General features: G+C 68.9%; 42 protein-coding genes and 3 pseudogenes. 21 read left to right on the forward strand and 24 right to left on the reverse strand.

Annotated elements, in window-relative coordinates:
• The 5 genes from GBO37_RS18140 to GBO37_RS18160 form a co-directional block, all read left to right on the forward strand.
• Positions 1 to 249: winged helix-turn-helix domain-containing protein (locus GBO37_RS18140; protein WP_252930305.1), on the forward strand; the 249-nt coding region annotated here is incomplete at its 5' end.
• Positions 246 to 1,658 carry a sensor histidine kinase gene (locus GBO37_RS18145; protein WP_148911617.1) on the forward strand — a complete coding sequence of 471 codons (1,413 nt, stop codon included), beginning with the start codon at positions 246 to 248 and terminating at the stop codon, positions 1,656 to 1,658. The genes GBO37_RS18140 and GBO37_RS18145, both read left to right, overlap by 4 nt.
• A 98-nt stretch (positions 1,659 to 1,756) precedes the next feature.
• Positions 1,757 to 2,854 carry a tripartite tricarboxylate transporter substrate binding protein gene (locus GBO37_RS18150; RefSeq protein ID WP_148911618.1) on the forward strand — a complete coding sequence of 366 codons (1,098 nt, stop codon included), beginning with the start codon at positions 1,757 to 1,759 and terminating at the stop codon, positions 2,852 to 2,854.
• Positions 2,855 to 3,058: 204 nt separating this feature from the next.
• Positions 3,059 to 5,059, forward strand: a complete 2,001-nt coding sequence (locus tag GBO37_RS18155) for a tripartite tricarboxylate transporter permease (RefSeq protein ID WP_252930306.1) — start codon at positions 3,059 to 3,061, stop codon at positions 5,057 to 5,059.
• Between the two features lie 61 nt (positions 5,060 to 5,120).
• The gene (locus tag GBO37_RS18160) at positions 5,121 to 6,215 is read left to right on the forward strand and encodes a 4-oxalomesaconate tautomerase (RefSeq protein WP_252930308.1); all 1,095 of its coding nucleotides are present in this window, start codon (positions 5,121 to 5,123) and stop codon (positions 6,213 to 6,215) included.
• Positions 6,216 to 6,283: 68 nt separating this feature from the next.
• Here the strand turns inward: GBO37_RS18160 and tcuB are convergent, their stop codons facing one another.
• Genes tcuB through GBO37_RS18175 form a run of 3 tightly spaced genes read right to left on the reverse strand, consistent with a single transcriptional unit; the run spans position 6,284 to position 9,424 of the window.
• Positions 6,284 to 7,378, reverse strand: a complete 1,095-nt coding sequence (tcuB, locus tag GBO37_RS18165; RefSeq protein ID WP_252930309.1) for a tricarballylate utilization 4Fe-4S protein TcuB — start codon at positions 7,376 to 7,378, stop codon at positions 6,284 to 6,286.
• Positions 7,368 to 8,762 carry an FAD-dependent tricarballylate dehydrogenase TcuA gene (tcuA, locus tag GBO37_RS18170; protein ID WP_148911620.1) on the reverse strand — a complete coding sequence of 465 codons (1,395 nt, stop codon included), beginning with the start codon at positions 8,760 to 8,762 and terminating at the stop codon, positions 7,368 to 7,370. Before tcuA ends, tcuB begins: the two co-directional genes overlap by 11 nt.
• Positions 8,759 to 9,424, reverse strand: coding sequence for a GntR family transcriptional regulator (locus GBO37_RS18175; RefSeq protein ID WP_045982523.1), 666 nt, complete (start codon positions 9,422 to 9,424; stop codon positions 8,759 to 8,761). Before GBO37_RS18175 ends, tcuA begins: the two co-directional genes overlap by 4 nt.
• Positions 9,425 to 9,494: 70 nt before the next feature.
• Between GBO37_RS18175 and GBO37_RS18180 the strand changes: the two genes are divergently transcribed.
• Entirely contained in the window at positions 9,495 to 10,565 is a 1,071-nt protein-coding gene (locus tag GBO37_RS18180) for an AbrB family transcriptional regulator (RefSeq protein WP_232303380.1), read from the forward strand.
• On the opposite strand, the gene GBO37_RS18185 is transcribed toward GBO37_RS18180, so the two are convergent.
• Positions 10,562 to 11,482, reverse strand: coding sequence for a GntR family transcriptional regulator (locus GBO37_RS18185; RefSeq protein WP_252930311.1), 921 nt, complete (start codon positions 11,480 to 11,482; stop codon positions 10,562 to 10,564). The two genes, GBO37_RS18180 and GBO37_RS18185, sit on opposite strands and share 4 nt — an antisense overlap.
• Positions 11,483 to 11,592: 110 nt before the next feature.
• Here GBO37_RS18185 and GBO37_RS18190 point away from each other — a divergent pair, with 110 nt between their 5' ends.
• The 4 genes from GBO37_RS18190 to GBO37_RS18205 all read left to right on the forward strand — a co-directional run bounded on the left by GBO37_RS18190 (position 11,593) and on the right by GBO37_RS18205 (position 14,959).
• Positions 11,593 to 12,645 (forward strand): Ldh family oxidoreductase, encoded by a 1,053-nt coding sequence (locus GBO37_RS18190; protein ID WP_252930313.1) that lies wholly within the window; start codon positions 11,593 to 11,595, stop codon positions 12,643 to 12,645.
• 50 nt (positions 12,646 to 12,695) lie between these two features.
• Positions 12,696 to 13,037 carry a hypothetical protein gene (locus GBO37_RS18195; RefSeq protein WP_252930315.1) on the forward strand — a complete coding sequence of 114 codons (342 nt, stop codon included), beginning with the start codon at positions 12,696 to 12,698 and terminating at the stop codon, positions 13,035 to 13,037.
• 109 nt (positions 13,038 to 13,146) lie between these two features.
• Positions 13,147 to 14,250, forward strand: a complete 1,104-nt coding sequence (locus tag GBO37_RS18200) for an isocitrate/isopropylmalate dehydrogenase family protein (protein ID WP_252930316.1) — start codon at positions 13,147 to 13,149, stop codon at positions 14,248 to 14,250.
• Complete coding sequence (locus GBO37_RS18205; RefSeq protein WP_252930318.1) at positions 14,240 to 14,959, forward strand: transporter substrate-binding domain-containing protein; 720 nt, start codon at positions 14,240 to 14,242, stop codon at positions 14,957 to 14,959. Before GBO37_RS18200 ends, GBO37_RS18205 begins: the two co-directional genes overlap by 11 nt.
• A 678-nt stretch (positions 14,960 to 15,637) precedes the next feature.
• On the opposite strand, the gene GBO37_RS18210 is transcribed toward GBO37_RS18205, so the two are convergent.
• Entirely contained in the window at positions 15,638 to 16,180 is a 543-nt protein-coding gene (locus tag GBO37_RS18210; protein WP_252930320.1) for a cytochrome b/b6 domain-containing protein, read from the reverse strand.
• Complete coding sequence (locus tag GBO37_RS18215) at positions 16,170 to 16,427, reverse strand: PepSY domain-containing protein (RefSeq protein ID WP_252930322.1); 258 nt, start codon at positions 16,425 to 16,427, stop codon at positions 16,170 to 16,172. The genes GBO37_RS18210 and GBO37_RS18215 overlap by 11 nt, the downstream gene beginning before the upstream one ends.
• A 165-nt stretch (positions 16,428 to 16,592) precedes the next feature.
• Between GBO37_RS18215 and GBO37_RS18220 the strand changes: the two genes are divergently transcribed.
• The 3 genes from GBO37_RS18220 to GBO37_RS18230 all read left to right on the forward strand — a co-directional run bounded on the left by GBO37_RS18220 (position 16,593) and on the right by GBO37_RS18230 (position 20,577).
• Positions 16,593 to 18,452 carry a heavy metal translocating P-type ATPase gene (locus GBO37_RS18220; RefSeq protein WP_252930355.1) on the forward strand — a complete coding sequence of 620 codons (1,860 nt, stop codon included), beginning with the start codon at positions 16,593 to 16,595 and terminating at the stop codon, positions 18,450 to 18,452.
• A gap of 119 nt (positions 18,453 to 18,571) precedes the next feature.
• Positions 18,572 to 19,939, forward strand: a complete 1,368-nt coding sequence (locus GBO37_RS18225; RefSeq protein ID WP_252930324.1) for a sensor histidine kinase — start codon at positions 18,572 to 18,574, stop codon at positions 19,937 to 19,939.
• Positions 19,936 to 20,577: a response regulator transcription factor gene (locus GBO37_RS18230; protein ID WP_252930326.1), complete on the forward strand. Its 642-nt coding sequence runs from the start codon at positions 19,936 to 19,938 to the stop codon at positions 20,575 to 20,577. Before GBO37_RS18225 ends, GBO37_RS18230 begins: the two co-directional genes overlap by 4 nt.
• 29 nt (positions 20,578 to 20,606) lie before the next feature.
• Here GBO37_RS18230 and GBO37_RS18235 read toward each other — a convergent pair whose 3' ends face one another.
• The 3 genes from GBO37_RS18235 to GBO37_RS18245 form a co-directional block, all read right to left on the reverse strand.
• Positions 20,607 to 21,209, reverse strand: a complete 603-nt coding sequence (locus tag GBO37_RS18235) for a hypothetical protein (RefSeq protein WP_252930328.1) — start codon at positions 21,207 to 21,209, stop codon at positions 20,607 to 20,609.
• A 481-nt stretch (positions 21,210 to 21,690) separates the two neighbouring features.
• A complete protein-coding gene (locus GBO37_RS18240) occupies positions 21,691 to 24,027 on the reverse strand; it encodes a YbcC family protein (RefSeq protein ID WP_371927633.1) in 2,337 nt (778 codons plus the stop codon).
• 54 nt (positions 24,028 to 24,081) lie between these two features.
• Positions 24,082 to 25,614, reverse strand: a complete 1,533-nt coding sequence (locus tag GBO37_RS18245; protein WP_252930332.1) for a proton-conducting transporter membrane subunit — start codon at positions 25,612 to 25,614, stop codon at positions 24,082 to 24,084.
• Between the two features lie 97 nt (positions 25,615 to 25,711).
• Between GBO37_RS18245 and GBO37_RS18250 the strand changes: the two genes are divergently transcribed.
• Together GBO37_RS18250 and GBO37_RS18255 are read left to right on the forward strand one after the other, a co-directional pair.
• Entirely contained in the window at positions 25,712 to 26,593 is an 882-nt protein-coding gene (locus GBO37_RS18250; RefSeq protein ID WP_252930334.1) for a LysR family transcriptional regulator, read from the forward strand.
• 175 nt (positions 26,594 to 26,768) lie between these two features.
• The gene (locus tag GBO37_RS18255; protein ID WP_252930336.1) at positions 26,769 to 27,986 is read left to right on the forward strand and encodes a sensor histidine kinase; all 1,218 of its coding nucleotides are present in this window, start codon (positions 26,769 to 26,771) and stop codon (positions 27,984 to 27,986) included.
• 261 nt (positions 27,987 to 28,247) lie between these two features.
• Here GBO37_RS18255 and GBO37_RS21490 read toward each other — a convergent pair whose 3' ends face one another.
• Positions 28,248 to 28,592: a TRAP transporter large permease subunit gene (locus GBO37_RS21490; RefSeq protein WP_371927631.1), complete on the reverse strand. Its 345-nt coding sequence runs from the start codon at positions 28,590 to 28,592 to the stop codon at positions 28,248 to 28,250.
• 158 nt (positions 28,593 to 28,750) lie between these two features.
• On the opposite strand from GBO37_RS21490, the gene GBO37_RS18265 reads away from it, so the two are divergent.
• The 4 genes from GBO37_RS18265 to GBO37_RS18280 all read left to right on the forward strand — a co-directional run bounded on the left by GBO37_RS18265 (position 28,751) and on the right by GBO37_RS18280 (position 34,333).
• On the forward strand, positions 28,751 to 30,472 hold the full coding sequence (locus GBO37_RS18265) for a sigma-54-dependent Fis family transcriptional regulator (RefSeq protein ID WP_045982510.1): 1,722 nt from the start codon (positions 28,751 to 28,753) through the stop codon (positions 30,470 to 30,472).
• A gap of 140 nt (positions 30,473 to 30,612) precedes the next feature.
• The gene (locus GBO37_RS18270; protein WP_252930340.1) at positions 30,613 to 32,412 is read left to right on the forward strand and encodes an NAD(P)/FAD-dependent oxidoreductase; all 1,800 of its coding nucleotides are present in this window, start codon (positions 30,613 to 30,615) and stop codon (positions 32,410 to 32,412) included.
• 52 nt (positions 32,413 to 32,464) lie between these two features.
• Positions 32,465 to 33,235, forward strand: a complete 771-nt coding sequence (locus tag GBO37_RS18275; protein ID WP_046001559.1) for an acetoin reductase — start codon at positions 32,465 to 32,467, stop codon at positions 33,233 to 33,235.
• 24 nt (positions 33,236 to 33,259) lie between these two features.
• Positions 33,260 to 34,333 carry a 2,3-butanediol dehydrogenase gene (locus GBO37_RS18280; RefSeq protein WP_046001560.1) on the forward strand — a complete coding sequence of 358 codons (1,074 nt, stop codon included), beginning with the start codon at positions 33,260 to 33,262 and terminating at the stop codon, positions 34,331 to 34,333.
• A gap of 253 nt (positions 34,334 to 34,586) precedes the next feature.
• Here the strand turns inward: GBO37_RS18280 and GBO37_RS18285 are convergent, their stop codons facing one another.
• From GBO37_RS18285 to iolG, 10 genes are all read right to left on the reverse strand, one after another.
• The gene (locus GBO37_RS18285; protein ID WP_252930342.1) at positions 34,587 to 35,414 is read right to left on the reverse strand and encodes a TIM barrel protein; all 828 of its coding nucleotides are present in this window, start codon (positions 35,412 to 35,414) and stop codon (positions 34,587 to 34,589) included.
• A 5-nt stretch (positions 35,415 to 35,419) separates the two neighbouring features.
• Positions 35,420 to 36,205, reverse strand: coding sequence for a 5-deoxy-glucuronate isomerase (iolB, locus tag GBO37_RS18290; protein ID WP_252930343.1), 786 nt, complete (start codon positions 36,203 to 36,205; stop codon positions 35,420 to 35,422).
• An 85-nt stretch (positions 36,206 to 36,290) separates the two neighbouring features.
• Positions 36,291 to 37,214, reverse strand: a complete 924-nt coding sequence (gene iolE, locus GBO37_RS18295) for a myo-inosose-2 dehydratase (RefSeq protein ID WP_252930345.1) — start codon at positions 37,212 to 37,214, stop codon at positions 36,291 to 36,293.
• A 10-nt stretch (positions 37,215 to 37,224) separates the two neighbouring features.
• Positions 37,225 to 39,054 carry a 3D-(3,5/4)-trihydroxycyclohexane-1,2-dione acylhydrolase (decyclizing) gene (gene iolD / locus GBO37_RS18300; RefSeq protein ID WP_252930357.1) on the reverse strand — a complete coding sequence of 610 codons (1,830 nt, stop codon included), beginning with the start codon at positions 39,052 to 39,054 and terminating at the stop codon, positions 37,225 to 37,227.
• A gap of 50 nt (positions 39,055 to 39,104) precedes the next feature.
• Positions 39,105 to 41,024, reverse strand: coding sequence for a 5-dehydro-2-deoxygluconokinase (gene iolC / locus GBO37_RS18305; RefSeq protein WP_252930348.1), 1,920 nt, complete (start codon positions 41,022 to 41,024; stop codon positions 39,105 to 39,107).
• The gene (locus GBO37_RS18310) at positions 41,011 to 42,117 is read right to left on the reverse strand and encodes a Gfo/Idh/MocA family protein (RefSeq protein ID WP_252930350.1); all 1,107 of its coding nucleotides are present in this window, start codon (positions 42,115 to 42,117) and stop codon (positions 41,011 to 41,013) included. Before GBO37_RS18310 ends, iolC begins: the two co-directional genes overlap by 14 nt.
• Positions 42,117 to 42,893: an ATP-binding cassette domain-containing protein gene (locus GBO37_RS18315; protein ID WP_139597910.1), complete on the reverse strand. Its 777-nt coding sequence runs from the start codon at positions 42,891 to 42,893 to the stop codon at positions 42,117 to 42,119. Before GBO37_RS18315 ends, GBO37_RS18310 begins: the two co-directional genes overlap by 1 nt.
• Entirely contained in the window at positions 42,893 to 43,993 is a 1,101-nt protein-coding gene (locus GBO37_RS18320) for an ABC transporter permease (protein WP_148911639.1), read from the reverse strand. The genes GBO37_RS18315 and GBO37_RS18320 overlap by 1 nt, the downstream gene beginning before the upstream one ends.
• Positions 43,994 to 44,055: 62 nt before the next feature.
• Positions 44,056 to 44,979 (reverse strand): sugar ABC transporter substrate-binding protein, encoded by a 924-nt coding sequence (locus tag GBO37_RS18325; RefSeq protein ID WP_139597908.1) that lies wholly within the window; start codon positions 44,977 to 44,979, stop codon positions 44,056 to 44,058.
• Between the two features lie 125 nt (positions 44,980 to 45,104).
• Entirely contained in the window at positions 45,105 to 46,097 is a 993-nt protein-coding gene (iolG, locus tag GBO37_RS18330) for an inositol 2-dehydrogenase (protein WP_252930351.1), read from the reverse strand.
• Between the two features lie 175 nt (positions 46,098 to 46,272).
• Here iolG and GBO37_RS18335 point away from each other — a divergent pair, with 175 nt between their 5' ends.
• Positions 46,273 to 47,286 carry a LacI family DNA-binding transcriptional regulator gene (locus GBO37_RS18335; RefSeq protein ID WP_252930353.1) on the forward strand — a complete coding sequence of 338 codons (1,014 nt, stop codon included), beginning with the start codon at positions 46,273 to 46,275 and terminating at the stop codon, positions 47,284 to 47,286.
• 295 nt (positions 47,287 to 47,581) lie between these two features.
• Here GBO37_RS18335 and GBO37_RS21700 read toward each other — a convergent pair.
• The 4 genes and pseudogenes from GBO37_RS21700 to GBO37_RS18345 all read right to left on the reverse strand — a co-directional run.
• Positions 47,582 to 47,812: pseudogene (locus tag GBO37_RS21700) on the reverse strand (IS3 family transposase); the annotation flags it as partial.
• Positions 47,809 to 48,081: a transposase gene (locus tag GBO37_RS21705; protein ID WP_371927632.1), complete on the reverse strand. Its 273-nt coding sequence runs from the start codon at positions 48,079 to 48,081 to the stop codon at positions 47,809 to 47,811. The gene GBO37_RS21705 and the pseudogene GBO37_RS21700, both read right to left, overlap by 4 nt.
• A 56-nt stretch (positions 48,082 to 48,137) precedes the next feature.
• Positions 48,138 to 48,236: pseudogene (locus GBO37_RS21710) on the reverse strand (IS481 family transposase); the annotation flags it as partial.
• Positions 48,237 to 48,314: 78 nt separating this feature from the next.
• Positions 48,315 to 48,568: pseudogene (locus GBO37_RS18345) on the reverse strand (transposase); the annotation flags it as partial.
• A gap of 145 nt (positions 48,569 to 48,713) precedes the next feature.
• Between GBO37_RS18345 and GBO37_RS18350 the strand changes: the two are divergent.
• Positions 48,714 to 48,892 (forward strand): transposase (locus GBO37_RS18350; protein WP_252930359.1); only part of this gene is annotated, 179 nt, incomplete at its 3' end.

The raw sequence follows: 48,892 nt of genomic DNA on the forward strand, positions 1-48,892 counted from the left end.
GGGCCGGACGGGGTGATCGAGCTGTCCCGCCGGGAGCTGGCCCTGTGGGAGGCGCTGTTCGACAACGCCGAACGCGTGGTCGCGAAATCGGCCCTGTGCGACAGCATCTACGGCACCGGCGCGGATGTGGACGTGAACGCGGTCGAACTGCTGGTCTCGCGGCTGCGCCGCAAGATCGACGGCGGTGCGGTGCAGATCCGGTCGATCCGCGGGCTGGGCTATATCCTGCAGCAGGACGGGCCCGCATGACCGCGCCCGACGGTCGCGCGGTCAGCCTGCGGACGCGGCTGTTCGTGCTGATCGTGGTACCGCAGTTCGTGCTGGCGGTCCTGGCCAGCGTGGTGCTGCACTGGATGGCGCGCGACATGTCGCGCAACCTCTATGACGACACGCTGAAGGTGGTGGCCCATGCCGTCGCGCGAGAGGTCATGGTGACCAAGGGCGACCTGATTGCGGAATCGCTGCTGACATCGCTGCAGGGCGCGATCGGTGATCCGCTGTTCTATCAGGTCCATGCCGCGGGCGGCCGCTTCATCGTGGGGCGCACCGATGCGCCGCCCATCCCGGCGGGCCGCGAATACCCCGAGGCCGTGCCCGTCTTCTACAACGCCGTCTACAACGACCAGCCGGTCCGCGCGGTGGTGCTGCGCGAATACATCACCGATCCCGAACTGGACGGCTGGACGACCGTGCGCGTCTGGCAGACCGTGACCCGGCGCGAGGCGCTGACCCTGCAGATGCTGGGACAGGCGGCAGCGGTCGTGGCGCTGATGGTGGCCCTGGGGGCGGCGCTTGTCTGGTTCGGCATCAATCGCGGCCTGTCGCCGCTGACCGACCTGCGCGACGCGGTCGCCCTGCGCAATCCCCAGGAGCTGCGCCCGATCCGCCGCCGCGTCCCGCGCGAGGTCGTGCCGCTGGTCGCGACCATCAACGGGCTGTTCCAGCGGCTCGGCGCGGAACTGGACCGGCGGCGGGCGTTCATCTCGAACGCGGCGCATCAGCTGCGCAACCCCGTGGCCGCGATCCAGGCGCAGGCGGAATCCGCGCTGCACGCGCGATCGGATGCCGACCGCCAGCAGCGGCTGACCGACCTGCACGAACTGTCCCGCCGCCTGTCGCGCCTGACCCAGCAGATGCTGCGGCTGGACGCGGCCAGCGACGCGCTGGATGCGCAGGGCGGCGCCCCCGCCGATCTGGCGCAGATCGTGGCCGAGGTCGCGCGCCGCCATGTGCCCGCGGCCCTGCGCCGCGACGTCGACCTGTCCCTGGACGGGGTCGAGGGGCCGCTGCCCGTGGCCGCGAACCCCGTCCTGCTGGAGGAGGCGGTCGACAACCTGATCGACAATGCCCTGAAGTACGGCACGCCTCAGGGCAGCGCGCTGCGGCTGGAACTGTCGCGCGACGGGGGCATGGCCGCGCTGCGCGTGCACGACCAAGGCGACGGCATCCCCGCCCAGCTGCACGACGCGGTGTTCGAGCGGTTCTTCCGCGTCAGCACGGCGGATGACGGCGGATCGGGGCTGGGCCTGCCCATCGTGCGCGCCATCGCCCGGCGCGCGGGCGGCGACGCGCGGGTCGAACCGTCCGACCGCGGCTGCGTCATCCTGCTGACGCTTCCCTTGGCAGAGGCTGATGCCCCATCGGGCAGAAAAAGTTAACGCGGCGGCATCCTGACAGTCTTTGGACAGCTTCATGTGCGATGACTGTCCCGTTCGCCCGGTGCCCCAGGTGCCGGACCAATGGGAGGAATAAAAACATGCAAGCAACACTGCGTCGCCTCAAGGGCGCCGTCGCCGCCGCATTCGTGGCCGCCAGCCTGACCGCCGCCCCCGCCGCCGCCCAGGAGGTCGACTTCTCGGGCCAGACCGTCGAATGGTGGGTTCCCTTCTCGGAAGGCGGCGGTTCGGATGTCTGGGCGCGTTTCTTCGCCCCCTACCTGTCGCGGCATCTGCCCGGCAATCCCAACGTGATCATCCGCAACGTCCCCGGCGGCGGCTCGATCACCGGAACCAACGAATTCGCGGCCCGCGCGCGTCCGAACGGCCTGCAGCTGCTGGGCACGTCGGGTTCGACGCAGTTCCCGTTCCTGCTGGGCGACACGCGCGTCCGCTATGACTATGCCGATTTCGAACCGGTGCTGGTCTCGCCCACGGGCGGCGTGGTCTACATCCCGGCCAGCGCCGGCGTGGCCGACGCGTCCGAACTGGGCAAGCTGGCCGACACCGAGCTGGTCTATGCCAGCCAGGGCGCGACCTCGCTGGACCTGGTGCCGATGCTGGCCTTCGAGGTGATGGGCCTGAACGTGCGCCACGTCTTCGGCATGACCGGACGCGGCGACGGCCGCCTGGCGTTCGAGCGTGGCGAGGCCACGATCGACTATCAGACCTCGTCGGCCTATCTGACGAACGTGGCACCCCTGGTCGAGGAAGGCTCGGCCGTGCCGCTGTTCTCCTACGGGGTGCTCGACGCGGAAGGCAACGTGCAGCGCGACCCGTCGTTCCCGGACATCCCGCATTTCGTCGAAGCCTACGAGATGATGCACGGAGAGCCGCCCTCGGGCGTGGCCTTCGAAGCGTACAAGGCGTTCTTCAGCTCGGGCTTTGCCGCGCAGAAGCCCGCGATGCTGCCCGGCGGCACGCCCGAGAACATCGTGCAGGCCTATCGCGACGCATTCGCCGCCGCGGTCCAGGATCCGGAGCTGATCGCCAGCTCGGGCGAGGTGCTGGGCGATTATGACCAGGCCGTGGGCGACGAGGTCGTCGATCTTTACAAGGTCGCGACCACCATCGACCCCGAGGCCCGCGAATGGGTCCGCACCTATCTGAGCGAGAACCACAGCGTGATGCTGGACTGACCTGACCCGCGGGCGGCACGCGACACGCGCGCCGCCCGCCCCCCGTTCCGACCGCGCCACGATGCCCCTGCGACACGCAGTCCGGGCCCGGGTGCGGCCGGTTCCCCGCAAACCGGGTGATCGCCCCCGGCGGCATGCCGACGCGTCCTGCGACGCGCGTGCTGCACGGCGCCATCACCCCATCAGAAGGTCCAAGGGCTTACCATGGTCACTGACGCGATACTTTCTGCGCTCGGCACTGTGCTGACGTTCCAACATATCCAGTACCTGATGATCGGCGTCCTGACCGGCCTGGTCGTGGGCGTCCTGCCCGGCCTTGGCGGCATCGTCGGGATGTCGCTGCTGCTGCCCTTCGTCTATGGCATGGAACCGACGCTGGCGCTGGCGATGCTGATCGGCATCCTGCCGGTCCTGTCCACATCGGACACCTTCGCCTCGATCCTCATGGGGATCCCGGGGTCGTCGGCCTCGCAGGCGACGATCCTGGACGGCTTTCCGCTGGCCAAGAAGGGCCAGGCGGCCCGCGCGCTCAGCGCGGCATTCTCGGCCTCGTTCATCGGCGGTCTGTTCGGGGCGCTGGTCCTGACGGTCTGCGTGCTGATCGCGCGTCCGCTGATCCTGTCCTTCGGCGCGGCCGAACTGTTCATGCTGACCATGTTCGGCCTGTCGATGGTCGGCGCGCTGTCCGGCTCCAGCCTGGCCAAGGGCGTCGCCGCCTGCGCGGCCGGACTTGCGCTTGGCGCGGTCGGCGCGGCGCCCGCCACCGGCGAATACCGGATGGAGTTCGGCTCGCTGTACCTGATGAACGGCGTCCCGCTGGTCATCGTGGGCCTGGCGCTGTTCGCCATCCCCGAGATCGGCGACCTTCTGCGCCGCAACAGCTCGATCGCGCAGGAAGGCTCGGCCATCGGCGCCGGCTGGTCGCAGGGGCTGAAGGACACCTGGATGTACCGCTGGCTGACGCTGCGCCTGGCGGCGCTTGGCGCGATGCTGGGCATGATCCCGGGCCTGGGCGGATCGGTCGTCGACTGGATCGCCTATGGCCACGTCGTGCAGACCTCGCGCGACAAGAGCCAGTTCGGCAAGGGCGACATCCGCGGCGTCATCGCGGTGGAATCGACCACAGCCTCCAAGGATGGCGGCGGCCTGGTGCCGACCCTGCTGTTCGGCATTCCCGGGTCGGGGTCCATGGCGATCTTCCTGGCCGGCATGATCCTGATCGGCCTGCAGCCCGGGCCGTCGATGGTCAGCACCAACCTGGACGTGACCTACACGATCGTCTGGTCGCTGGCGATCGCCAACGTCCTGGGCACGGCGCTGTGCATCCTGCTGGCGCCCGCCATCGCCAAGGTCACGGTCGTGCGCTATCCCCTGGTCGCGCCGTTCATGATCCTGGTCATCACCTTTGCCGCGTTTCAGCCCAACCGCTCGCTCTATGACCTGGTGGCGCTGGTGGTGCTGGGCGTCGTCGGCATGATGCTGCGCCGGTTCGGCTGGCCGCGCCCGGCCTTCCTGATCGGCTTCGTTCTGGCCACGCAGGCCGAACGCTATCTGTACCAGGCGCTGCAGTTCTCGGGGTGGAACGCGTTCCAGCGTCCCATCGTGCTGATCATCGGCGCGATCATCCTGCTGTCCGTCGGCTTCAGCATGTATTCCCAGAAGAAGAGCGGCAGCAAGATCGAGGTCGAGGGCAAGTCCGCCGCGACTCTGACCCAGCCCATGTGGCCGCAGATCGCCTTCACCCTGGGCATCATGGCGCTGTTCGTCTTTACCTTTATGGAGACGATCAACCTGTCGCAGCTGGGCCGCATCTTCCCGGTCAGCATCGCGGTCGTGGGCATGGCCACCGCGGCCATGGTCCTGTGGCCGCAGATCCGCGGCAACCGGTCCAGCGGGGCGGTCTTCGACGCGGAATCCAAGGAGGTGTCGGACCAGCTGGGCCCAATGACGCCGCTGAAATACATCGGTTGGCTGGTGGGCTTTGTCGCTGCCATCGCGCTGGTCGGCTATTTCCTGGCGGTCGTGCTGTTCTTCGTGGCGTTCCTGCGCATCGTCGCCAGGTCTGGCTGGGTTCAGATCCTGCTCTTGACGCTGATGGGGGCGATCATCCTGCTGATCCTGACATCGGCGCTGAACCTGATCCTGCCCGAGGGGCTGCTTCAGAACCACTTCTACGACCGGCTGCCCTGGCCGCTGGTCTCCTGACGAAAGCTTGGCCCGCACCGAAAGGCGCGGGCCATTCCTGTTGAACGAACGGAGGAACAACATGGCCAAACAGCACGGCATTCCCGTCATCATCATGCGCGGCGGCACCTCGAAGGGGCCGTATTTCCGCACCGACGACCTGCCTGCCGACACCGCCGCGCGCGATCGCGTGCTGCTGGCGGCGATGGGCTCGCCCGATGCGCGCCAGATCGACGGCATCGGGGGCGCGGACACGCTGACCTCCAAGGTGGCGATGGTGCGTCCCTCCGCGCGCGAGGGGGTGGATGTCGACTATCTGTTCGCCCAGGTCTCGGTGACCGAAGCGGTGGTGGATACCGGGCCGTCCTGCGGCAACATCCTTGCCGGCGTCGGCCCCTTTGCCATCGAACGCGGCATGGTCGCGGCTACCGGCCGCGAGACGCGCGTCGTCATCTATAACGAGAACACCGCCAGCCGGATCGAGGCCGTGGTCAGCACCGATGACGGTGCGGTCGATTACGACGGCGATCAGGTCATCGCCGGGGTGCCCGGCACGGCCGCCGCGGTGCGGCTGAACTTCATGGACATCGTCGGGTCCAAGACCAGCGGGCTGCTGCCTTCGGGCCATCTGCTGGAACAGATCGACGGCATCGACGTCACGCTGATCGACGTGGCGGTGCCCNTGATGATCCTGCGCGCGGCGGACCTGGGCAAGACCGGCTATGAGACCCCCGCCGAACTGGACGCCGACCGCGACTTCTTTGCCCGGCTGGAGGCGATGCGGCTGGAGGCCGGGCGCCGCATGGGCCTGGGCGACGTGACCGGAAAGGTCATCCCCAAGGTCGCGATCCTGGCCGCGCCGCGCGACGGCGGCCACGTCGCCGCGCGCTATTTCGTGCCGCACAAGGCGCATGCCGCCTTCGCGGTGACCGGCGCGCTGTGCGTGGCGACGGTGTCGGTCCTGGAGGGGTCGGTCTCGGACGGGCTGGCGCAGCGCCCGGAGGGAGAGGACCGCGAGATCCTGATCGAGCATCCAAGCGGCATGATCGACGTGGCCCTGCGCACCAGCGGCCGGGGCCACGACCTGCAGGTGGTCAGCGCCGGCGCGATACGCACCGCGCGCAAGCTGGTCACCGGAGAGGTCTTCGTCCCCGCGGCGGCGCTGGCCGGGGCATAGGCCCGCCCCTGGACGACAAAGGCCCCGGCATCGCAGCCGGGGCCTTTTTCATGCGCGGGGATGACGGATCAGCGGGTCTTTTCCAGCTTTTCGGCCTCGGCCACCAGCGCGGTGAAGCGGAAAAAGCCGTGGATCATCTTGGAGAAGGGCATCAGCAGGAACAGCGTCATGACCGTCGCCAGGTGGACCGCCAGCAGCGGGCCGACCGCGCCCGTGCCCGTGGCCGCATAGAGCGCAAGCCCCGTCGCCGCCACCGCGCCCAGCAGCACGATGAAGGCCATCTCTCCGCCCCAGACCCGGCGCGCGCCCAGGCCGGGATCGGCGCGCAGCTTCAGCGCGGCCAGCCCGATCGCGCCCGCGACCATCGCGACGCCGCCCGGCACGCCCAGCAGCTTGGGCGGCGCCCAAAGCGGATAGGGGGCGTACCAGCCGAAGACGTAATGCAGGATCGTGCCCGACGATGTCGCGGCAAAGCAGGCCAGGAACCCCCACATCATCAGCTGATGCGCGATGCGGCGTTTCTGGCTGAAGCGGTCGCCATCCTCGAAGTTGCAGCCGTCGCCATGCCCGCCGTTCAGGTTCTTCATCCGCCCGGCCATGTCGCCTGCCTTGGCCAGGTGGCGCAACCGGACCCGCCCGCCGCCGACCTCGCGCCAATAGTCGCGCAGCGACAGCCCGATCAGCGCCAGGGGCGCGACGAAGGCGGGGATGAAGATCGCGATCATCATATTGTGCGCCATGTAGGCATAGAACCCCTCGCCCCCGGTCGGGCGCGCAGCCGCGATCAGCGCGAAGAACAGCGTCAGCGCGACGACCAGCAGCCCGGCCATCGCCACGCCGCGTTCATGGAACATCCGGGCCAGCGCCTGCGGGCGCGCCAGGCGTTCCCAGCTGTCCTGGCGGACCTCGGCCAGGGCGGCGGGGATGTTCAGGTCGAATTCATGGGGCGCGGTGTACTGGCAGGCGTAATGGCAGCCGCGGCAGTTGTGGCACAGGTTCGACAGATGCGTCAGGTCACCGTCGGCAAAGGCCTTGCTGCGCGTCATGGCGGGAAAGACCGAACAGAACCCCTCGCAGTAACGACAGGCGTTGCAGATCTCGATCTGGCGGCGGGCCTCCTCGGTGGCGGTCAGCGGGGTGGTTGCGGCGAAATCAAGCGACATGGGCGGCGGCCTCCTTGCCGGCGATGCGTCCGAAGACGGTTCCGATGGTCATTCCAAAGCCTGCCAGATAGCCCTGGCCCAGGATCGAGCCCGCCATGATCTCTCCGGCGGCCCACAGGTTGGTGATCGGCCCGTCGGGCGTATGGACCTGCGCGCTGTCGGACACCTTCAGGCCCAGATAGGTGAAGGTCACGCCGGGGCGCAGCTGATAGCCGTAAAAGGGCGGCGTATCCAACGGGCGGGCCCAGTTCGTCTTCTGGATGTCCAGCCCCTCGGTCGCCATCCCGTCCAGCTCTGTCGGGTGGAACGTGCCGGGGCGGCAGGCGGCGTTGAAGGCCGAAACGGTGGTCTGCACCGCGGCGGGGTCCAGCCCCATCTTGGCGGCCAGTTCGGGGATCGTGTCGGCCACGATGGGGGGAAAGACCGACGGCATGAACAGGTCGATCGACTTGGCATCGATCAGCGCATAGCCGACCTGGTCGGGCTGGGCCGCGACCAGGCGACCCCAGATCGCATAGCGCTTGGGCCAGGTATCCTCGCCCTCGTCATAAAAGCGCTGGCCGTCGCGGTTCACCACGATCGAGAAGGGCACGCAGTCCAGGCGCGTGACGATGCCGCCGTCGTATTTCGGTGCGCGCCCGTCGATGGCCACGGCGTGGCACTGCGTTGGGTCGCCCACGCTGTCGGCGCCCTGGTCCAGCATGTCCTTCAGCACGACGCCGCGGTTATAGGGCGTGCCCCGGATCAGGAAGTTGCGCGCCGACGGCCCCCAGGCTCGCGCCAGCCAGTCCAGATCCGCCTGGAACCCGCCCGATGCCAGCACGAAGGCCCGCGCGCGGATGGTGACCGGCGGGGCCTCGGCGATCTCGACGTCCAGATGGGTGATGGCCTGGCCTTCGCGGTGGACATGGCGGACCTGCGCCTCATAGACGATGGTGACGCCCAGGTCGGCGGCGGTGTTGTAATAGGCGTTCACCAGCGCCTTGCCCCCGCCCAGGAAGAAGGCGTTGGTGCGCGACAGCGACAGGGTGCCCGACAGGGACGGCTGAAAGCGGACCCCGTGGTCCTGCATCCAGGGCAGGCACTCCTCGGAGGTGCGGATGGTCATGCGCGCCAAGTGTTCGTCGGTCTTGCCCTTGGTGACCAGCATCAGGTCGTTGAAGTATTCGTCCTCCTCATAGGCGCCGGTCAGCGGCGACATCGGGCCGCGATGCATGCAGCGGAAGTTGCGCGTGTGCCGCGAATTGCCGCCGCGATAGGGCAGGGGCGCGCCCTCCAGGATGATGACCCGCGCACCGGCCTCGGCCGCGGTGATCGCGGCGCACAGCGCGGCATTGCCGCCGCCGACCACCGCGATGTCGTAAAGGTCGCTGTATCGGGTCATTCGTCCTCCATCGGTATTTCACGGCCGCGCATGGCGCGGATGCGCGCGTTCAGGGCGGCCTCGACATGGGCGCGCATCGCGGCCTCGGCTGCATCGCCGTCATGGGCGGCGATGGCGCGGATCACGGCGGCATGCTCGGCCGCCGCGGCCTCGGGGCGGGTCGGATCGGCCAGCGTCGTGGGCCCCAGGATCAGCAGCGTCTTTTGCAGCGCGCTCATGGTCTTGACCAGGAACCGGTTGCGCGCGGCGTCCAGCAGGGTGCGGTGGAACTGGCGGTTCAGCTCCTGCGCGGCGGCGCCCGGTTCGCTGGCGGCCAAGGCGTCGTTCAGCTCGGTCAGCTCGACCACCTCGACGCGCTGCGCCATCCGCGCGGCAAGGCGCGAGGCCGTGCCCTCGAGGACCGACCGCATCTCGTACAGCTCGATCACCTCGGCATAGTCCAGGTTGCGGATCGTGGCCCCTTGACGCGCCTGGTGGGTGACCAGGCCGTCGGCCTCCAGCTGCCGGATCGCCTCGCGCACCGGCGTGCGCGAGATGCCCAAGCGCTCGGCCAGTTCGGTCTCGCGCAGTCGGGCGCCGGGCAGCAGCTGCCCCGACTTGATGTCGGCCAGCAGGCGGCGATAGGCGGATTGCCCCTGGGGGCCGTCGGTGTCGTCGGTCATGGGCCTGCAGATCCTTGTTGCATCCGGCTGCATACAGTTGGATACATAAAGCGTCAACAAGGAGAATGCCATGACGCAGCCCGACCGTTCCATGCTGTCGTCGCTGGTCCCGCGGGCCGGCACCCTGATGCTGGCGCTGGCGGGCGCGGCGACATTCCACCTGCTGGGACTGCCGCTGCCGTTCCTGTTCGGGCCGATGTCGTTCTGCCTGGCGGCGGCGCTGACGGGCGCGCGGCTGCGCGGGATGGGACCGGTCTCGGTGGGGGCGCGGACCATCCTGGGGGTCGCCGTCGGCGCGTCGATCACCCCCCAGGTCGTCGCCCAGATCCCGCAGATGGCGCTCAGCGTGGCGCTTGTCCCGGTCTATGTGCTGCTGATCGGCCTGATCGGGGTGCCGTTCTTTCGCAGGCTGGGGTTTGACCCGGCCACGTCCTATTACGCCGCCATGCCCGGCGGGCTGCAGGACATGGTCATCTTCGGGCAGGAGGCCGGGGCCGACGTCCGGGCGCTGTCCCTGATCCACGCCACCCGCGTCGCGGTGCTGGTCACCATCGCGCCGGCGATCCTGGTCTGGCTGTACGATGCGCCGCTGACCGGGGCGATGGGTGCGCCGCTGCGCGATTTCGGCGCGGGGCAGCTGGGCTGGATGGCGGTATCCGCGATCGTTGGCTGGAAGGGCGGCGAATACCTGGGGCTGTTCGGCGCCTCGATCCTGGGTCCGATGATCACCACCGCCGCCCTGTCGATGGCCGGCATCATCACGCAGCGCCCCCCGGCCGAGGCGATCATGCTGGCGCAGCTGTTCATCGGCATCGGCATCGGCGTGCAGTATGTCGGCGTCACGCTGCGCGAGCTGCGGATGTTCGTGCTGTCTGGGCTGGCCTTCGTGATGGTGCTGGCGGTGCTGGCGGCGGCCTTCACCGAATTCGTGGTCCTGACCGGCCTGGCCCGCCCGCTGGAGGGGTTCCTGGCCTTTGCCCCCGGCGGGCAGGCCGAACTGACGGTGCTGGCCATCGTCGTGGGTGCCGACCTGGGCTTTGTCGTCCTGCACCACCTGACGCGGATCGTCGTGGTCATCACCGGCGCCCCGCTGATGGCGCGCTATATGGGCGTGCCGCGGCCGGTCCGGCGCCGACCCTAGCCGGGCGTCGTCCCCGCAACGTCCTGCGCGGCGATGAAGCCAAGCGCCGACAGGCTGTGGCGCACCTTGTTCAGATGCGCCTCCATCTGCAGGGCGGCGCCGGCATGGTCGCCCGCCTCGATCAGCTCCAGGATCGCCAGATGTTCCCGCGACTGCCGGTAATAGCGTTCGCGGTCGTCCATCGCGCGATAGGTCAGCAGCCGCCGGACCCGATTCACCCGCATCAGCGCCTGAAGCATGAAGGGATTGCCCGCCCCGGACATGACCGCCTCGTGGAACTGCGCGCCGCGCAGGTACAGGGCATCGGGCGGCGCGCGGTCGATCGTGCCGTCCAGCAGGTCGTGCTCGACCCGGCGCAGGCGGGCGATGTCGCCTTGGGGCAGGTGATAGCGGGGCAGGCGCAGCGCCGCGGGTTCCAGGATCAGCCGCATCTGCGTGGTATGGTCCAGCGCGTCGGGTGCGGTCAGTTCGGTGTTGATGTTCCAGCCATAGCCCGCGCGCTTCTCCGCGATCCCCTCGCGGATCAGCCTCCCCATCAGGTCCGAGGTCTGCCGCCGTGTCAGCGCAAAGCGGTCGCGGATCTGCTGTTCGGTGACCTGCGGACCGATGGCCTGTTCCGTCAACAGGACCGCCAGGCGCAGATAGGCCGCATGGACCGGATCAGGCGGCGCGGCCGATGCCGCGGGCCCGTTTCCGCGCACGAAGAAGCCGCGGTTCGGTTCGTGCCGGACATGGCCGGTGTCTGCCAGTTCCTTCAGGGCCTGCTCGACCGGCCAGCGCGACACCGCGAATCTCCGGGCCAGATCGGCGGTGCGCAGATGCGTGCCCTCGGGCAGGGATTCGGCGGTGATATATGCCGCGATGTCGGCGGCAAGATGCGGGCCGATGCGGCTGCGTGACGGGGGCGTGGGGGGCAAATGCGGGGCCTTTGTTTGGGTCCGTCCGATCTAACACGCAGTCGTCGTCTTCACTATTGCATTTTAACGACCAAAAATGGATAAAATGCGCGACAGCGAAAGGACCGCGCATGCCGCAGGAAAGCCAAGTCTTCACAGAAGCCGGTCTGACGTCTGCGGTCGCCGCGATCTTCGCGGCCCATGACGTGCCCCAGGCCGACGCGCGGCGGGTTGCCGAATGCCTGGTGCTGGCGGATCTTCGCGGGGTGTCGTCACACGGCGTGTCGCGCGTCCCGATCTATCTGGATCGGCTGCGTCGTGGGCTGGTCAAGGCCAGGCCCTGTATGGTGCTGGACCGCCCGGTCTCGGTCGCGGCACGGCTGGATGCGGATGACGCGCTTGGCTTTGTCGCCGCGACCCGTGCCATCGCCGAAGCGGTCGACATGGCGCGCGACCATGGCATGGGCATGTGCGCGGTGCGGCGGTCGACGCATTTCGGCATGGCGGCAAGCTATCTGCTGCAGGCGACGGATGCGGGAATGGCGGCCTTCGTCTTCACCAACGCGTCCCGGGCGATGCCGATCTGGGGCGGGCGGGCGCCGTTTCTGGGAACCAGCCCCTTCGCGTTTGCCGCGCCGGCGGGTGATCGTCCGATCGTCCTGGACATGGCGCTGTCGGTCGTGGCGCGCGGCAAGGTGCGCCGCGCCGCCGCCCGCAACGAACCGATCCCGCTTGGCTGGGCGCTGGATGCCGACGGAAACCCCACCACGGATGCGCAGAAGGGATACGAGGGCGTCGTGCTGCCGTTGGCCGGCGCCAAGGGATCGGGGCTGTCCCTGATGATGGAGATCATGGCGGGGGNGATGTCAGGCGCAGCCTTCGGGGGGGCGGTGGGCAATCAGTACAGCGATTTCGACGCCCCCCAGGATGTGGGCCACGTCTTCCTGGCCTTCCGCCCGGACCTGTTCCTGGAACCCGGCCAGTACGAGGCGCGGATCGAAGAGCTGATCCGCCGCGCCAAGGACCAGCCCCGCGCCGCCGGCGTGGACCGGATCATGATGCCCGGAGAGATCGAGGCACGCGCGACCCAGATCCGCAGGCGCGACGGCATCCGCCTTGACGGCGAGGACCTGCGCCTGTTGGCGCAGGCGGCGGCCCGCGCGGGTGTCACACTGAAGCCGTGACAGGCGCCCGCCTCGGGGCCGCAGGTATTTCCCGACGAAGGAACCACGACATGAGATCAACCAGACGACGGAACCTGACGACTGCGCTGCTGGCCACGATGACCATTCCCGCCGCCCCCCGCGCGCATAAGGTTGATCGTGCCGGGCAGCAGATGGGCGCGGTAATCCTCCTTGGCGCGGGCGGGCGAACCGATGCCTTGGCTCGGATCTTCGCCCCCTGTTTATGCCGCTATCTTCCAGGCCAGCTGGCGGTCTTCATCCGCAATGTGCCCGGTGGTGGGTTGAGCATCGGTACAAACCAGTCCGCAGCGCGACCATCACCCGCATCCGCGATCTGCGGTGCGGACGGCCTGGCGCGATCCCTGCCCGCGGGCACGACTTGCCGCTGGTGAGCGAGGACGGCGACTGTCTGAGCACGTGCCGCGCCGGCAACAGATGCTGGCTCGGCACCTCGCCGGACAACGCCCACCGCATTGACCCTCCCCCGAACGGAGATCCTTCATGACCCCATCCGACCCCGTCACGCTTCTGGTCCTTGACGGCGACGGCATCAGCCCCGAGATCACTGCGGCGACGCTGGACGTGCTGGACGCGGTGCAGGACCGGACCGGCCTGCGGTTCCGCCTGGACCAGGCCCAAGTCGGGCTGCGGCCGCTTGCGGCGCAGGGCACGACCTTTCCCGCGGGCCTGCTGGACCGGGCCCGCGCGGCGGACGGGGTGATCCTGGGGCCGGTGTCGCACAACGACTATCCCCCCGAGGCACAGGGCGGCGTCAATCCGTCGGGGCATTTGCGCAAGCACCTGGACCTGTTCGCCAACATCCGCCCGGCCCGGTCCCACCCCGATTTTCCGGCCCGCTGCGGCGTGCCCGTCGAACTGGTGATCGTGCGCGAGAACACCGAGGGCTTTTACGCCGACCGCACGATGTTCGCCGGCACCGGAGAGTTCATGCCGACCGAGGATGTGGCCATCGCCATGCGCAAGGTGACGCGCCAGGGTTCGACCCGCATCGCCGAGGCGGGGTTCCGCATCGCGCGCCAGCGGGGCGGCCGGCTGACCGTCGTCCACAAGGCCAACGTCCTGCGCATCAGCGACGGCCTGTTCTTGTCCTGCACGCGCGCCGTGGCACAGTCCTATCCCGATGTCGTGGTCGAGGAGGTGCTGGTCGATGCCATGGCGGCCCTGCTGGTGCGCGACGCGTCGGCCTTCGACACCATCGTGACCACCAACATGTTCGGCGACATCCTCTCTGACCAGGCGACCGAGATCGCGGGCAGCATCGGCCTTGCCGCATCGTTGAACGCCGGAGAGGCCCATGCCATGGCGCAGGCCCAGCACGGATCGGCGCCGTCGATCGCGGGCCACGACCGCGCGAACCCGGCATCGCTGATCAACTCGACCGCGATGCTTCTGCGTTGGCTGGGCGATCGCCGCGGCGACCCTGCCCTGGGAGCCGCGGCCGACCTGATCGAGGATGCCGTGGCCCGCGTCATCGCCGTGCCTGCCTGGCGGACCGGCGATCTGGGCGGGCCGCTTGGCACCGCCGCCTTTGCCGCGCGCATCGTCGACACCATCCGCAACCCCGGAGCCACCCATGACCGATGACGACCTGAACGCCGCCCTGGCGCCCACCGGCGCGCTGCGCGTGGTGATCAACACCGGGAACGCGATCCTGACCCGCCCCACGGCGGACGGGCAGCCCGCGGGCATCTCGGTCGATCTGGCCCGCGCCCTGGCCGCACGGCGCGGGCTGCCGCTGGATCTGGTGACGGTGCCGAATGCCGCCGCCTCGGTCGCGATGGTGTCGGAGGGGCGCGCTGATCTGGGGTTCTTCGCGGTCGATCCGGCGCGTGCCGCGACCGTGGCCTTCACCGACCCCTGGGTGCTGATCGAGGGGTGGTATCTGGTGCGCGACGGATCGCCCATCACCGCGCTGGATCAGGTCGACCGTCCCGGCATCCGCATCGCGGTCGGGCGGGGCAGCGCCTATGATCTGCACCTCTCGCGCACGATCGTGCAGGCAAGCCTAGAACGCGTCAAAACCTCGCAGGAGGTCGTCGATTTCGCCCTGCGCGAAGGGTTCGAGGTCGCCGCCAGCATCCGCCAGCAGCTTGAATCCGACCAGCGCCGTCACCCCGGCCTGCGCCTGCTGCCCGAACGGTTCATGGTGATCCCCCAGGCCCTGGGCGTGCCGGCCGGCCGCGATGCGTCCGTGGTCGCCGCACTGAACGCGTTCCTTGCGGATGCCCGGCAGTCAGGCCTGATCGCCGACATGATGACGCGGAATGCCACCCAGGGTGCGGTCCTGCCCTGACCGCACGGGTGTGGTGGTCTCGTCTCCAATGTTACGTTTTGCTCTATAGGGCGGGAGCATCGCCTTGGCGCCGGTTGCGAAAGCCCTGCACGCGATGGTTTTTGAATCGGCCGCATCTCGGTGCCCGCCGGAATGCCATCTGTGCTTGGCCGCAGCGGAATTGGGATTGGCCCGGAGGGCCACCTTTGCCATTTGCAACGAGCTACGTGCTGCCTCCTCTGACGGGCATCGGCGGCGCACGATGGCCGCGATCAATCGCGATGCGAGGCCATCCGGGCGACGCGAACCGCAGTGGAGATAGCCTGCATTCGGGATTGCGACGTCATCACCGCCGCGGATCGCACGTAGGGCAGGGGTAACGGGCAATAGCGTGCGGCAGCGGTTCGATGCCCTGCGTTGGGTGCGAGGATCAGCAAGGATGTCATTGCCCCGGACAACGCATCTCACTGGCCAGTGCCAGAGTGCAGCTTTGCTTTGCCTTTTGTCGGCACGCAGCGCGCATGACCGCACAAAGTTTACATCTCGATTGTGCTCCAAGGATGAAGCGACAGGGGCCATTTGCACGAGGCCCCCCGGCCGACCGGATGCTTGGCCGGCACAATGCCGGCCACAATCAAATCGGTGTGGATCGCGCGACGATGCTGCGGGGCACGGTGGCCGCGGCCGGGGCGCCACGCCTCAGCCGCGGTCCCTGTCGGAGAGGGGGCGCTTTTTGCCGGTCAGCATCGACAGAACCAGGTTCTCGTGGTGGCGCAGGCTCTCGACCAGGATGCCCGCGACATGCAGCGACGCCAGCACCAGGATCAGCGTGGCCAGAACTTCGTGGACCTCCTCCATCGTGGACGATCCCCAGAACGCGTCGGTCGTCTGCAGCCAGCCCGTCAGCGCGGTGCCCGCGACCGTCAGCAGCAGCGCCACGATCATCGCGCCGCCCGCCGGGTTGTGGCCCAGATAGCGGCGTTCGCGGCCCGCCCGCAGGTCGCGCAGATGGGCCAGCACCGGGCGCGGCCCGCGGACGAAATCCGTGAAGCGGGCATGGCGGGGGCCGATCAGCCCCCAGATCACGCGCGCCGCGATCAGCGCCGCGATGACATAGCCCATGCGCTCGTGCACGATCTTGGGCCCCTCGGCGGTCAACCAGACCCCCGCGATCAGCGCAACCAGCGACCAGTGGAACAGCCGCACGAAGCCGTCCCACACGCGCACCCTGTCAGTCGTCATCGCCCACCGCCTCGAAGGTGGCGGGGTCGAAGAACGTCTCGACGCGCTTGCCGTCCTGGTCGTGGCCATAGACCTCATAGCAGCCGTCCTCGGTCTTGACGTTGCTGACGGTCCAGCCTTTCGCGGTCAGCGCGGCGGTCAGCTCCTCAACCGGGCGCCAGTCGGCCTGGACCACGTCGCAGCGATCGGCGGCCAGGGCGGGAAAGGCCAGTCCGGCCAGCATCAGGGCAAGAAGGGGGGTACGCATGGATCTCTCCGTCACGGGTGTTTCGATGCGCACAGCAGTGGCCGGCGGACCTTGCAGCAACCTTACAACCCCGGCGGGCAGGCGGTGCCTGCGCGAACGCTTTGACAGGGCCGCGTTCGGGCGTAGCATCCGGGGCAGGGGCGCGATCAACGGGGCGTGTCGATGATGAAGGCCATGCTTGCGGACCGCGCCGACGTCGCCCTGCTGGCGGTTGCGGTGCTGGGCCTGTTGTGCGGGCTGGGCCTGCTGGTGGCGGGTCGGCCCGATGCGGCGGCGTTTGCCTTCGGCGCAGGCGTGATCCCCGTTCTGGCGGTCCTGCTGGCCCAGATCCTGCACAGCCTGGCGCGCCGAGAGGTCGGGCTGGACATCGTGGCCGCGCTGTCCATGTCCGCCGCGCTGATCTTCGGAGAGACGCTGGCGGCCGCGGTGGTCGCGCTGATGTATTCCGGCGGCACGTTCCTTGAGGGTTTTGCCGCAGGCCGCGCCCGGCGCGAGATGACCGACCTGCTGTCCCGCGTCCCCCGCACGGCGACCCTGCATCGGGGCGACAGCCTGGTCGAGGTCGCGCTGGACCGGATCGGGCCCGGCGACCTGCTGCTGATCCGGCAGGGCGCGGTCGCCCCGGTGGACGGGACGGTGGCAGGTCCGGGCGCGTTGCTGGACCAGTCGGCGCTGACCGGCGAATCCCTGCCCCTGCGCCGGACACAGGGCCAGGAGGTGATGAGCGGGTCGACCAATCTGGGCGACGCGTTCGACCTGCGCGCCACCCGTCGCGCCGCCGACAGCACCTATGCCGGCATCGTCCGCCTGGTGGAGACCGCGCACGCGTCCAAGGCGCCGATGGCGCGTCTGGCCGACCGGTACGCGATGCTGTTCCTGGCGGTCACGGTGACCCTGGCGACCGCCGCGTGGTGGGTCACGGGCGATCCGATCCGGGCGGTGGCGGTCCTGGTCGTGGCAACGCCCTGTCCGCTGATCCTGGCCGTGCCGGTGGCCCTAGTCGCGGGGCTGTCGCGGGCGGCGCATTTCGGCGTGCTGATCAAGGGCGCAAAGCCGCTGGAGGCGCTGGCCGGCATCCGCACGCTGATCCTGGACAAGACCGGCACCCTGACCCAGGGCCGCCCCCGGATCGTGTCTATGCAACCGACGGGCAGCCTGTCGCCCGACCAGATGATCCGCCTTGCCGCGGCGCTGGACCAGGCCTCGGGCCATCCGATCGCGCAGGCCATCGTCGCGGCAGCAGTGGGGGCGCCGTTGCCGGTGCCTGCGGCGGTGGTGGAAACCCCGGGCGAGGGCGTGGCGGGCATCGTGGACGGTCATGCGGTCGTCGTGGGCGGCACCGATTTCGTCTTGGCCCAGCTGGGCCTTGCGCCCACGGACGCGCCCCTGCGCGAGGAAGGCGCGGTGGTCGTGTCCCTGGGCGTCGATGGCGTCCTGGCGGGGCACCTGGTCCTGGCGGACGCGTTGCGGCCGGGCATGCCCGCGTTGCTGGCCGGGCTGCGCCGCCGCGGGATCGGGCGCATCCTGCTGGCCACGGGCGACCGGCGCGCGGTCGCGATGGCGGTCACGCGCGGGCTTGGGCTGGACGATGTGCAGGCCGGGCTAAGCCCGGACGACAAGGTCCGGCTGGTCCTGTCCGCACGCGGATCGGGCCCGGTGATGATGGTGGGCGACGGGGTGAACGACGCCCCCGCGCTGGCCGCCGCCGATATCGGCGTGGCGATGGGCGCGCGCGGGGCCGCCGCCTCGGCCGAGGCGGCGGANGTCGTGCTGCTGGTCGATCGGCTGGACCCGCTGCTGCCCGGCATCGAGATCGCGCAGCGCGCGCGCCGCATCGCGCTGCAAAGCGTCGTGGCCGGGATCGGGCTGTCGGGCCTGGGCATGATCGCCGCTGCCCTGGGCCATCTCTCCCCGGTGCAGGGCGCGATCCTGCAGGAGGTGATCGACGTGGCCGTGATCCTGAACGCCCTGCGCGCCCTGCGGATCGTGCCGGAACAGGGCGACCCGTCTTCGGAGGCGGCCTGACGTGGTTGCGGACCACGGGTGTTGCCGTCCCGCCATGCCCGACGATCCGATGCCGCTCCGCCATCCGACCTGTACCTGCGTCCAGTAGTCACGGCGCGGCAAACCGGCGATGGTCCGGCATGACCATTCGCGACGCGACCCCTGCATTCTGGACCAAGGCCAGCCTGGCCACGCGCTTTGCCGTCGTGGGCGGGCTGGTCCTGGCGGTGTTCATGGCGCTGGCCGCGTGGCTTCTGACGGACCGGATCCGGCAGGTGGTGGTCCGCAATACGGCGACGGCGGCGGCGCTTTACATGGACAGTTTCCTGCACCCGCTGGTCGAGGATCACGTCGCCGGAACCGCCCCGTCCCCCGCCATGCGACGCGCCCTGTCCGAGGTTCTGCCGGCGACCGAGATGGGCGGCCGCATCCTGTCCTACAAGGTCTGGACGCAGGGCGGGCTGATCATCGCGGCATCCGACCCCGACCTGATCGGCCGCACGTTCCCCCTGTCCGAGGAGCTGGCCCAGGCCTGGGCGGGACGCATCGCCGCCATCTTCGAGGATGACGCCGAAGAGGAGGACCGCGCCGAACACGCGCTTGGGATGCCGCTGTTGGAGATCTACAGCCCCATCCGCGCCGACTGGACCGGAGAGATCATCGCGGTCGCCGAACTCTATGTCGCCGATCCCGCGCTCAAGGCGGACCTGCAGGCCGCGCGTCTGACGGCGCTTGCGGGTGTGGGCGGGGGCGGGCTGTCCCTGGGGCTGGTGCTTTACGCCATCGTGCGCCAGGGCAGCCGGACCATCGACCGCCAGCGCCGCGACCTGGACCGCCGGCTGGCCGACATGCGCCGCCTGTCCGAGCGCAACGACCTGCTGCGCCTGCAGGTCCAAGAGGCCGCCGGTCGCGCCGCCGCCACGACCGAGGGCGGCCTGCGCCGGATCGGCGCCGACCTGCATGACGGGCCGGCCCAGGACCTGGCCTATGCCCGGCTGCGGCTGGATGCGCTTGCGCGCACCCCCACCCCGGCGCCGGACGAGATGGCCGCGATCCAGCAGGCGCTGGACCGCGCGATGGCCGAGATCCGCCAGATCTCCAAGGGCCTGGTCCTGCCGGAACTGGCGCATCTGCCCGCCGAGGCGATCGTGCGCCTGGCGGTCGAGGCGCATCAGGCGCGCGTTCCGGCCCCCGTCGCAGTGCAGCTTGAGACGGACGGAGCGCCGCCCCTGACGCCGGGCCTGCGCATCTGCCTTTATCGCTTTGTCCAGGAGGGGCTGAACAACGCCGCCCGCCATGCCGGCGGCGCGGATGTCGTGGTGCGCCTGCAGGGCGGGGCGGGGATGCTGCGCCTGACGGTTGCGGATGCGGGTGCGGGTCCTGCCGCGGACCACGCGCCGGGGCTGGGCCTGCAGGGATTGCGCGACAGGGTCGAATCGCTTGGCGGCCGCTTTGGACTGGAGCGGCGCTCCGGGCGCACGGAATTGTGGATGGAGGTCGAGACATGAGCGGGCATCGGGTTGTGGTGGCGGACGATCATCCGCTGTTCCGCGAAGGCGTCGCGCGCACGCTGCAGGAAAGCGGCCGCTTTGCCGTCGTGGCCACCGCCGCCTCGGGCGCCGAGGCGGTCGAGGCGGCGCGCAGCCATGCGCCGGACCTGGTGCTGCTGGACCTGTCGATGCCGCAGGGCGGGCTTTGGGCGCTGGAACGCATCGCCCTGCTGCAGCCCGCGCCGGTGATGGTCCTGCTGACCGTGTCAGAGGACGGCGACGCGGTCTTTGCCGCCCTGGAGGGGGGCGCGCGGGGCTATCTGCTGAAGGGCATCGGCGGTGCCGAACTGGTCGCCACGCTGGAACGGGTAATGCACGGCGAAAGCCACGTCGCCCCGTCGCTGGCGGCGCGGATGCTGGCGCGGATGCGCAGCCCCGTGCCCTCGTCCCGCGATGGCCTGGACCTGCTGACCCCGCGAGAGGAGGAGGTCCTGCGGCTGGTGTCCGAAGGCCTGTCCAACAAGGAGATCGCGCGGCGCACCGACGTGCAGGAACGCACGGTCAAACACCACATGACGCAGATCCTGCAGAAGCTGCACCTGCGCAACCGGACCGAGGCCGCGCTTCTGGCGCAAAAGGAATGGCGCAACGGCTAGCGTTGCGCCATTCGGTGGGGTGGCCGGGATCAGCGGCTGAACTCGGACAGACGCTGCATGTCCTCGGTCGTGGCGCGCCGTTCGACGACGGTGCGGCCCTGGGCGTCCTTCAGCTCGTATCGCCCGTTCTCCAGCTCCTCGCGCCAGCCGTCGGCATAGGAGACCTCGATCCCGCGGGCAGAGCGTTCGATCTCGGTCGGGCGCGACCCCGCGGCACCCCCGCCGACCGTGCCGCCACCCGCCGTGCCCGACGGACGGTCGTCGCGGCCACGGCCATGCCCGCCGTGATCGTCCGAATGCCCGTCATCGCGACCCTGCCCCCGGCCGCCGTGGTCGTCACCCCCACGATCATCGCCGCCGCGCCCGCCGTGGTCGTCGCCCCCGCGTCCGCCGTGATCGTCGCCACCGCGACCACCGTGGTCGTCACCGCCGCGATCATCGCCACCGCGCCCGCCACTGTCGTCACCGCCCCGGTCGCCGTCCTTGGCGAAGGCCATCGCGGATGTCAGCCGCAGGCCCGCATCCGGGTCCAGCCGGACCGATACGGGGGCGGCAATCGCCGCGCCCGCCAGCAGCAGCACCGCCAGCCGCATCCGAAAGGGGCGGTTCGTCATGTGAATGGTGGGGATCATCGTATCTCTCCGCAACGGGGGCCGTCCTGCGGCCGTTGAACACCCCTGCATGAAACCATATCCGCGATCCCTGCGGATCGTACCAAGGTCCGGTACAGGGAAACGCAAAGGTCCGTCGGAATGCCCCGACCCTTGTCCCCCGCGGCCGCCGTCCGCCCGCGCGTAGCGGCACGGGCTGTCGGACGAACCGGAGCGCAGACCTGCACTCGACCCGATGGTGCGTCGCTGAGTCTTTTTGAACTGACGCCCGGAAGGGTCATTCGCGCGCCGATCATTCCCGCCACCGGCAATGCGCACCGAAGCTGATGGCAACAGGGCAGGACAGGCCGCCGCATGATCAAACGGCGGCCCGTAGTCCATGGATCGAACGTGGAACGTCCGCCATCGCCGGTGCGGCACGCTGACCGCGGTGATCATCGCTGCGGCCGGGGGGAACAGCGTTACGCGCCGCCCTGGTTTCCGTCCGCGGCCGAGGGGACCGTCATGCGCCCTCCCTGCGCCAACCGTTCCGGGAGTGATAGCGCGCGTCGATGCGCCCGGCCTCCAGCGTCAGAAGATGCAGCCAGCCGTTGTCGAACAGCGCGGCGACCTGTGGATGGCGGGCCAAGACCGCATCGATGGCCGATGTCGGCGCGTCCAGCATCACCGTCAGCCGCAGGGGATCGTGCACGGGGCGGGTGCCGTCATGGACCGCCTGCCATGGCAGACCCGCGCGCAGCCGCCCGCCATTGCCCTCGACGACGCCGATGCCGCCGGTCACGTTGTGGATCAGCTTGTTGCCGCCGCCGAACAGGGGGGCCGCCACGGTCGAGCCGTAATATTGCAGGCTGATCCAGCTGGCCACGACGACCGGGGCCGTCAGGACCAGTTCCAGCACCTTGAAGTCGGGGTCCAGCGCCCGGTCATAGCTGTGCAGGAAGACGCGCCCGCCAAGGTCCAAGCCGCGCGTGGTGGCGCGCGGTGCGGCGATGAAGGCCGCGCAGCCGGCAAGCCCCCATTCGGGGCGTGTTTCGGCCCAATCGGTCGCGCGGGCGGCGATGGTCGCGGGCGTCGCGCCGGGCAGGCGCTCTGCCCGCTCGACCCGGGTCAGGGCGCCTGCGGCGGCCAGCCAGTCCGTCATGCGGGCCAGGTCGGGCGCGTGGCCGGCCGGGGCGTCGTCGGCAAAAAGCGTCACGCGGTCGGTCGTGGTGTCGTGCAGGGCGGCCACGAACAGCGTGTCGTCGGGCAGCGCGATGCCGTGGGCGGGCAGGGCGGCACGGGTGTCGGGATCGTTCAGCAGACCCGCCAGCACACGGGCCGAGACTTCTCCGCTGCGCCCGCCGCAGGCGCCGCAGTGATAGGCGCTTTCATGGGGATTGTTCGTCACCGACGCACCATGCCCGACCAGCAGGACGACCCGCGCCTGCCCCCCCACCAACCCCATCGCGCGCAGCACGCCGGCCGCGATTGCCCCCTTTTCGGCGGGGTCCATCGGCGCGGACAGGTGCGGTGCCGCGGTGGCAGCGGGCGTCTTGGCCCGGCCAAGCGCGCCCTGCAACAGCTTGACCCCGTATAGCGGGCCGGCTGCCTCGACGAAGGCAAAGGAGGACACGGCCGCCTGCCGGAACCGGTCCCAGGCCCGGGCGGTGCGGGCCACGATGCGGGCATGCGCCTCGGCGTCGTCGGTGGTGCGGTCGCGGGCCGACAGCGACGGGGCCAGCAGCACGGGCAGATGCGCCTCGGCCAGGTCGCTGCCCTGCGGCCGATAGGCCAGCGGCAGGCCGAAAAACCCGGCAAAGCCCAAGGTTTCGGCATCGGGGGCGACCCTTTCCAGCGCGCGCCGGAACACCTCGGACCGCACGTCGATGCAGAATACCGCCTGCAGGGCCGGACGTGCGGCGGCCGGGCGCGGTGCGGACAGTTGCGCGATCAGCCCGCGCTGATAGGCGCGTTCGGATGCCTCCTGCAGGATCGCGTCGACCACCTGGTCGGGCGACGGCTCCAGGGGCCGGGCATGGTCCCGGACGATGCCTGCCCAGCCCTCGGCCAGATCGGGGGCATGGGCCAGCAGCGCCTCCTCCCAGATCAGCCGGATCGCCAGCAGGTCGGTCAGCGTGGTGTCGGTGCCGCCCGCCTGTTCGGCCTGCCAGGACAGCCAGCGCGCGTGCTGCGCCCAGCCCCCCAGATCGACCAGCAGCCGGTGAAACGCCGTCGGGGCGGTATCGGGCGTCAGGCCCAGGCTGGCCGCGGCGCGCAGGATGGCCCGGTCGGGCGTGTCGGGCGCGGCGGCGATATGCGCGCAGAACCCCCGCAATCCGACGATTTCGGGGGTCAGGTCGTTGACCGCCCATTCCCGCCACGCTGCAAAGGCGCCCAGGCCGGGGGCGGGCGTCCACAGCGCCTGCCCCTGATCGAACCGGCCCGCGGCCCACAGCCCGATGCTGCGGGCGATGATCTGGGGCCAGTCGATGCCGTGGCGGCGTGCGGCCAGATCGGCCAGCGTCGGCAGCGCCCTGGGCGCGGGGGCCGGGGCGTTCAGGCGCAGCTTCAGCGTGGCCAGATCCACCGGCTTCAGCGGCGAGGCGCAGGCGATCAACGCCGCCGCCAGGTCGTCGTCGCTGATGCGACCGGCGGCGACCACGGCGCGGAAGTCTTCGCGCGGACGGATTGGCGACAGGCCCGCGACGCGGGTCAGCCGGGCGGCGGCCTGGGGCAGGTCGTCGTCGGTCTGGCCCAGGAACGGGCTGACGGCCACGGTCGCCGCCAGTGGAAAGGCCGGCGGGATCGCGGCCGCGGCGGCCGTCGCGGCGCCCAGCAGGCCGGCGGCGTGATCGGTCATCAGGTTGGAACGGTCAAGGAACATGAAAGCCTCCGCAGGGGACGATGTCGGGGATCAGTTGGGCCGGGCGATGCGGAATCCGCCGATCATCCGGTCGAAGAGGGCGTTGATGTACAGCCCGTTGGCCAGGTGGACGCGCAGGGCGGCCGTCGCCGGATGATGCATCCACAGCGGAAACAGGGCCTGTGCGACCGCGATCAGCCCGAACGAGACCAACACCAGCGCGATCAGTGCCCATTCCAGCGCGCCGGGGACCGGCGGCAGCGGCAGCGACGACCCCCACAGCCTGTCCGCCAGAAGGTGAAAGCCGAAATACCCCGTGGCCGTCGCAAGCGAGGCCACCGCGGTGCGCTGCGTCAGCGCGCGGGGTGCGGCATCGGCCAGGCCCTGGGCCACCAGATAGGCCGTGCCGAAGATCAGGATCGCGCCAAGGGCCAGCGCCTGCGCCGACTTGGTCCCGCCGATCGCCGAGAAGACCAGCGCGACGACCGCGTAGAGGACCAGCGCCATCCCGAAGGCGCGTGCCACCGCACCCGCGCCGGGCACCGCGACCGGGCCGGGCCGCCGGGCCGCCGCCACCGCCCGGACCGCCTGTCCCGACGCCAGGAAGGCATGGGCCTTGTACAGCGAATGGGCCACGACATGCAGCAGCGCCAGCGTCCACAGGCCCAGCCCGCATTGCAGCAGCAGGAACCCCATCTGGGCGACGGTGGACCAGGCCAGCGCCGTCTTGACCGCGCTTTGCGTCAGCATGACCATCGCGCCCAACAGTGCCGACAGGCCGCCCAGCAGGACCAGCGCCGCCATGGCGCCGGGGACCGCCTGCACCAGATCGGCGGTGCGGATCAGCAGCAGACCGCCCGCGTTGATGATCCCCGCATGCAGCAGCGCCGAGACGGGGGTCGGCGCCTCCATCACCTCGGTCAGCCAGCCCTGCACGGGAAAGGCCGCCGTCTTGAGCAGCGCGACCAGAACCAGGGCGGCCACCGCGCCCTTCGCGGCCAGGGGCAGCGGGCCGGCCGTCGCGGCCGCATTGATCGATGCCAGATCGGTCGTGCCGAACGCCACCCAGGTCAGGACCACCGCCACGACCAGCATCGCATCGCCCGCGCACCAGACCCAGGTGAACTTGGCCGCGGCGCGGCGTGCGGCCGGACGGTCCGGATAGAACAGCAGCAGGTCACGCATCGCGATGCCGATGACGCCAAGGCACAGCGCGATCAGGATCAGATCGCCCGCCATCGCCAGGACAAGCACCGCGGCCAGCGCCACCAGGATGCCGCCCTGCGCCCGTGCGGCGCGCGCCTCGCCCACCAGATAGCTGCGGCAATAGCGCAGGACGATCCAGCCTACGAAGGCGACCAGCACGGAAATTGTCGCACCGACCGCGTCCAGCCCAAGGCGGATGCCCGGCGCCAGCGTCAGCGATTGCGGCCCGGTCAGCAGAAGCTGCACCGTGCCGATCAGCGCCAGCGCCAGGGCGGCAAGGCCCGCGGCCTCGGCCAGGCGCGGAACGGATCGGGCGCGGGTCGGCACCGCGGCGGCAACAAGCAGGAGGGGTCCGAAGAATGTCAGCGGCAGGATCATGGCGCGGGCTCCGATGGAAGGGTCCCTGTCGGATAGCCTCTGGCCATGCTTCTGAAAATTACATATTCTGTGGCAAAACGTTCTGTCAGGTCGAACGATGCTGAACCTTCCTCACCTGCGCCTGTTCCGGGCCGTCGCGCTGGACGGCACGCTGACAGGCGCCGCGCGGCGGCTGAACCTGTCGCAATCGGCCCTGTCATCGCAGGTGCGCGTGCTGGAGGCGGCCCTGGGCCACGACCTGTTCGAACGGCGCGGCCGCGGCTTGGTCCTGACCGAGGCCGGCCGCATCGCGCTGGATCATGCCGAGGCGATCTTTCGGACCGCGGACGACCTGTCCGCCACCCTGCGCGAGACGGGGCGCGGTCGCCGCGCGCTGCGGATCGGGGCGCTTGCGACGCTGTCGCGGAATTTCCAGATGCAGTTCCTGCGCCCGCTGATCGGACGCCCGGATGTCGAGGTGGTGCTGCGGTCGGGGATGCAGGCCGAGCTGCTGCGCGGCTTGGAGGGCCTGGCGCTGGACGTGGTGCTGACGAACCACGCCCCGGCGCGCGATGCGGCCAGCCTGTGGCTGGTGCACCGGCTTGCCGACCAGCCCGTCGGCCTGATCGGACTGCCCCGCCTGGTGGGCAGCGGCCGGTCGCCGGACGAATTGCTGCGGTCGGAACCGCTGGTCCTGCCGGTGCCGGAAACCGCCCTGCGTGCCGATTTCGACGCGCTGATGGCCCGGTCGGGCATCGTGCCGCTGATCGCCGCCGAAGCGGACGACATGGCGATGCTGCGTCTTCTGGCGCGCGACGGTGCCGGTCTGGCCGTGATCCCGCCCATCGTCGTGCGGGACGAGTTGCAGGCCGGCACCCTGATCGAGGCCGCGCAGCTGGGAGGCATCAGCGAGACGTTCTATGCCGTGACGCTGCAGCGCCGCTTTCCCAACCCGCTGCTGGCAGAGGTCCTGACCGGACAGGACGCGCCGGGGTCCTGAGGCGTCCAGCGACCGGGCCGGGGACGATCGGATGCAGCCATTTGGGCGGGAGGGTGTTATGCCTTGATGCGTTGCACCGGCGGGGCAGGGCCATCAGCCCGCATGACCGCCCTGTTCACCGCATGCGCTGCCGGACCGTTCAGCAGATCGGGCCGGAACAGAGAGAGGGAACGCCATGGACGAGGACCATCGGAACTCCCGGGCCGCCGCGCCTGCCAAATGCGGCGATGTCGCCGAGGAGTTGGCCTATCGCCTGCGCCAGCAGAAGCTGACGGCCGCCTTTGGGGAATACGCGCTGCGCGCCCGTGACGTGACCGACATGCTGCAGGAGGCGTCGCGCGTCTGCGCGCTTGGCCTGAACAGCCAGTTCTGCAAGGTGATGGAATACCTGCCTGCCGAGGGCCGCTTTCTGGTCAAGTCCGGAGTCGGCTGGAGGGACGGGGTCGTGGGGCATGCCCGCGTCGGTGCCGACGCGGAAAGCCCGACGGGCTATGCCTTTCAGACCGGAGAGCCGGTCATCTCGAACCACCTGTCCAAGGAAACGCGGTTCCGCACGCCCAGCCTGCTGGCGGAACACGGCATCCGGCGCGCGATCAACGTGCTGATCCAGGGCGACGGCGACCGGTACGGCGTTCTGGAGGTGGACAGCCCGAACGAGGGGTGGTTCAGCCCGGCCGACCTGGCCTTCCTGCAGGGTTTCGCCAACCTGATCGGGGTGGCGCTGGAACGGCACCGGGTCGAGGAGGCGCTGCGCGCCAGCGAAGTCCGGCTGCAGGACGCCCTGACCCATCAGGAGATCCTGACCCGAGAGATCAGCCACCGCGTCAAGAACAGCCTTGCGATGGTCGCGGGCCTGCTTGGCATGCAGCGTCACGCGATCTCGGACCCGGGGCTGGCGCGGGTTCTGGACGACGCCCAGGGACGCGTCATGACCATCGCGCAGGTGCACGACCAACTGTGGCGCGCGAACGAGGTCCACATGGTCGACCTTGCCCCGTTCGTGGGCGCGCTGTGCACTCAGCTGCGCGAGGCGGCCGGGCCGGGGCTGTCCCTGGAATGCGACTTTGCGCCGGTCAAGCTGGTCACCGACCAGGCGATCCCGTTGGCCCTGCTGGCGAACGAGCTGGTAACGAATGCGTTCAAATATGCCTATTCCAAGGGTGGTGGGTCCGTTCAGGTCACCATCCGCGTCATCGATCCGGGTCAGCTGCGGCTGACGGTCTGCGACCGGGGCCGGGGCCTGCCGGCCGGTTTCGACGCGGCCGAGGCCAGCAGCCTGGGCATGACGCTGATCGCGGGAATGGCGCGCCAGCTGCGCGGCCGGTCCGAATGGCGGGACGCGCAGCCGGGCACGTGCTATGTCCTGGACTTCGCCGCGCAGCAGGACGCCTAAGGGGGCTGGCGGTCGAGTTGGTGCAGCCGGTCATCGGTCACCCTGCGGGTGATCGGTCGGTCAGGTCCTGGGCTGGGGCGGCGGCACCATTTTCGCTTTGGAAGACGGGTACCCAGGCAGATAGTTGACCATCGCCAGCACCGTTAAAAGCGGGAGACGCGACAGCACACGTGCGTGAACGGCAGTATCCCCTAGACGCAGACAACGCTGGCTTCGACAAGCAGGCCGATTTGGTGGTCGTGGACATGTCGTAATCGAATATCACGATGATGCTGCGGTCCAAGGCGTCTTGGCTGACCTTCTGCGCGGTGAACTGTAGGATGGAGGAAGGATCAGGATCGCCGGTTCTGTGTCCTTGAAGCAGCCGACGAGCAGCAGCACGCAGATGATCAACGGGGCCATAATCGCATCCTTGAAGATGGCGAGGATGTTCGAGGTCGCTGACGTCGGGATCCCCATGACCGCCATCGCGAAGCTGCAGGCCGCCGACGCCGGCAGCAGCGTAATGGCTGCGGTCAACTTGACTGTCCTGTTCAGGACGCCGGGCAGGGCATGGAGAGACACGTGACTTGTGTCACAGGGGTCTTGATTGGATCGACATTCCACATGGATGCATCCGTCGGAGGTTAGGCAGTCGGTTCGACCGCAACCGCAGCCTAGGACAGGATCGTCCGGCGGCAGTCGCGCGCCTGTCTTAGGTCGTATGGACAGCGCGGCCGTGCTGTGCGTTGATCGGGAGGGCTGCCGCAAGGCGAGGGAGGGCCATGCGCGACATCGACCATGTCGACGAGATCGACCGCGTGCTGCAGGGACAGGCGACCGGGCGCGACAGCGTCGTGCAGGCCAGCTGGCGACGCTGCATCGAACGTTACGGCCTGGACCCGTCCAAGCCCTCTCCGGCGCATATCGTCACCGAGACGGAGCTGCGCAGCCATCGCGAACAGTCCGAACGCCTGATCGCCATCGCACGGTCGGGACTGGGCGCGCTGTTCCGGCAGGTGGCGGGGCAGAACTATGTCCTGCTGCTGGCCGATGCCAAGGGCGTGACGGTGGACTTCTTCGGCGACACGCGGTTCCAGGACGACCTGCGCGCGGCGGGCCTGTACCTGGGGTCGGACTGGTCCGAGCATCTGGCCGGAACCTGCGGCGTCGGGGCCTGCCTTTATACCGGCGAGGCGGTGACGATCCATCAAAGCGACCATTTCGACCTGCATCACACGCCGCTGTCCTGCACGGCGGCGCCGATCTTCGACACCTCGGGTCAGCTGGCGGCGGTGCTGGACGTGTCGCTGCTGCGGTCGCCCCAGCCCAAGGCCAGCCAGAACCTGGCGATGAACCTGGTGCGCACCTCGGCCCGGCGGGTCGAGATGGCGAACCTGATGGCGATGACGCGCAGCGATTGGGTGCTGCGCCTGTCCTCCAGCCCGGAATTCCTGGAGGTGGACCCCGAGGCCGCGATCGCGTTGGACGGGGCGGGGCGGATCATCGGCCTGACCCATGCGGCCCAGGCCGCGCTGTCGCCGGGAACCGCGCTGCTGGGCCAGCGGCTGGACCAGGTGACCGACCTGTCGGTGGACGACCTGCCCGACCTGATGCGCGGCCGCCCGACCGAGGATCGGGTGATCCGCCTGCGCGACGGCCGGGCGCTGTTCGGTCATGCCATCGCGCCCCAAGCTGCCCGCAAGCCGCGCGGCCAGCCGCTGCTGCCCGGCGGGCTGTCCAGCCTTGCCGGTCCCGACCCCGCGATGCAGGCGCTGCTGGAACGTGCCGCGCGCCTGGCGGACAGCGCGGTGCCGCTGCTGATCCGCGGCGAGACCGGCACAGGCAAGGAGCGGCTGGCCCGCGCCATCCACATGTGCCGAAGGGATGCCGCGCCCTTTCACGTCTTCGACTGTGCGGGCTGCGGACAGGGGCAGGCGCCGCTGCCCGCGGACGGGCAAGGCACGCTGTTCCTCAAGGGGGTCGAGGATCTGGACACGGCCGCGCAGGCGGTGCTGCTGCGGTCGCTGGCCGGGTGCAAGCTGCGCGTGATCGCCACGACGCGCTGCGATCTGGGCCAGCACGTGCGCGACGGGCGGTTCCGGGCGGACCTGTTCTTCCGCATTGCGGGGGCCGCGCTGGACCTGCCGCCGCTGCATCTGCGCCAGGATCTGGACTGGCTGCTGGACCGCCTGCTGCGCGCGGCATCCGCCGACGGGCTGCGGCTGTCGGCGCGGGCGCGGGCCGACCTCAAGGCGCGGCGCTGGCCCGGCAACCTGCGCGAGCTGGCGTCCACCCTTCAGGCCGCGGCCCTGCTGGCCGAGGGGCGGGTGATCGACAGCCACGATCTGCCGCCGCCGCTGCTGGAGGCCGCGGCACCCGCCGGGGTGCCGGAGGATGACCTGCAGCAGGTGCTGGCGGCCTGCGGGGGGAACATGGCGCTGGCGGCGCGCAGGCTGGGGGTCAACCGGTCCACGGTCCTGCGCCGGTTGCGCGCCCTAGGGTGATGTTGCGCGCGCGTTGCGCACGCAACGGTGTTGCGCCGCGGCATGCGATTGCCGCGCCGCGGCGGTCGATTTTGCTGTGCGCGACCGGGTGACGGCCTGCACCCTCCGCTTCGGGAGACCGATTTGAGGGAGGAACCATCATGCTGGACACCACAGCCGAACAGCGCGCGCAGGCGGTGCTGGACGATCTGGGCCAGGCGCTGGAGTCGGGCGACATCGACCGCGCCAAGGCGCTGTTCGCAACCGATTGCCACTGGCGCGACCTGGTCAGCTTTACCTGGAACATCCGCACGCTGGAGGGGCCGGACCAGGTGGCCGACATGCTGCGGGCGCAACTGGGCCACATCGCACCGACCGGCTGGCGGGTCGATCCCGCCGAGCCCGTCGGAGAGGAGGACGGCGTCGTCACCGCCTGGTTCACCTTCGAGACGAAGGTGGGCCGCGGCTATGGCCTGGTCCGCCTGCGCGACGGGCGCATCTGGACGCTGCTGACCGCCCTGCAGGAGCTGAAGGGCCATGAGGAGGCCAAGGGCCCGTCCCGCCCGATGGGCGCCAAGCACGGCGCCGGCAAGAACCGCCCCAGCTGGCGCGAGGAGCGCGAGGCCGAGGCGGCCGAGCTGGGATATTCGCGCCAGCCCCACACGCTGATCATCGGCGGTGGGCAGGGGGGCATCGCGCTTGGCGCGCGGCTGCGGCATCTGGGTGTGCCCGCGATCATCATCGACACCAACGACCGGCCCGGCGACAGCTGGCGGCGCCGCTATAAATCGCTGTGCCTGCACGACCCGGTCTGGTACGACCATCTGCCCTATCTGAAGTTCCCCGACACCTGGCCCGTCTTTGCCCCCAAGGACAAGATCGGCGACTGGCTGGAGATGTACACGCGGGTGATGGAGCTGAACTACTGGACCCGCAGCACCTGCAAGTCGGCCCGCTATGACGAGGCAAAGGGCGAATGGACGGTGGTGGTGGACCGCGACGGGGAACAGGTCACCCTGCACCCGAAGGAGCTGGTCCTGGCCACCGGCATGTCGGGCAAGGCGAACGTCCCGAACTTTCCCGGCATGGACCGCTTCAAGGGCGAGCAGCACCATTCGTCCAAGCATCCCGGCCCCGATGCCTATGCCGGCAAGAAGGTCGTGATCGTGGGGTCGAACAATTCGGCCCATGACATCGCCGCTGCGCTTTGGGAACATGACGCCGATGTCACGATGATCCAGCGATCCTCGACCCATATCGTGAAATCCGACAGCCTGATGGAGATCGGTCTGGGCGCGCTTTACTCCGAGGAGGCCGTTGCGGGCGGCATGACGACGGAAAAGGCCGACCTGATCTTTGCGTCGCTGCCCTACAGGATCATGCACCAGTGGCAGATCCCGCTGTACAACCAGATCCGCGAACGCGACGCCGATTTCTATGCGGGGCTGGAAAAGGCGGGGTTCAAGCTGGACTTCGGCGACGATGACAGCGGCCTGTTCATGAAGTACCTGCGCCGTGGATCGGGATACTATATCGACGTGGGCGCCAGCCAGCTGATCATCGATGGCAAGATCAAGCTGGCCCACGGCCAATTGGTCGAGATCACCGAGAACGGCGTCCTGCTGGACACCGGAGAGGAGCTGCCCGCCGACCTGATCGTCTATGCGACCGGATACGGGTCGATGAACGGGTGGGCCGCAGACCTGATCGGGCAGGACGTGGCCGATAAGGTGGGCAAGGTCTGGGGCCTGGGCTCGGGCACCACCAAGGACCCCGGTCCCTGGGAGGGCGAACAGCGCAACATGTGGAAGCCGACCCAGCAGCCCGGGCTGTGGTTCCATGGCGGCAACCTGCACCAGTCGCGGCATTACTCGCTGTACCTGGCCCTGCAGCTGAAGGCGCGGGCCGAGGGGATCGAGACCCCCGTCCACGGGCTGCAGCAGGTGCATCACCTGTCCTGACCTGCGTCGGCCCGGCACCCCACCGGGCCGCCTTTTCCCAAGGAGAGATATCATGACCACCGACAACAGGGTGGCGCTGGTCACCGGCGCCGCCAGAGGGATCGGGCTGGCCATCGCACAGCGCCTGTCGCGCGACGGGCTGGCCGTGGCGCTGGCCGATCTGGACCAGGACGCGCTGGACCGTGCCGCAGCCACCATCGACGGCCCCGTGGCGACGATCCGACTGGATGTGACCGACCGCGCCGCCGTCATCGACGCCGTCGCCCGCACCGAGGCCGATCTGGGCGGGTTCGACGTGATGATCAACAATGCGGGCATCGCGCAGGTCCAGCCCATCGCCGACATCACCGAGGCCGAGATGGACCGCATCCACGCCGTCAACGTCAAGGGCGTCCTGTGGGGCATCCAGGCCGCCGCCGCGCAGTTCAAGGCCAAGGGGCGGACGGGCAAGATCGTCTCGGCTGCCTCCATCGCGGCGCACGAGGGCTATGCCATGCTGGGCGCCTATTGCGGGACGAAGTTCGCGGTCCGTGCCCTGACCCAGGTGGCGGCCAAGGAGTTCGCGGCCCAGGGCATCACCGTGAACGCCTATTGCCCCGGCGTCGTGGGCACCGACATGTGGACCCAGATCGACGCCCGCTTTGCCGAGGTCACCGGCGCCAAGGTCGGCGAGACCTTCGACGCCTTCGTGGGCGGCATCGCCCTGGGCCGGTCGCAGACCGCCGAGGACGTGGCCCGCCTGGTATCCTATCTGGCCAGCCCCGACAGCGACTACATGACCGGCCAATGCGTCATCATGGACGGCGGCCTGGTCTATCGCTGATCCCCTTTCCCAACGGAGCATCCCATGAAAGCCCTGCGTTTCCACGCCGCCCGCGACCTGCGCATCGAGGAGATCGACGCCCCCGCCGACCCCGCCGCGGGTCAGGTCCTGATCCGCAACACCTTCTGCGGAATCTGCGGCACCGACCTGCACGAATACGCCTATGGCCCGATCTTCGTCCCTAAAGAGCCACATGCCTTCACCGGCGCCCACGGCCCGCAGGTGCTGGGCCACGAATTCGGCGGCGTGGTCGAGGCCGTGGGTGCGGGCGTCACCCACGTGGCCCCCGGCGACCGCGTGTCCGTCCAGCCGCTGATCATGCCCCGGTCGGGCGATTACTATGCCGATCGTGGGCTGTTCCACCTGTCCGACCAGCTGGCCCTGGCGGGTCTGTCCTGGCATTCGGGCGGCATGGCGGAACGCGCACTGCTGAACGACTACAACGTCGTCAGGATCCCCGACGATCTGCCCGACGAGGCCGTGGCCCTGATCGAGCCCGCGGCCGTCGCGGTCTATGCCTGCGACCGGGGCGGGGTCTTTGCCGGGTCTTCCGTTCTGGTGACGGGGGCGGGGCCCATCGGTGTGCTGACGCTGATGGCCGCGCGGGCGGCGGGCGCCGTGCGGCTGTTCGTCTCCGATCCGAACGAGACGCGGCTGGCGCTGGTGCGCGACCTGCTGCCCGACGTGGTCACGCTGAACCCGACCAAGGCGTCGGTCGGCGACGCGGTCCGCGCGGCGACCGAGGGCGGCGTGGGCTGTGACGTGGCGATCGAATGCGTGGGCAACGAACATGCACTGAAGGCCTGCCTGGACGCGGTGCGCAAGCAGGGGGTGGTCGTGCAGACCGGCCTGCATCCGCATGACAACCCGCTGGACTGGTTCGCGGTCACCTTCAAGGATGTCGACCTGCGGGGCAGCTGGGCCTATCCCACGCATTACTGGCCACGCGTGGCGGGCATGATCGCGTCCGGCGCGCTTCCCGCCGCCAAGGTGGTGACACGGCGGATCGGCCTGGACGAGGCGATCACCGAAGGGTTCGACCGGCTTCTGGACCCGGCCGGCACGCAGCTGAAGATCCTGATCGACCTGTCGCGCTGATCCGACCCGGACGCGCTGTCGTCCATCCACGGGGCCCGCGCCTGCGGGCCTTGCCAACCGGCGCCAAGGGCAGGGCGCTGTCCAAGCGAATTGGCGTGCTATCGCTCAAGGACCTGTGCGTGGCCCCAAGTCCGCTAATCACGCCGATCGGATCGGACGTCACGGTCCGCTGGCTTCGCTAGACGAGGAGGTGCAGACCGCCGGCCTAAGGGCAAGCCGGCGCGTCCCCAACCAGGTTCGATCCCGACGATCGTCAGGCCAGGGATACGGCGGGTGCGGGCGTGAACGCGCTGACAAAGGCCGCGACGGCGGCATCGCTGTCGCCTTGCGCGAACGCCTCCATCCCGACGGGCCCGTCATAGCCCATTCGCACCAGCGCGGTCGCGATCGCGGCAAAGCTGATCTCTCCGGTGCCGGGTTCGAAGCGGCCCGGATTGTCGGCGACTTGGATCTCTCCGATCCAGGGCAGGCAGCGTTCGCACCAGCGGATCAGGTCGCCCTCTCCGATTTGGGTGTGATACAGGTCCAGGTTGATGCGCAGCTGGGGCCGGTCGATGGACGAGACCAGCGCAAGCACGTCGCCCGTCGATGCGAACGGGCAGCCCGGATGGTCGCGCTGGTTCAGGTTCTCCAGCGTGAAGACGACGCCCTCCCGTTCGGCCAGATCGCAGATGCGGTTCAACGTGTCGCGCGCCTGCAGCCACATCGCGCCGCTGACGACCTCGTGCCGGGACAGGGGGATGCCGTGATCGCCCAGGCCCGTCCCGTGCAGGTTCAGCCGCGCCACGCCAAGCCGCTTGCCGACCTCTATCGCCTCCCCGGCCGATGCCAGCAGCATCGTTGCCCCTTCGGCATCCGCAAGACGGCCGCGCAGATAGCCGTTCATGATGGTATAGCGCGCCCCGACCCCGGCCAGCTTGTCCAGGTCGTGGCTGTCCCAGTTCCACAGACCGACGCCCAGCCCCATCTCTGTCAGGCGTGCGGCGCGCCATTCCATGGGCCGGTCCGGCCACAGCATCTCGGCACAGGCAGCCAGTTGAAAGGGGCGGGGGCGCGGATCAACGCTGCGGGGGGCGGTCATCCGACCTACTCCATTTCGGGGGCGGAGACGAAACGCCAGTTGCGGCGGGGCCCGGCCATGACATTCAGGTAATACAGCTCGAACCCGTGGGGGGCGCCGCAGGGATGGTGGCCGCGGGGGACCAGGACGACGTCATGGTCGCGCACCGCCATCACCTCGTCCAGGCTGCCGTCGTCGGTATAGACCCGCTGCACCGCCCAGCCCTGGGCGGGCTTCAGGCGGTGGTAATAGGTCTCCTCCAGATAGGTGATGCGGGGGAAATCGTCCTCGTCGTGACGGTGGCTGGGATAGGACGACCAGTTGCCGGCGGGGGTGAAGACCTCGGTGACCAGCAGGCTGTCGCACCAGTCCTCGGCCTCCATGGCGATGTTGTTGATCCAGCGGGTGTTGCTGCCCTCGCCGCGCTGCGTCAGCGTGATGCCGTCCGGCCCGATCCGCCGTGCCGCGTGTCCGCCATGACCGGGCGCGGAACAGACCGCGATGACGCAGTCGGTCACCGCCTCGGCCGTCCAGTCTTGTCCGTTCGGGACATAAAGGCAATGCGGCGGCATCCTCTCGAAGACATCCATCCGGTCGCCCAGGACGCCCCAGTCCTGCCCCGCGGCCCGAACGGACGCGCGGCCCTCGACCATTACCAGGATCACCTCGCGCGCCTGCGTCGCCTCCGCCACACGCTCTCCGGCACGCAGACGGTGCAGGGCAAAGCCGACATAGCGCCACCCGGCGCTCTCCGGCGTGATGCGATGTACCTCGCTATGCGTCCCGAACGGCCGCCTCAACAGGTCCGCCATCTATGCCTCCTTCTGCATCCGCATCCGCTTCTTCTTTGTCCAAAAACCCCGGGGGAATCCCGGAACGGGATGGGGGCCGGCCCCCTCAGCCGCGACCCGCGGCGCTGTCGCCCCGGTCCAGCCCGGCCTCCGCCGCTGCCGCCCGCAGCGCCCTCAGCCCCATCGCCTGATAGTGCAGCGGGTCGCGCTGGACGGGGTCCTGCTCGGCCTCGATCACCAGCCAGCCGTCGTAATCCGCCTCGGCCAGGATGCGCAGCAATGGCACAAAATCGATCGCCCCCTCGGGGTCGCCCGGCACGGTGAAGGCCCCCGCCATCACCGCCTGCAGAAAGGACAGCCCTTCCGCCCGCACGTGCTCGGTCACCGGGCGGCGGATGTTCTTGGCGTGGAAATGCGCGACGCGGGCGGCGTGACGGCGCAGCACCGCCTCGGGGTCGCCACCGCCGAAGGTGCAGTGGCCGGCATCGAACAAAAGGTGCGTCGCGGGACCGGTCGCGGCCATGATGGCGTCGATCTCCTCCGGGCTCTCGACCACGGTGCCCATGTGATGGTGATAGGCCAGCGTGACGCCCTCGCCGGCCAGATAGGCGGCAAAGGCCTCGATCCGTGCGCCGAACGCCGCCATCTCCTCGGCACTCAGTCGGGGGCGGTCGTTCACCGCGACATCGGCGCGTCCATGCACCGTGTTCGAGCATTCGCAGACGATGCAGACGCGGCAGCCGTTCGCCTTCAGCTTGGCCAGATGCGGCTGGACGGCGGCGATCTCGTCCTCGACCGAACGCGTCAGCAGTTCGGTCGAATACCACCCCGAGATAAAGCGCAGCCCGTATTCCGCCAGCAGCGATTTCAGCGCCTGCGGATCGTCCGGCCAGCGGTGACCGTTCTCGATCCCGTCAAAGCCGATCTCGGGGCCCGCCTGGCGCAGGATCTGCTCGGTCGGGATATGGGCGCCGATGGACGTGTCGTCGTCATTCGCCCAGGCAATGGGGTTGGTGCCATAGAGGATCATGGTCCTGCCTTCAGTTGATCGTGGCCTGATGCGCGATCTGTTCCAGATAGCGCGCATAGGCCTGCTTCAGCGTCTCCGTGCCCCCGACCGCCGGGACCGCCACGTCCCAGAACTGGCCCGCGCCCTCCAGCCCGTCGCCAGGGCCGGGCCGGGCGGTGGTCTCGATGACGATGACGGTGGGAATGTCGCGACCGCGCGCGGCCGCGATCTGATCCTGCAGATCGGCCAGATCGCGCGCCCTGACCGCATGGGCCCCCATGCTGGCCGCATGGGCGACATAGTCGATTTGCGGCTGCGCCTCGACCCGGCAATCGGCGTACAGGTTGTTGAACGCCGCCCCGCCCGTATGCGCCTGCAGGCGGTTGATGCAGCCATAGCCGCGGTTGTCGGTCAGGATCACCGTGAAGGGCACGCGCCGCATGACCGCCGTGGCCAACTCGCTGTTGGCCATCATGTAGCTGCCGTCGCCGACGAAACACAGCACCTCGCGTGCGGGGCGGGCCAGCTTCAGGCCCATCGCCCCGGCGATCTCGTAGCCCATGCAGGAATAGCCGTATTCCATGTGATACCCGTGGCGGCTGGCCTGCCACAGCAGCTTCAGCGCGCCGGGCATGGTGCCGGCGGCGCACATGGCGATGCCGTCGGGCGCGGCCGCCTGCACGGCGCCGATTACCTGCGCGTCGGTCGGCAGCCCGTCGGCCGGCCTGCCGCAATGGGCATCGACCGCCGCCAGCCACCCGGCACGCGCCTGCGGATCGGCGGCATCAAAGCGCAGATCGCCCAGCTCGGCCGACAGCGCCTGCAGCGCCACGCGCGCATCGGCCACCAGACCGACCCCGCCCTGCTTGGCCGCGTCATGGGCCGCGACATTGATCCCCAGCAGCCGCGCCTGCGGGAACAGGGTGCGCGAACCCGTGGTGAAATCCTGCAGGCGCGTGCCCACCGCGACGACCAGGTCCGCGGCGCGGAGGGCCGCATTCGCCGCGGCCGAGCCGTCGACCCCGGCGGCACCGAAATTCATCGGGTGATCCTGCGCCAGGGCCGACTTGCCGGCCTGCGTCTCGACCACCGGGATGTTGAACCGGGTGGCAAAGGCGTCCAGCGCATCCTCGGCGCCGGAATAGATCACGCCGCCGCCGCAGATCACCACCGGTGCCTCGGCCGCACGGATCATCGCCGCCGCATCGGCAAGCTCGGCCGCGTCGGGCGCGGGGCGCCGGATGCGCCAGACGCGGGGCGCAAAGAACGCCTCGGGCCAGTCATGGGCCTCGGCCTGCACGTCCTGGCAGAAGGCCAGGCAGACCGGGCCGCAGTCGACCGGATCAGTCATCACCTGCAGTGCGCGGGGCAGGGCGGTCAGCAGGTGCTCGGGCCGGGTGATGCGGTCGAAATAGCGCACGACCGAGCGAAAGCAGTCATTCGCGCTGATCGTGCCGTCGCCGAAATCCTCGACCTGCTGCAGCACCGGGTCGGGGCGGCGCGAGGCATAGACGTCGCCCGGGATCAGCAGCAGCGGCAGGCGGTTCACATGCGCCAGGGCCGCAGCGGTCACCATGTTCGTCGCCCCCGGCCCGATCGAGGCCGTCACCGCCTGCGCCCGCCGGCGGGCATGGCCCTTGGCAAAGGCGATGGCGGCATGGGCCATGGTCTGTTCGTTCTGGCCGCGCCAGGTCGGAAGATCGTCGCCGATCCCGTGCAGCGCCTCACCCAAGCCGGCCACGTTGCCATGCCCGAAGATCGCCCAGACACCGTCGATGAACCGCTCTCCGTCCTCGGTCATCTGCACCGAAAGCCAGCGCACCATCGCCTGCGCCGCCGTCAATCGAACCGTCTGCTGCATCCGCCCGCCCTTGCCTTCCTTGTTGTCCAACGCCGCCGCGTCCCGCACGCTCATGCCGCCACCTGCGCGGCGGCGCGGGCGTGGTCCCAAACCTCGCACAGCCGCCGATAGCGGGCGGCCATCTCTGCGACGGCCGCCGCGTCGTCGATGCGCCCCGCGAACCAGTCACGCGCCACCTGGCCAAAGATCGTCCGCCCGACCGCAAATCCGCGCACCAGGTCAAAGCCCGCCGCGATCCTGAAGCTTGCCGCCAGCTCGGCCTCGGGCGCGTCCAGGCCCAGGACCACGATGCCGCGGGTGTGGCGGTCATGCGCCTCGATGGCGTCGATGGCCTTGGACCAGGCCGCTTGGCTGGTCAGGGGTTCCAGCTTCCACCAATCGGGATAGATACCCGCCGCATAGAATTGTGCAATCAGCGTCGCGGTCGTCGCGTCATCGACCGGCCCGACCTTCGACGGAATGATCTCCAGCAGGAACTCCAGCCCGTTGCGACGCGCCGCGGCGTACAGCCGACCGACCGTCGCCTCCTGCTCGGCCCGCAGGGCGGCATCGTCATCGGGATGGCAGAAGCACAGCACCTTGACGACGTTCTCGCGCGCCCATTCGCCCAGGCCCCCGCAATCCGGGCCCAATTCCGGCTCCAGCGTCAGGGGCCGCGATCCGGGCCATTCGGCGGGCCGCCCGATCCAGAGGCCGGTGCCCGAGGCCGCATGCAGCGCCGCGCGCCCGATGCGACCGTCGCACAGGATGCCATAGCCGCCTTGGCCATCCTGCACCTGCAGCGCAGCGTCAAGGCAGAGCCGCTTGAAGGCGCCGCCCCCGGCGGGGGTGTATCCGTCCATCTCCTCCAGCTGCATCCGGTGGTCGAAGGCAAACACGCGCATCGTGGACCAGTCGCCGCCCATCCGCCCCTGGCGGTTCGTGGCCCAGTGGATCTGTTCCAGCGCCGCGTCGCTCCGCAGATCGGGCCGCGTCACCCCGCGCTGAAGGAAGAACCGCAGCTCCTCCAGGCTGGGATAGGCGGGGGTGCAGCCGTGGCGGCTGACCGCGAAGGCGCCGCAGGCATTGGCATATTCCAATGCGCGGGGCCAGCTTTCGCCGTCCAGCCATCCCTTCAGCAGGCCCGAAAAGAACCCGTCGCCCGCGCCCAGCACGTTGAAGACCTCGATCGGGAAGCCCGGTCCGGCCTCTCCGTCATCCAGACTGTCGGGGATCGCGCCGGTGAAGGCCACCGCCCCCTTGGCGCCGCGCTTGCAGACCAGCGTCGCGTCCGACACCGCGCGGACCGCGCGCAGCGCAGCAAGCGTGTCGGTCGTGCCGCCGGCGATGTGGAACTCCTCCTCGGTGCCGACGATCAGGTCGAACAGGTGCAGGGTCGCCGCCAGCTTGGCCGTCACTGCGGCGCTTTCGACAAAGCGGCTCTCGCCCTCGCCGTGCCCCGCCACGCCCCACAGGTTCGGGCGATAGTCGATGTCCAGCGCGGTCCTTGCGCCATGGGCCCGCGCCATGTCCAGCGCGCGCATCACCGCGGCCTCGGTCCTGGGGTTCGACAGGTGGGTTCCGGTCGCCAGCACGCAGCGGGCCTGGGCGATGAGGTCCTCGTCGATGTCCTCCTCGGACAGCGCCATGTCGGCGCAGTTCTCGCGATAGAAGATCAACGGAAAGCTGTCCTCGTCGCGGATGCCCAGGATCACCAGCGCGGTCAGCCGCGCGGGGTCGGTCGCCACGCCGCGCACATCGACCCCCTCGCGGATCAGCTGTTCGCGGATGAAACGGCCCATATGCTCGTCGCCCACGCGCGTGATGACCGCCGACCGCAGCCCCAACCGCGCCGTCCCGCAGGCGATGTTGGTGGGCGAGCCGCCGATATACTTGGCAAAGGACCCCATGTCCTCCAGCCGCCCGCCGACCTGCTGGCCATAGAGATCGACCGAGGACCGGCCGATGGTGATCACGTCAAGCGTCTTCATGCGCAGTCTCCAGCGTCACCGGGCGACCGTTGCTGGTCGCCATGGCGTGTATGATGCGTTCGATGGTCAGACCCGCCGCAAAGTCGGGCCCGCAGGGCGCGCCGCCGCCGATCGCGCGGATCAGGTCGCGGCATTCCACGACCTTCTGTTCGTTGAAGCCGAACCCATGGCCCGGCGCGGGGCAGAAGGCCGCGAAATCAGGCTGGTCCGGGCCGGTCAGATGGCGGGTGAAGCCCGCGTCGCCGGCCCGGTGGACCCACAGTTCGTTCATGTTCTCCTGGTCGAAGACCAGCGTGCCGTTTGATCCGTGGATCTCCCATTGCAGGCGGCATTTGCGGCCACGCGCCACGCGGGACGTGGCGAACGACCCCTGCGCGCCGCTGGCAAAGCGGATCAGCGCCAGGGCGCTGTCCTCGTTCTCGACCGCGCGGGGGCCTTCGGGGGATGGGCGCGTCGGCACGGCGATCTGGGTCATGGCGGTCAGTTCCGCCACCGGACCCATCAGTGCGACCATGACGCTGACCAGATGGCAGCCCAGATCGCCAAGCGCGCCCAGACCGCCCCCCTGATGCGTCATGCGCCAGGACCAAGGCAGGGTGGGGTCGGCCGAATAATCTTCGTCATAGACCCCGCGAAAGGCCAATGGCTGTCCGATCACCCCATCCACCACCAACGCGCGCGCGGCCTGAAAGGCCGGGCTGCGCAGATAGTTGTAGCCCAGCAGCGTCACCTGACCCGGATGCGCGGCGGCCAGATCGGCCATGGCCTGCGCGTCCTGCAGCGTCAGGGCCATGGGCTTTTCCAGCCAGACATGCTTGCCCGCGCGCAGTGCCGCTTCCGCCATCGCGCGGTGCAGACCGTTGGGCGTGGTGATGCTGACCACATCGACGCCCGGGTCGGCGACCGCGGCCTGCCAATCGGCCGTGGCGCGGGCAAAGCCCCAGGCCCGGGCCAGATCGTCGGGCGCCGCCGCATCGGCCAGAACCTGCAGCCGGGGGGGCGTGCCGCCGAAGGCGGTCGCCACGTTGCGCCAGGCCATCGCATGGCACTTGCCCATGAAACCGGTGCCGATCAGGGCCACGCCAAACGTCATCAGACCGTCCCCCCCAGGCTACCTTCCAGCTTGGCCAGCTCTTGCCCGCCGGCCATCAGGTCCTGCAGTTCGGCAGCGTCGATCTGGCCCTTGTCAGCGGTCCCCAAGGTCTGGCCCCGGTTCAGCACCGTGAAGCGGTCGCCCACCGCCAGCGCGTGGCGCACGTTGTGGCTGATGAATACTACGCCCACCCCCTGCGCCCGGACCCGCGCGATGGTCGCCAGCACGTTCGAGGTCTGGCGCACGCCCAAGGCGCTGGTCGGTTCGTCCAGGATCAGCACCTTGGCGCCGAAATGGACGGCCCGCGCGATGGCGACCGTCTGGCGTTCCCCGCCCGACAGGGTGCCCACCGCCTGATCGGGCGCACGCAGGTTGATGCCCATCTGGCGCATCTTCTCCATCGTGATGCGGTTCGCGGTCTCCAGGTCGAACCGCTTGATGAAGCGGCCCTTCGTGGGTTCGCGCCCCATGAAGAAGTTGCGCGTGACGCTCATCAGCGGGATCATGGCCAGGTCCTGGAAGACGGTGGCGATGCCCGCCTCCATCGCGTCGCGGGGGCTGTCGAACTGCATCGGACGGCCTTCGAAGGTGATCGTGCCCTCGGTCGGCTTGTGGACGCCCGACATGGTCTTGATGAAGGTCGATTTCCCCGCGCCGTTGTCGCCCAGAAGGCAGTGGCATTCGCCGGGCCGCACGTCGAAGGTGACGCCGTTCAGGGCGATCACGTTGCCGAAGCGCTTCTTGATGCCCTGCATGTGGATGATCGGATCGGACATCAGCGTTCCCCCGTCACGCGCTTGCGGATGGCGTTGTTGAAGACGACGGCCAACAGCAGCATCGCCCCCAGGAAGACCTGGAACCAGTCCTGGTCGAACCCGGTATAGGTCAGACCGATGGTGACCATGCCGAAGATGATCGCCCCGAAGAACGCCCCGATGGCAGAGCCGTAGCCCCCCGTCAGCAGGCAGCCCCCGATGACGGCGGCGATGATCGCCTCGAATTCCTTCATGAAGCCGCGGCGCGCGTCGGTCGAGCCGGTGTCGATCACGGTGATGATGGCGACCAGCGTCGCGGCCAGGGCGGTCAGGATGAACAGCGTGATCTTGACCCGGCGCACCGGCACGCCGGAATTGGAGGCCGCGGTCTTGTCACCGCCGGTGGCGAAGATCCAGTTCCCTGCCGCCGTGCGCAGCAGCACGAAGGTCGCCAGCCCCGCCACGCCCAGGAACCACAGGATCTCGACCGGGATGCCGGGGACCGAGGGTGCGCCGTTGTTCAGCGTCGCGATGATCCCCTGATCGCCCAGCCAGCGGAACAGGCCCGGAAAGGCGTCGCCCGAGAAGATCGGCGTCAGCCAGTCGCCCGCCACCGCCTCGCGCACGCCGCGCAGCTGGGTCGAGCCGTTGGTGAAGAGCTTCAGTCCCACCAGCGACGCGCCGCGCAGGATGAACAGAAAGGCCAGCGTCACGATGAAGCTGGGCAGCCCGGTGCGCAGCACGATGGCCCCGTTCACCGCGCCGGTCGCGGCCGCGAAGGCCATCGTCAGCGGGATCGCCAGGATCAGCGGCAGGCCCAGATTGACGACCAGCACGCCGAAGATCATCCCCGCGAAGGCCACCATCGAGCCGATCGACAGGTCGAATTCGCCCCCGATCATCAGCAGGGCGGCGGCGATGCCCAGGATGCCCAGCTGAGCCGCGGGCGTCAGGAAGTTCATGATGCCCGCCAGCGTGAACATCGACGGGCTGGCGGTGGTCAGAAAGAAGATCGTCACCAGGATCAGGCCGCCGATGGCCCCCAGTTCGGGGCGCTTCATCAGGCGCGTCATCATGGATTCCGTGGCGATCCGTTCGTCTTGCGATGCGATCTCGGTCATCGGGGGTCCCCCTGCTGGCAAAGCGGGGCGGGCGCGGATGGCGCGCCCGCCGGTAAGTAGGCTTAGCGGATGCCCTGGGCGGACAGCTCGATCACCTGGGCGGCGCTGTCCTGGGTCACCAGGTTCGGCCCCGAGGGCACGTCACCGCCCGGCATCAGGCCGTACTGGGCATTCAGCGCCAAAAAGGCGACCGGCAGGTAACCCTGCAGGAACTGCTGCTGGTCGATGGCGAAGGCGGCCTTGCCGTCGGCCACGGCCTGCAGGAAGCCCGCTGACAGATCGAAGCTGGCGATCATCACGTCGTCGCGGCCAAGCGCCTCGGCGGCGGCGACGGCGGGCTCTCCGACCAGGCTGGCGCCCAGGCCCAGGACCGTGTCGACCTCGGGGTCGGATTCCAGCGCGGCGCGGACCTTGGACTGCACCTCGGTCGGGTCGTTGGCCGTGGGCACGACCGTCACCGGATGGCCGAAGCCCTCGGCAAAGCCGTCGCAGCGCTGGTCCAGACTGACGTTGCCGACCTCCTGGTTGACGCAGATGCCCTTGGTCCCGCCCATTTCGGCCAGCCGCTGCCCCGCGGCCACGCCGGCGTCGTATTCCGACTGTCCCACATGCAGCAGCGCGCCCAGATCGGCCGCCACGTCCGAGCCGGAGTTCATCGAAATCACCGGGATGCCCGCCTCGACCGCGCGCTGGATCGAGGGCCCAAGCGCATCGGCATCGGGGATCGACACGACCAGCCCGTCGGGCTGCTGGTTCACGGCGGCATCGATCAGCTGGCCCATGGCGACCATGTCAAAGACCTCGGGCGACCGGAAATCGACCGTCGCGCCGGTATGTTCGCCCGCCTTGGCGGCACCGTTCTTGACGACCGACCAGAAGGGGTCGTTGGCCTGGCCATGGGCCACCACGATGATGTTCTGCGCCATCGCGGGCGCGGCAAGGGCCAGCAGCGCCGCCACGGCGGCCGAGGCTGTCAGTTTGGTCATGTCTTTCCTCCCTGTTGATCGTTCGAAGGGACGCAGGCGACCCCCCGTCATTCCCGGCATCTCCCCTGCCGGATCGCTTGAAGGCCTGTCGCGCCGTCCTTGCGGTCGCGGCGGGCCCGGAACTGTCAGCCCTGAAGGGGGACGGTCTCTCCGGTCCGGGCGGCGCGGGTGGCAGCCTCGGCCAGGGCCAGCGCGGCGATACCGTCGGCAAGCGTCACCGATTGCGGCCGTCCGTCCAGGACCGCGCCGACGAAGGCGTCCCATTCCGCGGCATAGGCGGGCATGTAGCGTTCCAGGAAGAAATAGGTGGGCTTTCCCGACACCACCCCGTCCACCGTCGAACGGACGACCGTGTTCTCCAGCATGTTCCCGGCCTGCAGCAGACCCGTCGAGCCCAGCAGTTCGACCCGCTGGTCGTATCCATAGACGGCGCGGCGGCTGTTCTTGATGACCGCGATGCGCCCGTCGCCATAGCGCAGCGTCACGACCGCGGTGTCCACGTCGCCCGCCGCGCCGATGCGGGGGTCGACGATGCTGCTGCCCACCGCGCTGACGGATACGGGGGCATCGCCCATCAGAAAATTGGCCATGTCGAAATCATGGATCATCATGTCGCGGAACAGCCCGCCGGACACCTTGATGTAATCGACCGGCGGCGGCGCCGGATCGAAGGAGGTGATCGACAGCAGTTCCGGCTTGCCGATGTCGCCCTTCAGCAGCGACGCCTTAAGCGCCGCGAAATTCGGATCAAATCGGCGGTTGAAACCGATCATCACGGTTGCCGCCCGGTCCGCCACGGCCTCCAGACAGCGCTGCGCCCGGTCCAGCGACAGATCCACGGGCTTTTCGCACAGCACGGCCTTGCCCGACCGGGCCGCAGCCTCGATCAAATCCGAATGCGTGTCGGTCGAGGTCGCGATCAGCACGGCGTCGATCCCGGGATCGTTCAGGATCGCGTCGGAGCTGCGGGCCTCGGCGCCATGCGCGGCGGCAAGGGTGCCGGCGGCCTCTGCGTGGATGTCCGACACCGCCACCAGAGTGGAGCGGGGATGGCCCGCGATGTTCACCGCGTGAACCTGTCCGATCCTGCCGGCACCCAGCAAACCCACCTTCAGCATCCGAATCCCCCCATCGCGTTCGCGGCCTCTCCCTGCCGCTGCGTCATCATGGGTACACTGATTGCACGCGCGTGCAAGCATTTTTTGCACGCGCGTGCTTTTCTTGCTGTGGTGGCCTTTTGGCTGCCGTATAGCTATCGACAGGACAGGCCACCGATCATGACAGGAGCCAGCCATGAGCAAGCCCGACCGGTTCGACAGCGTGACCGCGGACGATGTCGCGATCGCCGCCGGCGTGTCGCGTTGGACGGTCAACCGCGCCTTCAAGAAGGACGCCTCGATCTCGGCTAAAAGCCGAGAGAAGGTGATGTCCGCCGCGCAGGCGCTTGGCTATATCCCCGATCTCAGCGCGTCGGCCCTGGCATCGACGCGGTCGAACCTTGTGGCGCTGCTGGTCGATGACTTTGCCAACCCGCACAAGCTGGTGATGATGGATTGCCTGACCCGGGCGCTGCGGGGACGGGGCCTGGACACGCTGCTGGTCAACACGCTTGACCGTGAGGACACGACCCCGGCGCTGATCAATGCCAGCCAGCGGCGGGTTGACGCCACGATCCTGATTGGCATCCAGTTCGACGACGACGTGCTGGCTGCGGCCCATCGGGCGCATCGCTTCAAGAAGCTGATCATCTTTGCCCGCACCTCTCGCAACCCCGACACGATCTCCATTGCCGTGGACGACGAGATCGCGACCAAGGAAATTGCGCATTACGTGATTGCCAAGGGATATCGCCGCCCGCTGTATGTCGCCGGGCCCAACACGGCGTCGGCGCATCTGTTGCGCAAGGAAACCTTCGCCCTGGTCTGGCAGGACCGGTTCGGCCACGCCCCTGAGACGGTTTCGGTGCCGCGCTATGATCCCATCCTGTCGGCCGAGATCGCGTTCCGGACATTGCACGGCCGCAAGGGCGTCGATCTGCCCGACGTGATCGTCTGCGAGAACGATGCCCTGGCCTTGGGTGCCATCGACACGATCCGCTACAGGCTGGGACTGCGCGTACCCCAGGACATCGCGGTCGTCGGCTTCGACGACGTACCGCAGGCGGCCAGCCCCCACTATCAGTTGACCACATACCGTCAGCCGCTTGCCGAAATGGCCGGTTACCTTGTCGACGTCCTGGAAAGCGCGGATTCGAGGAACTTGGACCGCAAGTTCACCGGCGAACTGGTTATCCGGCACAGCGCCTGAGATAGCATGGAGGCAAGCATGTTTGCGTGACGGTCGATTTGGCCCTGATGCTTGCGCCGGTGATCGGCATAGATGATCGTGCAGGACCGCTTTGATCCGCGGACGTTGCTGCTGACCGGACTTGCCATGCCTAGGTTTTCAGTCTTGGCATTTGTTTGATCGGTTTTAGGATGGAACTGTCGTGCTTGGATGTCCAGATTTTGCAGATGTAGTCGTAGGGCGAGAGGCCACTGAGGGTCTTTAGGAGGCAGGCGAAGTTATAGGCTGCCATGAAGTCTGAATAGCCCCGATTTTCTTAGACGGCTTCGCGTCTCCTCATCTGCCGCCGTTCGAAGTCGGCAGGCGACAGCATCCCGTTCCTCGCATGCTTTCGCTTCGGATTGTAGAACATCTCGATGTAGTCGAACACGTCCTGTCTTGCGTCTTTGCGTGTCCGGTAGGTCCTGCGCCTGATCCTTTCGCGTTTGAGCAGATGGAAGAAGCTCTCGGCGACTGCGTTGTCATGACAGTTGCCGCGGCGGCTCACCTTGCATCCCGAGCGAAATATGCGGTGGCCTTTTTTAAGATGTCACGCTCCTCCGACACCCGGACCAGTTCACGCTTCAGCCGCCGGATCTCTGCATTCTTCTCCGTGTCACACGACACTGCCTTCGTGAACTTGCGCCTCCACGCATAGAGCGAATGCATGCTGACGCCGAGCCGAGCCGAAACCTCCTTGACCGGATAGCCCCGCTCCGTGATCTGCGCTACCGCATCGCGCTTGAACTCGTCCATGAAATTACCTGCGCCCATCATGGCTTCCTTGCCTCAAAGTTAGCGAAGAAAGCGTCCAGGAAACATGAGGCCATTCAGTCTGCAAGATGCGTCCGTAGCTGGTCATGACTGTCGGAATGGACGCGTTTGACGGTCGCGTTCTTGACCGTCCTGTTCATCCGCTGACCCTGCCCGTTGTTCGGGAAAACGTCCCCCCGGCGCAAGCATCCTGACCAGCGGCCGTTATCGCCAGGCTCCGCACTCGTTGATCGTAACAGCCAGAAGATGACGATGCTGCAAGCGCCATGGCGGAGAGAAAGACCGTCGGGCATCTGTCGTAACGGGCGGCGATACGCGGCCAGTCCTTCAGTCGACCGAACATGATCTCGATCCGGTTGCGCCTCTTGTAGCGGCGCTTGTCGTAGCGGACGACTGTGCCGCGCAATTTCCGACCCGGAATGCAAGGGAGTATCCCCCTGTCTTTCAACGCCTCCCGGAACTAGTCGGCATCGTATCCCCGATCCATCATTCGGGCAAAGACCCCCTTGTCACCTTACCGCGTCCACCGGTTGTAAAGCGTCTTTGGCGAACCATTCGCCCGAGGTGCGTCGTGAGCTGCTGCCGGTTTCGTGGACACGAAGATAAGATCGCGACCAAGGAACTGGAGAGTGGATATGACGAGACGAAAGTTCAGCCGTGAGTTCAAGACAGAGGCCGTGAGGCTGGTAACCGATCGGGGCGTAGCGGTGTCACAGGCCGCACGCGACCTCGACCTGTCCGAGAGTGTGCTGCGCCGCTGGATGAGGGAATTGAGCGCAGCCCCGGCTGCTGCATTTCCCGGGAATGAGCAGAT

This window comes from Paracoccus sp. 08 (assembly GCF_024105395.1).
Taxonomy (GTDB): domain Bacteria; phylum Pseudomonadota; class Alphaproteobacteria; order Rhodobacterales; family Rhodobacteraceae; genus Paracoccus; species Paracoccus marcusii.

Bases quoted from the DNA above. Each gene is read 5' to 3' on its own strand.
- GBO37_RS18265 (WP_045982510.1), top strand. From the start codon at position 28,751: ATGCGCGACATCGACCATGTCGACGAGATCGACCGCGTGCTGCAGGGA.
- GBO37_RS18310 (WP_252930350.1), bottom strand. From the start codon at position 42,117: ATGACGTTTGGCGTGGCCCTGATCGGCACCGGTTTCATGGGCAAGTGC.
- GBO37_RS18145 (WP_148911617.1), top strand. From the start codon at position 246: ATGACCGCGCCCGACGGTCGCGCGGTCAGCCTGCGGACGCGGCTGTTC.
- iolC (WP_252930348.1), bottom strand. From the start codon at position 41,024: ATGAAGACGCTTGACGTGATCACCATCGGCCGGTCCTCGGTCGATCTC.
- GBO37_RS18225 (WP_252930324.1), top strand. From the start codon at position 18,572: ATGACCATTCGCGACGCGACCCCTGCATTCTGGACCAAGGCCAGCCTG.
- GBO37_RS18250 (WP_252930334.1), top strand. From the start codon at position 25,712: ATGCTGAACCTTCCTCACCTGCGCCTGTTCCGGGCCGTCGCGCTGGAC.
- GBO37_RS18210 (WP_252930320.1), bottom strand. From the start codon at position 16,180: ATGACGACTGACAGGGTGCGCGTGTGGGACGGCTTCGTGCGGCTGTTC.
- GBO37_RS18195 (WP_252930315.1), top strand. From the start codon at position 12,696: ATGAGATCAACCAGACGACGGAACCTGACGACTGCGCTGCTGGCCACG.
- tcuB (WP_252930309.1), bottom strand. From the start codon at position 7,378: ATGTCGCTTGATTTCGCCGCAACCACCCCGCTGACCGCCACCGAGGAG.
- GBO37_RS18200 (WP_252930316.1), top strand. From the start codon at position 13,147: ATGACCCCATCCGACCCCGTCACGCTTCTGGTCCTTGACGGCGACGGC.
- GBO37_RS18245 (WP_252930332.1), bottom strand. From the start codon at position 25,614: ATGATCCTGCCGCTGACATTCTTCGGACCCCTCCTGCTTGTTGCCGCC.
- GBO37_RS18275 (WP_046001559.1), top strand. From the start codon at position 32,465: ATGACCACCGACAACAGGGTGGCGCTGGTCACCGGCGCCGCCAGAGGG.
- iolG (WP_252930351.1), bottom strand. From the start codon at position 46,097: ATGCTGAAGGTGGGTTTGCTGGGTGCCGGCAGGATCGGACAGGTTCAC.
- GBO37_RS18205 (WP_252930318.1), top strand. From the start codon at position 14,240: ATGACCGATGACGACCTGAACGCCGCCCTGGCGCCCACCGGCGCGCTG.
- GBO37_RS18320 (WP_148911639.1), bottom strand. From the start codon at position 43,993: ATGACCGAGATCGCATCGCAAGACGAACGGATCGCCACGGAATCCATG.
- GBO37_RS18230 (WP_252930326.1), top strand. From the start codon at position 19,936: ATGAGCGGGCATCGGGTTGTGGTGGCGGACGATCATCCGCTGTTCCGC.
- tcuA (WP_148911620.1), bottom strand. From the start codon at position 8,762: ATGACCCGATACAGCGACCTTTACGACATCGCGGTGGTCGGCGGCGGC.
- iolB (WP_252930343.1), bottom strand. From the start codon at position 36,205: ATGGCGGACCTGTTGAGGCGGCCGTTCGGGACGCATAGCGAGGTACAT.
- GBO37_RS18150 (WP_148911618.1), top strand. From the start codon at position 1,757: ATGCAAGCAACACTGCGTCGCCTCAAGGGCGCCGTCGCCGCCGCATTC.
- GBO37_RS18155 (WP_252930306.1), top strand. From the start codon at position 3,059: ATGGTCACTGACGCGATACTTTCTGCGCTCGGCACTGTGCTGACGTTC.
- GBO37_RS18315 (WP_139597910.1), bottom strand. From the start codon at position 42,893: ATGTCCGATCCGATCATCCACATGCAGGGCATCAAGAAGCGCTTCGGC.
- GBO37_RS18215 (WP_252930322.1), bottom strand. From the start codon at position 16,427: ATGCGTACCCCCCTTCTTGCCCTGATGCTGGCCGGACTGGCCTTTCCC.
- GBO37_RS18240 (WP_371927633.1), bottom strand. From the start codon at position 24,027: ATGACCGATCACGCCGCCGGCCTGCTGGGCGCCGCGACGGCCGCCGCG.
- GBO37_RS18280 (WP_046001560.1), top strand. From the start codon at position 33,260: ATGAAAGCCCTGCGTTTCCACGCCGCCCGCGACCTGCGCATCGAGGAG.
- GBO37_RS18235 (WP_252930328.1), bottom strand. From the start codon at position 21,209: ATGATCCCCACCATTCACATGACGAACCGCCCCTTTCGGATGCGGCTG.
- GBO37_RS18285 (WP_252930342.1), bottom strand. From the start codon at position 35,414: ATGACCGCCCCCCGCAGCGTTGATCCGCGCCCCCGCCCCTTTCAACTG.
- GBO37_RS18335 (WP_252930353.1), top strand. From the start codon at position 46,273: ATGAGCAAGCCCGACCGGTTCGACAGCGTGACCGCGGACGATGTCGCG.
- iolE (WP_252930345.1), bottom strand. From the start codon at position 37,214: ATGATCCTCTATGGCACCAACCCCATTGCCTGGGCGAATGACGACGAC.
- iolD (WP_252930357.1), bottom strand. From the start codon at position 39,054: ATGCAGCAGACGGTTCGATTGACGGCGGCGCAGGCGATGGTGCGCTGG.
- GBO37_RS18180 (WP_232303380.1), top strand. From the start codon at position 9,495: ATGACGCAGCCCGACCGTTCCATGCTGTCGTCGCTGGTCCCGCGGGCC.
- GBO37_RS21705 (WP_371927632.1), bottom strand. From the start codon at position 48,081: ATGATGGGCGCAGGTAATTTCATGGACGAGTTCAAGCGCGATGCGGTA.
- GBO37_RS18325 (WP_139597908.1), bottom strand. From the start codon at position 44,979: ATGACCAAACTGACAGCCTCGGCCGCCGTGGCGGCGCTGCTGGCCCTT.
- GBO37_RS18255 (WP_252930336.1), top strand. From the start codon at position 26,769: ATGGACGAGGACCATCGGAACTCCCGGGCCGCCGCGCCTGCCAAATGC.
- GBO37_RS18270 (WP_252930340.1), top strand. From the start codon at position 30,613: ATGCTGGACACCACAGCCGAACAGCGCGCGCAGGCGGTGCTGGACGAT.
- GBO37_RS18175 (WP_045982523.1), bottom strand. From the start codon at position 9,424: ATGACCGACGACACCGACGGCCCCCAGGGGCAATCCGCCTATCGCCGC.